General features: G+C 58.8%; 56 protein-coding genes and 3 pseudogenes (2 of these 59 cut by a window edge). 40 read left to right on the top strand and 19 right to left on the bottom strand.

What is annotated here, in order from left to right:
* The 3 genes from exaC to BFR47_RS13855 all read left to right on the top strand — a co-directional run.
* Window positions 1–456 carry the end of an acetaldehyde dehydrogenase ExaC gene (gene exaC, locus BFR47_RS13845; protein WP_071473609.1) on the top strand. The gene continues 1,062 nt to the left of window position 1, outside the view, so 456 of the gene's 1,518 nt are visible here — the last part of the coding sequence; the start codon falls outside the window, past its left edge; its stop codon occupies window positions 454–456.
* Window positions 457–639: 183 nt separating this feature from the next.
* Entirely contained in the window at window positions 640–1,791 is a 1,152-nt protein-coding gene (gene yiaY / locus BFR47_RS13850; protein ID WP_071473610.1) for an L-threonine dehydrogenase, read from the top strand.
* A gap of 149 nt (window positions 1,792–1,940) precedes the next feature.
* On the top strand, window positions 1,941–2,228 hold the full coding sequence (locus BFR47_RS13855; protein WP_071473611.1) for an encapsulin-associated ferritin-like protein: 288 nt from the start codon (window positions 1,941–1,943) through the stop codon (window positions 2,226–2,228).
* Window positions 2,229–2,286: 58 nt separating this feature from the next.
* Here BFR47_RS13855 and BFR47_RS13860 read toward each other — a convergent pair whose 3' ends face one another.
* From BFR47_RS13860 to BFR47_RS13910, 11 genes and pseudogenes are all read right to left on the bottom strand, one after another.
* Window positions 2,287–3,039 carry an amino acid ABC transporter ATP-binding protein gene (locus BFR47_RS13860; protein ID WP_425434015.1) on the bottom strand — a complete coding sequence of 251 codons (753 nt, stop codon included), beginning with the start codon at window positions 3,037–3,039 and terminating at the stop codon, window positions 2,287–2,289.
* Between the two features lie 28 nt (window positions 3,040–3,067).
* Entirely contained in the window at window positions 3,068–4,168 is a 1,101-nt protein-coding gene (locus tag BFR47_RS13865) for an amino acid ABC transporter permease (protein ID WP_071473612.1), read from the bottom strand.
* 1 nt (window position 4,169) lies between these two features.
* Window positions 4,170–5,354 carry an amino acid ABC transporter permease gene (locus BFR47_RS13870; protein WP_071473613.1) on the bottom strand — a complete coding sequence of 395 codons (1,185 nt, stop codon included), beginning with the start codon at window positions 5,352–5,354 and terminating at the stop codon, window positions 4,170–4,172.
* A 125-nt stretch (window positions 5,355–5,479) separates the two neighbouring features.
* Window positions 5,480–6,499 carry an amino acid ABC transporter substrate-binding protein gene (locus BFR47_RS13875; protein WP_071473614.1) on the bottom strand — a complete coding sequence of 340 codons (1,020 nt, stop codon included), beginning with the start codon at window positions 6,497–6,499 and terminating at the stop codon, window positions 5,480–5,482.
* A 223-nt stretch (window positions 6,500–6,722) separates the two neighbouring features.
* Window positions 6,723–8,468 carry a bifunctional diguanylate cyclase/phosphodiesterase gene (locus BFR47_RS13880; protein ID WP_071473615.1) on the bottom strand — a complete coding sequence of 582 codons (1,746 nt, stop codon included), beginning with the start codon at window positions 8,466–8,468 and terminating at the stop codon, window positions 6,723–6,725.
* A gap of 93 nt (window positions 8,469–8,561) precedes the next feature.
* Window positions 8,562–9,215 (bottom strand): HAD family hydrolase, encoded by a 654-nt coding sequence (locus BFR47_RS13885; RefSeq protein ID WP_071473616.1) that lies wholly within the window; start codon window positions 9,213–9,215, stop codon window positions 8,562–8,564.
* Window positions 9,215–10,231, bottom strand: a complete 1,017-nt coding sequence (locus BFR47_RS13890; protein ID WP_071473617.1) for an ABC transporter ATP-binding protein — start codon at window positions 10,229–10,231, stop codon at window positions 9,215–9,217. The genes BFR47_RS13885 and BFR47_RS13890 overlap by 1 nt, the downstream gene beginning before the upstream one ends.
* Window positions 10,231–11,021, bottom strand: a pseudogene (locus tag BFR47_RS13895) (ABC transporter permease). The gene BFR47_RS13890 and the pseudogene BFR47_RS13895 overlap by 1 nt, the downstream one beginning before the upstream one ends.
* On the bottom strand, window positions 11,014–11,907 hold the full coding sequence (locus BFR47_RS13900) for an ABC transporter permease (RefSeq protein ID WP_071473618.1): 894 nt from the start codon (window positions 11,905–11,907) through the stop codon (window positions 11,014–11,016). The pseudogene BFR47_RS13895 and the gene BFR47_RS13900 overlap by 8 nt, the downstream one beginning before the upstream one ends.
* A gap of 179 nt (window positions 11,908–12,086) precedes the next feature.
* Window positions 12,087–12,890 carry an alkaline phosphatase family protein gene (locus BFR47_RS13905; protein ID WP_071473619.1) on the bottom strand — a complete coding sequence of 268 codons (804 nt, stop codon included), beginning with the start codon at window positions 12,888–12,890 and terminating at the stop codon, window positions 12,087–12,089.
* Between the two features lie 2 nt (window positions 12,891–12,892).
* On the bottom strand, window positions 12,893–13,945 hold the full coding sequence (locus BFR47_RS13910; protein WP_071473620.1) for an ABC transporter substrate-binding protein: 1,053 nt from the start codon (window positions 13,943–13,945) through the stop codon (window positions 12,893–12,895).
* A 185-nt stretch (window positions 13,946–14,130) separates the two neighbouring features.
* Here BFR47_RS13910 and BFR47_RS13915 point away from each other — a divergent pair, with 185 nt between their 5' ends.
* Entirely contained in the window at window positions 14,131–14,862 is a 732-nt protein-coding gene (locus tag BFR47_RS13915) for a UTRA domain-containing protein (RefSeq protein ID WP_071473621.1), read from the top strand.
* A 6-nt stretch (window positions 14,863–14,868) separates the two neighbouring features.
* Here the strand turns inward: BFR47_RS13915 and BFR47_RS13920 are convergent, their stop codons facing one another.
* Window positions 14,869–15,759, bottom strand: a complete 891-nt coding sequence (locus BFR47_RS13920; protein ID WP_071473622.1) for a hypothetical protein — start codon at window positions 15,757–15,759, stop codon at window positions 14,869–14,871.
* Between the two features lie 143 nt (window positions 15,760–15,902).
* Between BFR47_RS13920 and BFR47_RS13925 the strand changes: the two genes are divergently transcribed.
* Together BFR47_RS13925 and rarD are read left to right on the top strand one after the other, a co-directional pair.
* On the top strand, window positions 15,903–17,141 hold the full coding sequence (locus BFR47_RS13925; RefSeq protein WP_217645559.1) for a benzoate/H(+) symporter BenE family transporter: 1,239 nt from the start codon (window positions 15,903–15,905) through the stop codon (window positions 17,139–17,141).
* A gap of 271 nt (window positions 17,142–17,412) precedes the next feature.
* Entirely contained in the window at window positions 17,413–18,303 is an 891-nt protein-coding gene (gene rarD, locus BFR47_RS13930) for an EamA family transporter RarD (protein WP_071473624.1), read from the top strand.
* 86 nt (window positions 18,304–18,389) lie between these two features.
* Here rarD and BFR47_RS13935 read toward each other — a convergent pair whose 3' ends face one another.
* From BFR47_RS13935 to BFR47_RS13955, 5 genes are all read right to left on the bottom strand, one after another.
* Window positions 18,390–18,593, bottom strand: coding sequence for a hypothetical protein (locus BFR47_RS13935; RefSeq protein WP_071473625.1), 204 nt, complete (start codon window positions 18,591–18,593; stop codon window positions 18,390–18,392).
* A gap of 177 nt (window positions 18,594–18,770) precedes the next feature.
* The gene (locus tag BFR47_RS13940) at window positions 18,771–19,652 is read right to left on the bottom strand and encodes a DMT family transporter (protein WP_071473626.1); all 882 of its coding nucleotides are present in this window, start codon (window positions 19,650–19,652) and stop codon (window positions 18,771–18,773) included.
* A 99-nt stretch (window positions 19,653–19,751) separates the two neighbouring features.
* Entirely contained in the window at window positions 19,752–20,741 is a 990-nt protein-coding gene (gene trhO / locus BFR47_RS13945; RefSeq protein WP_071473627.1) for an oxygen-dependent tRNA uridine(34) hydroxylase TrhO, read from the bottom strand.
* A gap of 187 nt (window positions 20,742–20,928) precedes the next feature.
* Window positions 20,929–22,182 (bottom strand): lytic murein transglycosylase, encoded by a 1,254-nt coding sequence (locus BFR47_RS13950; RefSeq protein WP_071473628.1) that lies wholly within the window; start codon window positions 22,180–22,182, stop codon window positions 20,929–20,931.
* 146 nt (window positions 22,183–22,328) lie between these two features.
* The gene (locus BFR47_RS13955) at window positions 22,329–22,976 is read right to left on the bottom strand and encodes a phosphoribosyltransferase (protein WP_217645560.1); all 648 of its coding nucleotides are present in this window, start codon (window positions 22,974–22,976) and stop codon (window positions 22,329–22,331) included.
* A gap of 213 nt (window positions 22,977–23,189) precedes the next feature.
* On the opposite strand from BFR47_RS13955, the gene BFR47_RS13960 reads away from it, so the two are divergent.
* From BFR47_RS13960 to BFR47_RS14020, 13 genes and pseudogenes are all read left to right on the top strand, one after another.
* Window positions 23,190–23,504, top strand: a complete 315-nt coding sequence (locus tag BFR47_RS13960; RefSeq protein ID WP_071473630.1) for a hypothetical protein — start codon at window positions 23,190–23,192, stop codon at window positions 23,502–23,504.
* Between the two features lie 36 nt (window positions 23,505–23,540).
* Window positions 23,541–24,023: a GNAT family N-acetyltransferase gene (locus tag BFR47_RS13965; protein ID WP_071473631.1), complete on the top strand. Its 483-nt coding sequence runs from the start codon at window positions 23,541–23,543 to the stop codon at window positions 24,021–24,023.
* A gap of 159 nt (window positions 24,024–24,182) precedes the next feature.
* A pseudogene (gene purU, locus BFR47_RS13970) lies at window positions 24,183–24,982 on the top strand (formyltetrahydrofolate deformylase).
* A 41-nt stretch (window positions 24,983–25,023) separates the two neighbouring features.
* The gene (locus tag BFR47_RS13975) at window positions 25,024–26,967 is read left to right on the top strand and encodes a bifunctional metallophosphatase/5'-nucleotidase (protein ID WP_071473632.1); all 1,944 of its coding nucleotides are present in this window, start codon (window positions 25,024–25,026) and stop codon (window positions 26,965–26,967) included.
* A 324-nt stretch (window positions 26,968–27,291) separates the two neighbouring features.
* Entirely contained in the window at window positions 27,292–27,831 is a 540-nt protein-coding gene (locus tag BFR47_RS13980; protein ID WP_245748938.1) for a putative pterin-binding protein, read from the top strand.
* Between the two features lie 2 nt (window positions 27,832–27,833).
* Window positions 27,834–29,789, top strand: coding sequence for a putative bifunctional diguanylate cyclase/phosphodiesterase (locus tag BFR47_RS13985; protein ID WP_245748939.1), 1,956 nt, complete (start codon window positions 27,834–27,836; stop codon window positions 29,787–29,789).
* Window positions 29,790–30,014: 225 nt separating this feature from the next.
* The gene (gene prpB, locus BFR47_RS13990; protein ID WP_071473633.1) at window positions 30,015–30,926 is read left to right on the top strand and encodes a methylisocitrate lyase; all 912 of its coding nucleotides are present in this window, start codon (window positions 30,015–30,017) and stop codon (window positions 30,924–30,926) included.
* On the top strand, window positions 30,919–32,031 hold the full coding sequence (gene prpC, locus BFR47_RS13995) for a bifunctional 2-methylcitrate synthase/citrate synthase (RefSeq protein ID WP_071473634.1): 1,113 nt from the start codon (window positions 30,919–30,921) through the stop codon (window positions 32,029–32,031). The genes prpB and prpC overlap by 8 nt, the downstream gene beginning before the upstream one ends.
* Window positions 32,032–32,042: 11 nt before the next feature.
* Window positions 32,043–33,494, top strand: coding sequence for a bifunctional 2-methylcitrate dehydratase/aconitate hydratase (locus tag BFR47_RS14000; protein WP_071473635.1), 1,452 nt, complete (start codon window positions 32,043–32,045; stop codon window positions 33,492–33,494).
* A gap of 305 nt (window positions 33,495–33,799) precedes the next feature.
* Window positions 33,800–34,807 carry a TRAP transporter substrate-binding protein DctP gene (dctP, locus tag BFR47_RS14005; RefSeq protein ID WP_071473636.1) on the top strand — a complete coding sequence of 336 codons (1,008 nt, stop codon included), beginning with the start codon at window positions 33,800–33,802 and terminating at the stop codon, window positions 34,805–34,807.
* 69 nt (window positions 34,808–34,876) lie between these two features.
* A complete protein-coding gene (locus tag BFR47_RS14010) occupies window positions 34,877–35,392 on the top strand; it encodes a TRAP transporter small permease (protein WP_217645561.1) in 516 nt (171 codons plus the stop codon).
* A gap of 18 nt (window positions 35,393–35,410) precedes the next feature.
* On the top strand, window positions 35,411–36,709 hold the full coding sequence (locus BFR47_RS14015) for a TRAP transporter large permease (protein WP_071473637.1): 1,299 nt from the start codon (window positions 35,411–35,413) through the stop codon (window positions 36,707–36,709).
* A 121-nt stretch (window positions 36,710–36,830) separates the two neighbouring features.
* Window positions 36,831–38,122: pseudogene (locus BFR47_RS14020) on the top strand (NCS2 family permease).
* A gap of 84 nt (window positions 38,123–38,206) precedes the next feature.
* Here the strand turns inward: BFR47_RS14020 and asnS are convergent.
* Window positions 38,207–39,607, bottom strand: a complete 1,401-nt coding sequence (asnS, locus tag BFR47_RS14025; protein ID WP_071473638.1) for an asparagine--tRNA ligase — start codon at window positions 39,605–39,607, stop codon at window positions 38,207–38,209.
* Between the two features lie 118 nt (window positions 39,608–39,725).
* On the opposite strand from asnS, the gene BFR47_RS14030 reads away from it, so the two are divergent.
* The 20 genes from BFR47_RS14030 to BFR47_RS19200 all read left to right on the top strand — a co-directional run bounded on the left by BFR47_RS14030 (window position 39,726) and on the right by BFR47_RS19200 (window position 54,779).
* Complete coding sequence (locus BFR47_RS14030; protein ID WP_071473675.1) at window positions 39,726–40,070, top strand: hypothetical protein; 345 nt, start codon at window positions 39,726–39,728, stop codon at window positions 40,068–40,070.
* 65 nt (window positions 40,071–40,135) lie between these two features.
* The gene (locus BFR47_RS14035; protein WP_245748940.1) at window positions 40,136–41,254 is read left to right on the top strand and encodes a L,D-transpeptidase family protein; all 1,119 of its coding nucleotides are present in this window, start codon (window positions 40,136–40,138) and stop codon (window positions 41,252–41,254) included.
* A gap of 11 nt (window positions 41,255–41,265) precedes the next feature.
* Window positions 41,266–41,451, top strand: coding sequence for a hypothetical protein (locus tag BFR47_RS18810; RefSeq protein WP_245748941.1), 186 nt, complete (start codon window positions 41,266–41,268; stop codon window positions 41,449–41,451).
* Window positions 41,452–41,544: 93 nt separating this feature from the next.
* Entirely contained in the window at window positions 41,545–41,745 is a 201-nt protein-coding gene (locus tag BFR47_RS14040; protein WP_071473639.1) for a Flp family type IVb pilin, read from the top strand.
* 395 nt (window positions 41,746–42,140) lie between these two features.
* Window positions 42,141–42,353 carry a pilus assembly protein gene (locus tag BFR47_RS17605; protein WP_083399159.1) on the top strand — a complete coding sequence of 71 codons (213 nt, stop codon included), beginning with the start codon at window positions 42,141–42,143 and terminating at the stop codon, window positions 42,351–42,353.
* A 62-nt stretch (window positions 42,354–42,415) separates the two neighbouring features.
* A complete protein-coding gene (locus BFR47_RS14045) occupies window positions 42,416–42,934 on the top strand; it encodes an A24 family peptidase (protein WP_071473640.1) in 519 nt (172 codons plus the stop codon).
* An 88-nt stretch (window positions 42,935–43,022) separates the two neighbouring features.
* On the top strand, window positions 43,023–44,258 hold the full coding sequence (locus BFR47_RS14050; RefSeq protein ID WP_071473641.1) for an AAA family ATPase: 1,236 nt from the start codon (window positions 43,023–43,025) through the stop codon (window positions 44,256–44,258).
* A gap of 50 nt (window positions 44,259–44,308) precedes the next feature.
* Window positions 44,309–45,118, top strand: coding sequence for a Flp pilus assembly protein CpaB (gene cpaB, locus BFR47_RS14055; RefSeq protein ID WP_071473642.1), 810 nt, complete (start codon window positions 44,309–44,311; stop codon window positions 45,116–45,118).
* A 37-nt stretch (window positions 45,119–45,155) separates the two neighbouring features.
* Entirely contained in the window at window positions 45,156–46,565 is a 1,410-nt protein-coding gene (locus BFR47_RS14060; RefSeq protein WP_071473643.1) for a type II and III secretion system protein family protein, read from the top strand.
* 36 nt (window positions 46,566–46,601) lie between these two features.
* Complete coding sequence (locus BFR47_RS14065; protein ID WP_071473644.1) at window positions 46,602–46,871, top strand: addiction module component; 270 nt, start codon at window positions 46,602–46,604, stop codon at window positions 46,869–46,871.
* A gap of 42 nt (window positions 46,872–46,913) precedes the next feature.
* A complete protein-coding gene (locus tag BFR47_RS14070; protein ID WP_245748942.1) occupies window positions 46,914–48,239 on the top strand; it encodes a pilus assembly protein TadG-related protein in 1,326 nt (441 codons plus the stop codon).
* A complete protein-coding gene (locus BFR47_RS14075) occupies window positions 48,239–48,688 on the top strand; it encodes a TadE family protein (protein ID WP_083399160.1) in 450 nt (149 codons plus the stop codon). The genes BFR47_RS14070 and BFR47_RS14075 overlap by 1 nt, the downstream gene beginning before the upstream one ends.
* Window positions 48,685–49,179: a TadE/TadG family type IV pilus assembly protein gene (locus BFR47_RS14080; protein WP_071473645.1), complete on the top strand. Its 495-nt coding sequence runs from the start codon at window positions 48,685–48,687 to the stop codon at window positions 49,177–49,179. Before BFR47_RS14075 ends, BFR47_RS14080 begins: the two co-directional genes overlap by 4 nt.
* Window positions 49,180–49,182: 3 nt before the next feature.
* On the top strand, window positions 49,183–50,397 hold the full coding sequence (locus BFR47_RS14085) for a CpaE/TadZ family protein (RefSeq protein WP_071473646.1): 1,215 nt from the start codon (window positions 49,183–49,185) through the stop codon (window positions 50,395–50,397).
* 65 nt (window positions 50,398–50,462) lie between these two features.
* A complete protein-coding gene (locus BFR47_RS19500) occupies window positions 50,463–50,951 on the top strand; it encodes an ATPase, T2SS/T4P/T4SS family (protein WP_483869864.1) in 489 nt (162 codons plus the stop codon).
* Between the two features lie 8 nt (window positions 50,952–50,959).
* On the top strand, window positions 50,960–51,769 hold the full coding sequence (locus BFR47_RS14090) for a TadA family conjugal transfer-associated ATPase (protein WP_483869865.1): 810 nt from the start codon (window positions 50,960–50,962) through the stop codon (window positions 51,767–51,769).
* 11 nt (window positions 51,770–51,780) lie between these two features.
* On the top strand, window positions 51,781–52,755 hold the full coding sequence (locus BFR47_RS14095; protein ID WP_071473647.1) for a type II secretion system F family protein: 975 nt from the start codon (window positions 51,781–51,783) through the stop codon (window positions 52,753–52,755).
* A 1-nt stretch (window position 52,756) separates the two neighbouring features.
* Complete coding sequence (locus BFR47_RS14100; protein WP_071473648.1) at window positions 52,757–53,704, top strand: type II secretion system F family protein; 948 nt, start codon at window positions 52,757–52,759, stop codon at window positions 53,702–53,704.
* A 122-nt stretch (window positions 53,705–53,826) separates the two neighbouring features.
* Entirely contained in the window at window positions 53,827–54,651 is an 825-nt protein-coding gene (locus BFR47_RS14105) for a tetratricopeptide repeat protein (RefSeq protein WP_245748943.1), read from the top strand.
* Window positions 54,648–54,779 (top strand): hypothetical protein, encoded by a 132-nt coding sequence (locus BFR47_RS19200; RefSeq protein WP_281245975.1) that lies wholly within the window; start codon window positions 54,648–54,650, stop codon window positions 54,777–54,779. Before BFR47_RS14105 ends, BFR47_RS19200 begins: the two co-directional genes overlap by 4 nt.
* A 126-nt stretch (window positions 54,780–54,905) precedes the next feature.
* Here the strand turns inward: BFR47_RS19200 and bioA are convergent, their stop codons facing one another.
* Window positions 54,906–56,168 (bottom strand): adenosylmethionine--8-amino-7-oxononanoate transaminase, encoded by a 1,263-nt coding sequence (bioA, locus tag BFR47_RS14110; RefSeq protein ID WP_071473678.1) that lies wholly within the window; start codon window positions 56,166–56,168, stop codon window positions 54,906–54,908.
* A 124-nt stretch (window positions 56,169–56,292) separates the two neighbouring features.
* Here bioA and bioB point away from each other — a divergent pair, with 124 nt between their 5' ends.
* Window positions 56,293–56,982, top strand: partial view of a biotin synthase BioB gene (gene bioB / locus BFR47_RS14115; protein ID WP_071473649.1) — the 5' portion only. It continues 342 nt past the right edge of the window; 690 of the gene's 1,032 nt are visible here — the first part of the coding sequence; its start codon is at window positions 56,293–56,295; its stop codon lies off the right edge, out of view.

Below are 56,982 nucleotides of genomic sequence, written 5' to 3' on the forward strand. Positions count from 1 at the left end.
TATATGGAAATTGGCAGAAGCGAAGGCGCACAAATGCTGCTGGGCGGACAGGCAAACCTGGTCGGCGGGCTGGAAAACGGCTTCTATATTCAGCCGACCATCTTCCAGGGAAACAACAAGATGCGAGTATTCCAGGAGGAAATTTTCGGTCCGGCAGTGGGGGTAACCACCTTCAAGGACGAAGCCGAGGCGCTGGCCATGGCCAACGACACCGAATTTGGGCTGGGTGCCGGGGTCTGGACCCGGGATACCAATCGCGCTTATCGCATGGCCCGGGGCATTCAGGCCGGCCGTATCTGGATGAACTGCTATCACGCCTATCCGGCCCACGCGGCTTTCGGTGGTTACAAGAAATCCGGCATCGGTCGCGAAACCCACAAGATGATGCTGGATCACTATCAGCTGACCAAGTGCATGCTGGTGAGCTACGACAGCAATCCGCTTGGTTTCTTCTGATTAAAGCGACCAACCATGATCTGGGATAACCCCTGTTAAACAAAGCACCGTTACCCTGACGGTCTGATCGGGCCTGGCCGATGGAGCGGGCCCGATCTGCCGATGTAGGTGGTGCCAACAGCAGACTGTTGTTGATAAACAGTCACCAATTACCTGTTTCTGGATTGATAAGGAAAATAACGAATGAGCACAGCAACTTTTTATATGCCTTCGGTAAACGTGATTGGCGCCGGCGCCGTGGATCAGGCGGTGGCCGAGTTGAGCCAGTCCGGGTTCCGCCACGCCCTGATCGTGACCGACAAGCCGCTGGTCGAGCTGGGTTACGCCGGTCAATTGCAACAGGCGCTGGCCACCAAAGACATTCAGGCCAGTATCTTCGATGACGTTCAGGCCAACCCCACTACCGGCAACGTGGAAGCGGGCCTGGCGCTGCTGCGTGAGCGGGGCTGTGATTTCGTGATTTCTCTGGGCGGCGGTTCACCCCACGACTGTGCCAAGGGCATTGCCCTGGTGGCCAGCAACGGCGGTGATATTCGTGACTACGAGGGTGTCGATCAATCCGCCAAGCCCCAGCTGCCGCTGGTGGCCATCAACACTACCGCCGGCACCGCCTCGGAAATTACCCGTTTCTGCATCATTACCGATGAAAATACCCACATCAAGATGGCCATCGTCGACAAGCATGTTACGCCGGTCATGTCGGTCAACGATCCCGAGCTGATGAAAAAAATGCCCAAGTCCCTGACTGCCGCCACCGGCATGGATGCGCTGACCCATGCGGTTGAAGCCTATGTGTCTACCGCCGCCAACCCCATCACCGATACCTGCGCGCTGAAGGCGATTACCCTGATCAGCGAAAACCTGGTGCAGGCGGTGGCTGATGGCAGCGACATGGCCGCCCGCAACCAGATGGCCTATGCCCAGTTGCTGGCCGGCATGGCGTTCAATAACGCCTCTCTGGGTTATGTGCATGCCATGGCACATCAGCTGGGTGGTTTCTACGACCTGCCTCATGGTGTCTGTAACGCCATCCTGCTGCCCCATGTGCAGCGTTTCAACAGCCGCGCCGCCAGTGCCCGTCTGACCGACATTGCCGCCGCCATGGGCCTGGATGTGCAGGGGCTGAGCCATGAACAGGGCGCGGCCCGTTGCATCGAGGCCATCGAAGCACTCGCCAAGGAAGTGGGCATTCCCGCCGGTCTGGCCGGTCTGGGGGTAAAAGAAGAAGACTTCGATACCCTGGCCAGCAACGCCATGAAGGATGCCTGCGGCCTGACCAACCCGCTGCAGCCGACTCACGAGGAAGTGGTCGCCATCTTCCGCGCCGCCTTCTAATACCCATCAGCCCCGCCACCCGGCGGGGCTTCTTTCTTCCTTTTCCTCTTGCTCACTTTCCCGCCGTCATTTGCAAAATACCGCCCTTCGACCAGACTGAATAACAGCCCATAATTGTTATATTCTCTCGCCACTTAAGGAGCCGTATCATGGCAAACGAAGGCTATCATGAGCCCATTGACGAACTGAGCGATGACACCCGGGACATGCACAGGGCCATTACTTCGCTGATGGAAGAGCTGGAAGCGGTGGACTGGTACAATCAGCGAGTCGATGCCTGCAAGGATCCGCAATTAAAGGCGATTCTGGCGCACAACCGGGATGAAGAGAAAGAGCACGCCGCCATGGTACTGGAGTGGATACGCCGTCATGATCAGGTGCTGGACAAGGAGTTGAAGGACTATCTGTTCACTAAAGGCGATATCTGCGATCACTGATTAACAACCGGTGAGTGGGGACCGGGGATGAGGAAGTGGAATCCCCGGTCCCCCCATTTTAATGTCCCAAAATCTGGCTGAGGAACAGCTTGGTGCGTTCCGACTCCGGATGATGGAAGAAGGTCTCGGGATCGTTTTCCTCGATGATCTGTCCTTCATCCATAAAAATCACCCGATCCGCCACCGTACGGGCAAAGCCCATCTCGTGGGTGACGCACATCATGGTCATGCCTTCTTCCGCCAGTTCGATCATGACGTCCAGCACTTCCTTGATCATCTCCGGGTCCAGCGCCGAGGTGGGTTCGTCAAACAGCATGATCTCCGGGTTCATGCACAGACTGCGGGCGATGGCCACCCGCTGCTGCTGGCCGCCGGACAGTTGTCCCGGGTATTTTTTGGCCTGATCCTGGATCTTGACCCGGGTCAGCAGCTTCATGGCAACTTCCTCCGCTTCCTTGCGCGGCGTCTTGCGTACCCATATCTGCGCCAGGGTGCAGTTTTCCAGCACCGTCAGGTGCGGGAACAGGTTGAAGTGCTGAAACACCATGCCTACTTCCCGGCGGATGGTCTCGATATTCTTGACGTCGTTGGTGAGCGGGGTGTCCCGCACTATGATGTCGCCCTGCTGATGTTCTTCCAGCCGGTTGATGCAGCGGATCAGGGTCGACTTGCCGGAACCCGAGGGGCCGCAGATGACGATGCGCTCTCCCTTAGTGACGGTCAGGTCGATATCGCGCAGTACATGAAAGTCACCATACCACTTGTTCACGCCACGCAGCGTCACCATGGCTTCCTTGTTTTGTGTTTCCATTCTTCAGCTCCAAATGACGGTTCTATGGCTAGCGTTTCTTGTGGCCGGTATGCAGCTTGCGTTCCAGATACTGGCTGTACTTGGACATGCCATAGCAGAATACCCAGAACACCAGTGCCGCAAAGACATAACCTTCGGTGGCATAACCCAGCCAGTTGGGATCGGCCAGGCCGGCCTGCACGATGGCCAGCAGGTCGAACAGGCCGATGATCAGCACCAGGCTGGTGTCCTTGAATAGGGCGATAAAGGTGTTGACGATGCCCGGAATCATCATCTTCAGCGCCTGGGGTAGCACGATCAGCAGCATGGTCTTGCCGTAGTTCAGACCCAGCGCCGAGGCCGCCTCGCTCTGGCCCTTGGGAATGGCCTGCAGGCCGCCCCGGACCACTTCCGCCATGTAGGCCGACTGAAAGAAGACGATGCCGATCATGGCCCGGACCAGCTTGTCCAGCGTCAGCTCTTCGGGCACGAACAGCGGCAGCATCACCGACGACATGAACAGCACCGTGATCAAGGGAACGCCGCGCCAGAATTCGATAAACACCACCGACAGGCTGCGCACTATCGGCATGTGCGAACGCCGCCCCAGCGCCAGCAGGGTACCGATGGGCAGGGCCGCGATAATGCCCACGGTGGCGATGATCAACGTCAGGGTCAGCCCGCCCCACCGATGGGTGGGCACCACGACCAGGTCGAACCAGCCACCGTACAGCAGCATGTAGGCGATAAAGGGAAATACCAGTATCAGAAACGGTGCCACCCACATCTTGGCGGGCATTCTGGGCAGCGCCAGCCACAGCAGTTGCAGCACGAACAGCACGAAGGTCAGGTTGATGCGCCAGATTTCATCCGTGGGATAAAAACCGTAGGTGAACTGCTGCAGTCGGTTGCCGATAAACACCCAGCAGGCGCCGCCACTGACACAGGCGTCCCGGCTGGAGCCTGTCCAGTCGGCCTTGAGCAGGGCCCAGTCGATGGTTGGCACCAGCAACAGGTACAGCACGTAGATCCCGACCAGGGTGGCGATGCTGTTGATCGGGCTGGAAAACAGGTTGGTGCGCAGCCAGCCGACCAGACCGGTGCTGGCCAGCGGCGCGGCACGTTGTGGGGTGAGGGTATCTTTGAACATATTATCTCTCCACCAGCGCCATGCGGCTGTTGAACCAGTTCATGAAGAACGACACCGTCAGGCTGATGGTCAGGTACACCAGCATGGTGATGGCGATGACCTCGATGGCCTGACCGGTCTGATTCAGCGTGGTGCCGGCAAACACCGAGACCAGATCCGGATAGCCGATGGCGGTAGCCAGCGACGAGTTCTTGGTCAGGTTGAGATACTGGCTGGTCAGCGGCGGAATAATCACCCGCATCGCCTGGGGAATGATGACCAGGCGCAGGGTCAGGGTATCCTTGATGCCGAGTGCATGGGCCGCCTCGGTCTGACCATGGGAGACCGCCTGAATACCCGAGCGGACTATCTCGGCGATAAAGGCGGCGGTATAGATGGTCAGCGACAGCCACAGGGCCAGGAACTCGGGAATGATGGTCATGCCACCACGGAAGTTGAAGCCGCGCAGTTCGGGATACTGCCAGTCCAGCGGGGCGCCAACCAGCACAAACGTCAGCAGCGGCAGGCCGAGGATCAGCCCCAGCGATATCCAGCCGGCGGGCAGTCGTTGCCCGGTGGCTTCCTGGCGGCGATGGTTGAAGCGAATCAGCCAGGTAGCGATGGCGATGGCCAGCAGCAGTGCGAGCCAGACCCAGTTAAAACCGGCGCCAGGCTGGGGGTCGGGCAGATAGAGGCCACGGACGTTGAGAAAGACGCTGTCGCCGATATTGAGACTGTCCCGCGGGCTGGGCAGGGTACGCAGTACCGCGAAGTACCAGAAAAACATCTGCAGCAGCAGCGGTATATTACGAAACAGCTCGACGTAGGCGGATGCCAGCCGGGAGATCAACCAGTTGGGTGACAACCGGGCCACCCCGATAATAAAACCGAGAATGGTCGCGCCGATGATGCCGAGAAAGGACACCAGCAGGGTATTGAGCAGCCCCACCACGAAGGTGCGGCCGTAGCTGTCCACTTCGCTGTAGGGGATCAGTGACTGGGCGATGGCAAAGCCGGCCGGATCATCGAGAAAGTCGAAGCCGGTGGTAATACCGCGTGTGCTCAGGTTGGAAAGGGTGTTGTTGACAATAAACCAGATCACGCCGGCCACGGCGCAAAGCAGTATTATCTGGAACAGCAGGGCCCGCTTGGCCGGATCCCGCCAGAATTTAACGTCGGAGTGATTACGGTTCGCCGATGAGGACATAAGTCCAATCCCCGTGTAAGTGTTCAGGGCGGGCGGCGCCGGGGCGCAGCCCGTGTTCTGCATTAGCTGACACTAACAACAAGTCATCGCCGGCAAACAGGCTGCTGCCGGCGAACAGGCTGTCGTTAGCGTACCGGTGGAGCGTACTGCAGGCCGCCTTCGGTCCACAGTTTATTCAGGCCACGGTCGACTTTCAGTGGTGAGCCCTGGCCCACGTTGGTCTCGAATACCTCACCGTAGTTGCCCACGTGCTTGATGATGCGGTAGGCCCAGTCTTTCGGCAGGCCCATGCCCTTGCCGAAGTCGGCATCCTCACCCAGCAGGCGGCGGACATCGGGATTATCGCTGCCTTTCATGCTGTCCACGTTGGCCTTGGTGACGCCCAGTTCTTCGGCGTTAACCATGGCAAAGTGTGTCCACTTGACCACGTTGAACCACTGATCGTCGCCCTGACGTACAGAGGGCCCCAGCGGTTCCTTGGAGATCACCTCCGGCAGGGCCACGGCCCCATCGGGGTTGGACATCTTGATGCGCAGGGCATACAGCTGGGATAAATCCGAGGTCAGCACGTCACAGCGGCCGGCTTCCAGACCCTGTATGGTCTGATCCGAGGTATCGAACACCACGGCGGTATAGCTGATGCCGTTCTTGCGGAAATAATCGGCCGCGTTCAGCTCGGTGGTGGTGCCCGCCTGGATACAGAGCGCCGCGCCATCCAGCTCCTTGGCGCTGGTGACGCCCAGACTCTTGTTGATCAGAAAACCCTGACCATCGTAATAGTTGACCCCGGTGAAGTTGACACCCAAATCGGTATCCCGGCTCGAAGTCCAGGTGGTGTTGCGGGAAAGCACATCGATTTCGCCCGACTGCAGGGCGGTGAGTCGTTCCTTGGCGTTCAGCGGAATGAACTGTACCTTGCCGGGGTCGTCGAAGATGGCGGCGGCGATGCCGCGGCACAAGTCCACATCCAGGCCTTTCCATACGCCTTTGTCATCCGGGTTGGAGAAACCGGCCAGGCTGTTGTTGACCCCGCATTTCAGCTCACCTCGCTCTTTTACCGAGTCCAGGGTTGCTGCCTGGGCCTGGGACATTCCTGCGGCCAGAGTAGCCGCTACCAGAAGAGCCGTTTTTCCTTTGCCTGTCATATGTCGCTTCCTCTTGAATTTGCTCGGGCTGATAGCTTTATTCGCTAAAGGCATAAAACACCGATGCCTACTTAGAGTATTAGCACAAAGGAAAAAATGTTTTGTTAATAAAATGTAAAAGTGTGTGGTAAGGCTGGATAGAGACGCTGAAATCGGTTGTTTTGTATATAAAACAACCATTTGATAACGGGTGATATAGGCAATGGCAGGCGAGTGGCAGAATTTAAATCATCGAACGGCGAGCACTCAGCAGGCAATGGCTGTGAGGATGCTGCTTGGCCTGATGCTTGGCATCGCTGGCCAGGGCGGCCACATCGTGATGTGAGTGGCAGCGTTGAGGATCCGGCGCCACCACCCCGATGGCCAGCCCCAGCAGGGGATAGAATTGCTGATGACCGTTGCGGCAACAGGCGAGCATGCCTTGGCGGAGCCGGTCTTCGGCGTGGTAGAAGCTCGGGATCTCGCGGGTGAAGCGTTGCAGTATCTGCTCGCACAAACCGCGCCAGTCACAGTGCTGGTCGAATACGGCCACAAAGTCATCGCCTCCCACATGGCCCAGAAACTGGCCGGCACCGACGATGATTTCCTGCAACAGCCGGGCCACCCACTGGATGACCTTGTCACCCTGGGCATAACCGTAGACATCGTTGTAGGGCTTGAAATGGTTGAGATCGAAATAGGCCACATAAAAGTCGTGCCGTTGCTGCAGGGCATCGTCTATTTCCCGGTAGATGGGCACATTGCCCGGCAGCAGCGTCAGCGGATTGGCATAGCGGGCATGCAGCAGTCGCTGCTCGGTGATGGTACGCAGCAGACCCCGTACCGACGCCAGACCGTAGTACAACCCCTGGCGGGTGACGATGAAATGGGACATGGTCGACATGTCATCGTCATCGGTGATCAGGCCACTGGCGGTCTCCAGCGACGTTTGCCAGTCCACTATCACCGGGTTGTCCATGGCATGACGCACGCTTTTGTTGGAATAGAGCGCCCGGCCATAGGAACCGGAAAACAGTTCCATGATCTTTTCCCGTCGCAGCATGCCCACCGGCGCCCCGTGCTCCAGCACCGGCATTGATTGCAGCCGGCTGTTGGCGAGCAGGATATCGAATACTCGCTGTATGGTGACGTCGACATGAATGCTGTTACCGGGGCGGGCCAGCATGGCCACGCTTTCCTTGTGGCGGCTGAGCGTGTCGGCCTGCACCGCGGCGCGGTTCGGCAGCGGTTGCAACAGCGGGGTGGCGGCCGGTCTGCCCAGGTAATAGCCCTGACAGTAGTAGATGCCCATGCTTTGCAGCTGCTGCAGTTCTTCCCGGGTTTCTATGCCTTCGGCGATGATCCGGGACTGCATGCCCCGGGCCAGGGTGAGGATACTCTGCACAAACTCCCGTTTGATCGGATCCTGGTGAATATCCTGAATGAAGTAGCGATCGATCTTCACATAATCGGGTTTGATTTCGGACCACAGCTTGAGGCCGGAGTAACCGGCCCCGAGATCGTCGATGGCAATCTGGAAGCCCAGTTTGCGGTAGCGGTCGACGGCGCTTTTCAGCCCCTCGGGATCCTGAATGGGATATTGTTCCGACAGTTCAATCACGATGCGGCTGGCGGGAATGCCCAGCTCCTGTGCCATGCGCTGGGTACAGCCCCTGGGATGCTGCTTGTCCAGCAGCACATTGGGGTTGACGTTGATAAAGAGTAACCCGTCCATCTGCAGCCGGTGAGACGCCTGCATGGCGGCCTCCCGACAGGCCAGATCGAGTTCCGACAGCAAACCGGTCTGCTTGGCTTCGTCAAACAGGGCGGAGGGGTATTCGAGCCGGTGTCCGGCGGGGCCACGGATCAGGGCCTCGTGACCGAGCAGGCAACCCTGGCGGGTGTCCACTATCGGCTGGAACACGGGCTGTAGCCGGCGCTGAGCTATCAAAGAGGCAAGGGAGTCGTTCAAACTGGTCAACACCGACATCAGAATACCATCTGTTTGTTACAATCTGAGCCGAAGTATATGGCCGTTATGTGAAGCTCAGATGACACCAGGGCGCCGTTCAGCGCCCGGGTCTTATCTGTGCCAGCGGAGCTGTTCCCAGCCCCGTTCGGTCGCGAGCCGGCTCAGGGTCTCGCTACCGTTGATCACGGCAGCCCTGTCGACATATTCCAGCAGCGGCAGATCGTTCATCGAGTCGCTGTAGCCATAGCTCAGGGTCGGCGTCAGCTGGCGTTCGGTCAGCCAGTGCCGCAGCCGGGTCAGCTTGCCTTCCCGGAAGCTGTACACGCCCCGGGTTCGGCCGCTGAACCCCGACTCATGGCACTCGAGCTGGATGCCGATGGCGGCTTCCACTCCCAGGGCCCGGGCGATGGGCAGTACCAGATGCTCGCCGGTGGCGGAGACGATCACCACTTCATGGCCCTGGGAGCGATGCCAGGCCAGCCGCTCCCGTGCTTTTGGGTAGACGACGGGCAGTATTTCCTGTTCGACAAACTCGTGCACCAGCGGCGCCAGATCGGCCGGTTGCCAGTGGCGCAGGGGAGCCAGGGTCAAGGCCATGTAGGCGTCCATGTCCATGCAACCCTGATGGTAGTCGAGCATCAGCTGGTGCTCCTGCCTCAGCAGATCAGCCGGTGCCAGCCTGCGTTCCACCATGAAGGCCAGCCACAGGCTGGCGGAGTCACCGTCAATCAGGGTGTCGTCCAGATCAAAAATGGCCAGGTTCATCAGGCAACTTCCTTCAGTTCGGTACTGTTGAATATCAATTCCAGCGGGCTGCCGGCCGGTAGCAGGGCGTCGGCACCCCGGTTCAGGCGGTCCACCGTCAGCAGGCAATCGGCGACCCGAATGCGGTAGCGGATCACATTGCCCAGCAGCTGGTGGCTGGCAACGGTGGCCGTGACCGGGGCCGTCATGGCGGGGCCATAGTCGCGGCCGGGCTCACGAATGTAGATGGACTCGGGGCGGACCGCCAGCCTGCCACTAATCTCGAGCCCGAGCAACTGTCGCGCCTGTTCGGGAGTGAGCAGATTGTAGTTGCCCATGAAACCGGCGACAAAGTCGTTGGCCGGCCGGGTATAGACCGCTTCGGCGGTATCGGCCTGGACAATCTGGCCCTGGTTCATCACGAAGACCCGGTCCGACAGGGTCAGCGCTTCCTCCTGATCGTGGGTCACGAAGACGGTAGTCAGGTTCAGCTGTTGCTGAATGGTGCGGATCTGCTCGCGCAGGTGCTTGCGGATGGGTGCATCCAGCGCCGACAGGGGCTCGTCCAGCAGCAGGATGCGAGGCCGTACCACCAGCGCCCGGGCCAGGGCGACCCGCTGGCGCTGCCCCCCGGACAGGCTGGCGGGGTAATAACTCTCGCGTCCCTCCAGCCCGACCAGCTCTACCGCCTCGGCCACCCGGCGTTTGATGTCATTGGTATCGAGCCGTTGCATCTTCAGGCCGAAGGCGATGTTGTCGGCTACCGTCAGGTTGGGAAACAGGGCATAGCTCTGAAACACCATGCCGATGCCCCGTTGTTGCGGTTTGAGCCAGGTGATGTCTTCTCCCGACACCCGTATTTGTCCTCGATCCGGGGTGATCAATCCTGCCAGGCTGCGCAGCAGGGTGGACTTGCCGCAACCCGAGGGGCCGAGCAGGGTAATGAATTCGCCCTGGCTGATATCGAAACTGATGTTGTTGAACACCGGGGTCTGGTTGAAGGACTTGGTCAGATTGGCGACTTCCAGATAATGCATCAGGCGCTCCGTTTTTGCAGGCGCAGGGCGAACCAGGTCGCCAGGCCGATAAAGAGGAAATAGGACATCACCATGGCACTGGTAAAGTGGCCACTGTTGGTGCGTTGACTGTACAGGTAGACCTGCAGGGTTTCGAAGCGGGTGCCTACCAGCATGTTGGCGAACACGAATCTCCGAACAGGAAAGAGAAAGACAGGAATAGCGCGGCCAGCAGGCCGTTTCTGATATTGGGCAGCACCAGCTGCAGAAAGGCGCGAGTGGTGCCGGCGCCCAGCAGGTGGGCCGCGTCCATCAGATCCGGCAGTTTTATGGCCTCCAGGTTGTTGGACAGTGCCCGGTACATGAAGGGCAGACTGATGGTGAAGTAGCAGAAGATCAGAATCCAGGGGCCGCCGGTCAAGGGCAGGGGGCCGCCGGCATAGAGCTGCAGCAGTCCGACCGAGGAGACCACGGGCGGCACCGCGAACGGCAGCAGTATCACCATGTTCATCACGCCTTTCAGCCGGGGAAAGTAGTAGAACACCACGAACAGGGTCGGCAGTATCAGCAGCAGGCTGAACAGCAGGGCGGCCAGGCACACCAGCAGCGAGCGACCGAAGGCGGCCAGAAAACGGCTGTCCGACCAGAGGCTCAGATACCAGTCCAGGGTAAAACCGCTGGGCAGAATATGGGCCCCCCACTGGGCTGACAGGGAATAAACCAGGGTGATGACAATGGGAGCGGCGAGCAGCAGTACCAGCCCGGCGACCGTCAGCCGCGCCAGCAGGGGCGTTTGGGGTTGTTTATTCATAACGACTCCGGGCGATGATCCACTGATTGACGGCGGTCACCAGCACCAGCAATACCATCAGCAGCAACGACAGGGCGGCCGCCAGCTGGGGCTCGAGGAAAATGTCCCCTGCAACCAGGGCGGATATCTGTATGGTGACCAGGTTGTAGTTGCTGGTCATCAGAGCAAAGGTACTGGCGTAGGCGCCCAGGGCATTGGCCAGCAGAATAATAAAGGTGCCCAGCAGCGCCGGTGTCAGTACCGGCAATACCACTCGCAGCCAGTACTGCCAGGGACGGGCCCCGAGCAGGGCGGCGGCTTCGCGCCAGTCTTTCTGAATGCCGTCGAAGGCCGGGTACAGCAGCAGTATGGCCAACGGGATCTGGAAATAGGTATACAGAATAATGAGCCCGCCGCGGGAATAGAGGTTGAAACCCTCGATCAGGCCGGCGTCACGCAGCAGCAGGGTGACGGCGCCGTTCATGCCGAGCAGCACGATAAAGGCAAAGGCCAGCGGCACGCCTGAAAAGTTGCTGGCCATGGTGGTAAAGGCCATGACCGCATCCTGTATTCTTCCCGGCACCTGACGCAGCGCCGCGGTGCCGGCCAGTGCGATCAGTAATCCCAGCAGGCTGGACCAGAGCGCCAGATCGATACTGTTACCGAAGGACTGGCGATAGAAGGGCGAATCGATGATCTCCCTAAAATTGGCCAGACTCCAGTCACCGCCGGCCTGAAAGCTGTTGATCAATACCCAGAAGATAGGCGCCAGCTGAAACAGGCCGAACACCACCACAAAGGGTAGCAACCACAGCAGCGGTAGCGCGCGGCGCCAGGCGGCGGGTCTGGCTGCTACTGGGCAACAGGGGAAAGACAGGTTCAGCCCGCCGACTCGCCGTGAGGACATGACACTCAATGTTTCAACCTGCTGCGAACATTCACCGGATGTTTGGTCAGGTTGAAACATCTCGTCACGGCGAGCAAGCTCGCCCCATGGGCGCTCGGACGGCGCCATCCCTGGCGCCGACGGTCGGCTTGTCTGACACCCGTCATTCCCCTGACCGGGTATCGTGGTAAAGGTATCATTCATGACAGCAGGCCCTCGCATTCGGTCTTGTCGTGCGTAGCCCCCAGCAAGGTGCAAATGGTGCCGCACAGATCCAGCTGTCGGGGTTGGGCCTGGGCGTCATGGCTGAAGGCACTACCGGCCACGAACAGGGGAATATTCCGCTCTTCCGGCAGAATGCCGCTGTGGCTGTGGTCTCGGTTCATGCCGTGATCACTGGTGATCAGCACCTGATAGCCTTCATCCAGCCAGCGGGGCAGATAGTCGGCCAGCAGCAGATCGAAGCGGCGGGCGCTGTTGCGGTACTGGCGCGAGTCCAGGCCGAACTTGTGGCCGGCATCATCGGTGTTCATGGGATGGACCAGCAAAAAGTCCGGGTCGAACCGGGTTCTGAGGATCTCCGCGTCCTGCAGCAGGTGGCAGTCCGGGTAGTGGTCCTGAGAGTAGAACAGCCCGTACTGTATCGGCAGTTCCGGATCCTGGGTAAAGCGATCCCGTACCGGCTGATAAGGGGCCCGGTTATACAGCTCGCTGACCCAGTGATAGGCCGCCGCCGCCGTGGTCAGCCCCGCCCGGCGCGCCAGCGAGAATATGCTCTGCTGGGTGCTCAGTCGCGCCATGTCGTTGTTCAGTATGCCGCTGTCTACCGGCCGGGTGCCGGTGAGGATGCACTCGTAGAGGGGGCGGGACACCGCCGGCAGTTCGCACTGCATCTGGTAGCCGGTCATGCGACCGGCTTCGTTCAGACCCTGAAGGTAGCCCAGGCAGTCCCGGGCAACCTCGTAGGCCAGGCCGTCGATGACGACCAGTATGACCTTGTTCATGCTTACCTCTGCTGGTGGATCAGGACGGCGGACTGCCACTGGCGGGACAGGGTGCGGGTGCTCTTTTCCCAGGCATCCTGGTCGGCAATGGGGCGTGCCGCGGCATACATGTCGTTGGGCAGCAGTTTTTCCTGTACATCGGCGGGCAGGCTAACGGTGCTGCGGATGGGGCGGGCATAACCGCGGGCCAGGTTGATTTGTCCCGCATCGCTCAGTATGTATTCCCGGGCCAGCTTGGCGGCATTGGGGTGCCTGGCGTACTTGTTGATGATGGTGGCGTAGCCGGAGATGAGCGAGCCGTCGCTGGGGATGACCACGGTGAAGCGGTCACGGTCGATTTGATCCCGGTAGCTGAGGGCATTGAAGTCCCACAGTATTGCCATCTCCACTTCGCCCTTTTCCAGGTTGGCGATATTGGGGTCTACCGGTGACAGGCGGCCCTGTTTGGCCAGCTGGGCAAACAGCGCCAGGGCCGGTTTGATATTGGACTCGTCTCCGCCCTGGGCAAAGGCGGCGGCCAGCACGGCACTGTTGGCCTGGGCGGCGACACCCACGTCACCGACGGTGACCTGATAGTCACCATTCAGCAGATCCTGCCAGGAGGTCGGGGCTTTTTGCACCAGTTCGTTGTTGACGATAAAGGCGATGGTGCCGGTGTAGCCCAGCATCCAGTGGCCGTCCTGGTCCTTGGCCCAGTCGGGAATGTCATCCCAGGTGGTAGGCTTGTAGGGCTGGGTCACTCCCTGGCGCACGGCGATGGGACCGAAGGCGGCACCCACATCACCGATATCGGCGGTGGCATTGTCTTTTTCGGCGGCGAACTTGGCAATTTCCTGGGCCGAGCTCATGTCGGTATCCTGGTGCTGAATGCCGTAGTGTTCACCCAGATCCCGCCAGGTGTCCTTCCAGTTGGCCCAGCTGTCGGGCATGCCGACGCTGTATACCTTGCCTTCGGCGCGGGCCTTGCTTTCCAGCTCATTGAGGTCGGTGGCCAGTACCGGGGTGGCACTCAGGGCCAGGGCAAGCAGACTTGAGGTTTTCAGTATGGTCTTCATCGGTTCCAATCCTCTGGACTAGGTCAGGTTCGAAGCCGATGTTAGAGCCGGTTTGTGACAGTGTTACGACATTTTTATGGCGGAAAAATGAGTTTCCGTCGTATTTTTACTAGGGAGTCGGGTCATTTTACTGTCATGAATCGATGTGACACTGGCATTAACATCATCTGGACTATACCAAGAGCATGAACGAACCACGGACCACACAGGGCGCCGCCATTATCCAGGCGTTACGGCAACAGCTGACCAGTCAGGCGCTGACCGGCGGCAGCAAGCTACCGGCCGAGCGGGAACTGGCAGACTTGTTTGATACCACCCGTATCACGGTGAAAGAGGCACTGCATCATCTGGAGGCAGAGGGGCTGATTTACCGGGAAGAACGGCGTGGCTGGTTTGTGTCCCGGCCCCGGCTGGTTTACAACCCGGCCAGCCGCTCTCATTTTCATGCCCTGGTGGCGGCGCAACAGCGGGTGGCGGCCACTCGTGTGTTGAGTTGCGAATCGGTGCTGGCCCCCGCCGAGCTGGTATCCGAGATGGCACTGGCGCCGCTCAGCCGGCTGACCCGTATCTGCCGGCTACGCAGCATCGATCGGCGGCCCGTGCTCTATACCGAGCACTATCTGATCCCCGAGTATTTCCCCGATATTGGCGAACAGGATCTGGGTCAGTCGCTGACCGGACTGTATCAACGCCGTTACGGCCTGCGCTATGGTCGCTCCCGGTTCGATATCTGCCCGACTGCCGCCCGTGGCGAGGCGGCCCGGTCGCTCAGCCTGGCCGAAGGCAGCCCGGTGCTGGCGATAACCCGTATCAATTACGACCAACAGGGGCGGATTATTGACTGTGATCGGGAAATCTGGCGTCATGACGCGGTGCGCATACGCATCGACAGCCAGGCGCGGGCCGCTGCCAGCTGACCCCGATCAGGGCAGGGGCGTCTCCGGCCCCTGGGCCAGTCCGTCGGCCAGCAGCGCCGCCAGTGGCTGCCGGCTGCGAAACAGGTTGGTTCGGTGACCTTCCCGGGTCAGGTAGAGATGGCCGTCCGGGCCCAGGGCGATGCCCTCGAACTGGCCCCCTTCATCGAGGGTGAAGTGCCGGCCCTGCGGTTCGATGATGCGTCCGTCCCGTACCGGGTATAGCCACAGGTATGCCCGTCGGTCCAGCCAGTTGCGACCATAGCCCAGCAGTATCAGGGTCTGGCTGGCGGCATCATAGTCGGCTGCCGTGACCAGCATGCGGGTGTTCAGTCGCTGCTGTTCCGTCAGTGCAGCCACGGGCGCCGCCGGATCCAGTTTGTAGAGGCTGGTCTGTTCGTCCAGCCAGCGCTTGGTCAGCAGCCATAACTCATCTTCCACCCAGGTCAGGGCTTCGGCATCAAAGTTGTGTCGGTGCCGGAGCGATGTGAAATCGGTTTGTTCGGCATAGCGTACCGGCAGCCTGCGGGCGAGGCTGATCCCTCGTGTGGCGGCGTCGAGTTGATAGATCACCAGATCCTGCCGTCGACCGCCATTGTTGCCGATATCGGCCAGATACAGGCGATCACCGGCCATGGCGATATCTTCCCAGTCGTGGTTATGGGCATCGGCCAACGGCCAGATAGCCTGGATTTGACCGGTCGCATCCAGCCAGAACAATTCCACTTCGTTGCCGCTGTCGTTGTGGCTGATAAAGCCGTCCCGCCAGGCAACCAGCCCGGAGGTTTCCGACAGGCGGCCCGGAAAGTCGGCAACCGGCATCAGGGCCAGGCGCGGGCTGTCGGCGGATGCGCAGCCGGACAGTAATATCAACGTCAGTAGTAGCGGAATGAGGCGCAATGGGTGTCCTTTGGTTGAGTCAGGTAGGCGTGACGCAAATGCAGTACTTGCGTGACGCATACATGGTTGTCATTTCTGTACGGTTTGGCAATACAATGACCGCCGCTTTCTTCTCTTTTCTCGACGCTGTTCGGAGCATAATAATGAATTTCAAGGACTGGTCGGCATCGGCCGTGACCGCCGGCTTTCTGGCGGTGCTGATTTCCTATTCGGGACCGCTAATCATCTTTTTTCAGGTGGCGCAGAGCGCCAATGTCTCCCATGAGATGATGGTGTCCTGGGTCTGGGCCATTTCAATCGGAGCGGCGGTGTCGGGCATACTGCTGAGCTGGTGGCTGAAAGTGCCGGTGGTGACCGCCTGGTCCGTGCCCGGCTCGGCGTTGTTGATCAGCATGTTTCCCGATCTCAGCCTCAATCAGGCGGTGGGGGCCTACATTACCGCCGGATTCATCATTTTTCTGATCGGTATTTCCGGCTGTTTCGATACCTTGATGAGGGCGATCCCCAAGGGCATTGCCTGCGGCATGATGGCGGGGATCCTGTTTCAGTTCGGAGTGGGCGCCTTTCAGGCGGTGGAGTCCATGCCGGCCCTGACCTTTATGATGATTGCCGCCTACCTGATACTGAAACGCCTCTGTCCCCGTTATTGCATGATACTGGTGATGCTGGTGGGGGTAGCGCTGACCATGGGGCTGGAAGGGATTGATCTGAGCGGGCTCGAACTCAGCCTGGCCCAGCCGGTGTTCATTCGTCCCGAATGGAGCTGGCACACCACCCTGAGCCTGGCGATCCCGCTGGTGCTGGTGAGCATCACCGGACAGTTTCTGCCCGGCATGGCCATACTGCGCAGCTCGGGTTATCGCACCAAGGCCAGGCCGATCATTATTGTCACCGGCATCATGTCGATGGTGATGGCGGTGTTTGGTGGCATCACCATCGTCATCGCCGCCATTACCGCCGCCCTGTGCACCGGCAGGGATGCCCACGAAAATGCAGACAAACGCTATGTGGCAGGTATCGCCAATGGCCTGTTCTACCTGCTGGGCGGTTGCTTTGGCGGCAGCATCATCCTGCTGTTTACCGCCTTGCCGAAAGAATTTGTGGCGATACTGGCCGGACTGGCGCTGATCGGTGCCATTACCAGCAACGTGATCGGGGCCGTCAACGATGCGGAGCACCGGGAGGCCGCCATGGTGACCTTTTTGGCGACCGCCTCGGGCATGAGTTTCTGGGGGCTGGGCTCGGCGTTCTGGGGCGTGATGTTGGGTGGCCTGACCTATCTGGTGTTGCACAAGGTCTACCGGCTGCCGGCCTGGCGAGCCGGTTCACGGCTGCCGGAATCGGCCAAAACACCAGGCGGCAGTGACCCGGCCGATGCCTGATGCCTTCCCGCGCCAGTCGTCCCATTGGCTCCGCTCCCTGACCGGTGACTATTGTGCAATGGATGAGTGGCCAGATGGGCTGCCCTGTGTACCGTTGCGTTGGCTGCTGATATCACCATGAATTCCGGGGCAAGCAGTGCTCTCTGCTGCTTGCCGGCCAAATACTCAGTACATTTTCTGGCTTTATTCTTTCGCCCGCTCAAAACTTCACCTCGAAACTGTTAAGCTGCTGGCAACATTTTCCATCGAGCTAACCAGAGAGGAGAACGGAGTGACCAAGGGTGTTGCGCTGTCGGTATTTTCGTCGGTGTTGTTTGCGCTGCTGTACTATTACGCCAGCCTGATGACGCCCCTCAATAGCGAAGCCGTGTTCGGCTGGCGGATGTTGCTGACCATGCCCTGTGTCGGTCTGTTTCTGTTCTACAGTGGTGACTGGCGGCTGGTTGTCGACTTGCTCACGCAACTGAGAACCCGGCCGGTGTTATGGCTGGGCTTGCCGCTGTCTTCCGCCCTGGTCGGGATACAGCTGTGGATTTTCATGTGGGCGCCGCTGAACGGGAGCGGGCTGGCGGTGTCGCTCGGTTATTTCATGATGCCATTGGTGCTGGTGCTGATCGGGCGTTTCCTCTACCAAGAGCGGCCGACCCGGTTGCAGTGGCTGGCGGTGGCCTGCGCCGCCGTCGGGGTGGCCAACGAGCTGTGGCATGCGGGGGCTGTTTCCTGGGAAACCCTGGTGGTGGCCATCGGATACCCGCTGTATCTCGTCTGGCGCCGCTGGTTGGGTAACGACAGCCTCGGCGGGCTCTGGTGTGACATGTTGTTGCTGATCCCGGTGGCAGCCTGGTTCGTGTTCGCAGCCGGCACACCCTTCGCCGCCTTTGCCCAGCGGCCGGTATTATCCCTGCTGGTGATGGGGCTGGGCATGCTCAGCGCCCTGGCGCTGGTGTGCTACATTCTGGCCAGCCGCTGCCTGCCGTTCAGCCTGTTCGGCCTACTCGGTTATGTGGAGCCGGTATTGCTGGTGCTGGTGTCACTGATGCTGGGCGAAAGCATCTCGGCGGCGGAATGGCCGACCTACATCGCCATCTGGATAGCAGTAGGGTTGTTGGTACTGGAAGGCATCAAACGCTTGCTGGCATTCCGGCGTTATCCGTTTGACTAGCGCCGCCAGGTCCCACGCCCACATCATGCAGGGCGGCGACAACAGGGGGCGTCGTGTCAGCTTCGTCCATGGCAAGCTAGTATAAGCTAGCGGGCGGGGGGATCGGCGGGTTTGATGGGCTGGAAAGTATGGAACAGGCACCAGTAGCAATATATCGCCAGCCCCCCGGTGATCATGCCCCATAGCTGGGCGCCGGACAGCCATTCGTACAGCGACCAGGCCAGACAGAACAGAGTAACGGCAATGCGCCGCCATAGCGGCTGGAAAAAAATCAGATCCTTTTCTTTCATGGTGGTGGCTCTCCGGTACACACTCGGTGGCAGTTAACCACTATCCCGCCCGGCTTGTCGAATGTATATTCCATTTTTGTGATCTTCGAAATAAAACAGGGTGCTCCGGTAGCCGCCGCGGCAGGCTACCCTCGTCTCCCGAACCGGGCAGAGGCTCCTGCTCAATGACCGCGAGCCTCATGCCCACATCACGCAGATCGCCGCCACCACGATAAGGCCCAGCCCCAGGTGATCGTGGCGGGCCAGCCTGTCTCTGAAATACCAGGCCGAAATCATCAGGGTAAACAACACTTCAATCTGCCCCAGGGTCTTGACCAGGGCCACGCTTTCCAGGCTCATGGCGCTGAACCAGCCGATGGAGCCCAGACAACTGGTGAGGCTGACCAGGGCGGTCAGAGTGGGGCGCTTGAGCAGCCCACGCAGGCTGGCCGGATCGCGCAGCCCCAACCAGGTCACCAGCAGCAGGGTTTGCAGTCCAATCACCAGCAGCAATACCCAGGCGGCAGAGAAAGGAAAGGGCAATGCCAGCAGCAGGCTGGCTTCCCGTACCCACAGCGAGGTCAGCGCAAAGGCCAGGCCGCTGCCCAGCCCGAAGACCAGTGTCATCGGCGATACCGTGCCGGATGCCCGGTGCAGGCCGCTCAGCAGCCAGACCGCCATGCCGCCCAGTACCACGCCCAGCCAGCCGAGGGCGGTGAGGGAGGTGCCGAAAAAGCACACCCCCAGCGCCGCCGCCAGAATGGCTTCACTCTTGGCCAGCCCTACACCCACCGCGTAGTTGCGCAACTGGAACAGCCGCACCATCAGGGCGGTGGCCAGGATCTGGCTGAACGCGGCGCCCACTATGTAGCCGGCAAAGGGCACCGAAAAATCTGGCAGTGCCTGCTGCGGTTGCCAGCGATACAGGAGCCACAGGTAAGTGGCGGCGAGGGGGCCGGCCAGAATAAAGCGGGCCAGGGTCACCCCGGTGGCGCCGACACTCTGGCTGAGCTGTTTCTGAAAGGCATTGCGCCAGGCCTGCATCAGGGCGGCGAACAGGGCAAAGGGGATCCAGAGCATCAGGTTACCCTAAGGTGTAAGACGTGAGGGGGAAGGGCAAGACGTGAGGTGAACAAACCAGACCTTCCGGCCCGGTGTTTTCCCCTCACGTCCGGCGTCTTACGATGCTTTATTCTTTTGTTGCTGCTGAAGCTTGCGCGCTTGCTTTTCGGCCCGGCGTTGCTCGGCATTGGCCACCGCATCGCTGCCGATATGGGCTTCGCCCCGTGCCCTGGCCAGTTGCAGCTGATGCTCGCGCTCGGCATAGCGGCGTTGTTGCTCGGGGGTCTGCCGGTCATGGCAACGGGGGCAGCTCAGTCCATGCTGATAGTGCGGGCTTTGCAGGTCATCCTGCGACAGTGGCGCCCGGCAGGCGGAGCAGAGCTGATACTGGCCCGGTTGTAGCTGGTGATCCACGGTGACCCGGTTGTCGAACACGAAGCACTCGCCCTGCCACAGGGACTCCTGCTCCGGCACTTCTTCCAGATATTTCAGAATGCCGCCGTGCAGGTGGTAGACCTCGTCGAAGCCCTGCTCCTTGAGATAGGCGGTGCTTTTTTCACAGCGAATACCGCCGGTACAGAACATGGCGACCTTCTTGTGCTTGGCCGGATCCAGGTTGTTTTTGACGTACTCGGGAAACTCGCGAAAACTCTCGGTATTGGGGTTGAGCGCGCCCTTGAAGGTGCCGATATCCACCTCGTAGTCGTTGCGGGTATCGACCAGCACCACTTCCGGATCGGAGATCAGCGCATTCCAGTCCTTGGGGGCCACATAGGTGCCCACCACCCGTTTGGGATCGATGCCTTCCACCCCCAGGGTCACGATTTCCTGCTTCAGCTTGACCTTGGTACGGTAGAAAGGCTGCTCTTCGCTGAGTGATTCCTTGTAATCGATACCGTTGAAGCGGGCATCGGCATCGAACCAGGCCTTGAGCCGGTCGATGGCGGCGCGGGAGCCGGCCACGGTGCCGTTGATGCCTTCACTGGCCAGCAACAGGGTGCCACGGATCTGCTCGGCTTCCAGCATGGATTGCAGCGGCTCGCGCAGCGCTTCGTGGTGGTCCAGAGTAACGAATTTATAGAGGGCACAAACAACAAACTGAGACATGGTTTCCTCCAGCGCCGGCCGTGCGCTGTATCAAGCAAATATTCGTGGCCACACTCGCAGAGCATGACGTTACAGGGCGCGCATGATAGCAAATTTTATCGCCGTCCTGCACCTGTGGGTGCCGGCGCCTCTTGAGCAAGAGAGGGCAGATAAAAAAACGGCGCCCGCAGGCGCCGTTGCATGATGGTTAACGCAGCTGTTTCAGCAGCGAGGCGCTGGCATAGCCGTCTGCGATCTGGCCGACAGACTGCTGATAGGCACGGATGGCGTTGATGGTGTTGGGGCCAATGACGCCATCGGCTCCTTTGGTGTCGAAGCCCCTGGCGGTCAGCCTGCGTTGCAGTTCTTCCTTTTCCGTCCGGCTCAGGGCCTGCTCGTCTCGTGGCCAGGGGGCGACGAACTCACCACCACCGGCCAGTTTGTCGCCCAGGTGTCCTACCGCCATGGCATAGGAGGTGGCGTTGTTGTAGCGGCGGATCACCTTGAAGTTGTTGAAGATGGCGAAGGCCGGCCCCCGGGCGCCGGCGGGCACCAGTATGGCGGCCTCGCCATGGTCGGGCAGCGACTGGCCATCGATGGTGGTGATGCCCTGATTGCGCCAGTAGGCGACCGGCTGGAGCTGGTTCTGATCGGCAAGGCGGTAGTCGAATCCGGCCGGCAGCCGGACTTCCACTCCCCAGGGAGCGTTATGGTCCCAGCCGAAGCGGGACAGATAATAGGCGGTGGAGGCGAGGGCATCGGTTGGGTCTTCAGCCCAGATGTCCCGCTTGCCATCGCCGGTAAAGTCCTGGGCGTACTCCAGATAACTGGTGGGCATGAACTGGGTGTGGCCCATGGCCCCGGCCCAGGAGCCGCGCATCTTTTCCGGGCTGACATCACCCGCCTGCAGTATCTGCAGGGCGGCCATCAGCTGCGCTTCGGCAAAGGTGCGGCGGCGCCCTTCGAAGGCCAGGGTGGCCAGCCCTTCGATGGTGCTGGTGTTGCCGCGATAGGAGCCATAGTTGGTTTCCATGCCCCAGATGGCCAGTACTACCCTGGCATCCACGCCGTAGCGTTGTTCTATTGCCCGGAGTGCAGGTTTCAACTGTTCCCATTTCTGGCGGCCGGTGCTGACGCGGGTGGCGGAGGTGGCGGTGTCAAGGTAGTCCCAGATCTGCCGGCTGAACTCGGCCTGACGACCATCCAGCTCCATGACCTGCTGATTGAGCGTCACGCCCTTGAAGGCGCCGTCGAACACTGCCGGTTTGATCCCTTCGGCCAGCGCGCGGGCGCGAAAGCCGGTGCGCCAGGCGGCAAAGTCGGCGGGGGCAACGGGGGTGGTCTGGGTGGCGTTCGATTGCGATGGCCGAGGAGTGGCCGGTTGTGCGGTAGTGGCCTGACCGGCGCAACCGCTGAGGGTGGCACCGATCACCAGTGCACTGAGGTAGCATCGTTTTAACATGTTGTCCCGTTGGTTGGCGTTGTTTATTCACAGCATGGTTCGCAGCATATCCCAAGCCCATAAAAATGAAAGTCCCTGCATGGACTTTGCCTGTGCCGGGGGAGCTGTCGCGCCGGGAGGCGTAAAGCGGGACGCCGATGACGACCTCAGCGCTTGTCGTTGGCCTGGGCCAGCAGCATGCAGACCTCCCGATCGCTGGTCTGGCTGAAATCGTCATAGAACTGGCCAACCGAGCCCAGATTATCGCTCACCACCAACGCGGTAAATTCATCGACCAGGGCGGTGGCCCTGGCGGCGGCTTCCGCCGAGCTCACCGGTACCGCCACACCGAGGTGTGCCGGCCCCTGGCTTCGCACCGCCCGTATGGCCGCTTCCATGGTGGCGCCGGTCGCCAGGCCATCGTCCACCAGCAGCACAGTGGCCCCGGCAAGCGCAAGCGGTGCGGCCTGTCCCCGGTAGATGAGCTCCCTGCGATGCAGTTCTTTCTGTTCCCGCCGGAGCACGGCATCGCGCGGGGGCTGGTCGATGCCGCCGTGTCTGACGATTTCCTGATTAAGCACCAGAATATCCCCCGTGGCGATGGCGCCCATGGCCAGCTCCGGATGCCCGGGGTAGCCGAGCTTGCGCACCAGCAGCACATCGAGCGGCGCGTGCAGGGCCTGCGCCACTTCAAAGGCAACCGGTACTCCGCCGCGAGGCAGGCCCAGTACCAGCAAGGCGGGTAGCTCGCGATAATGCCGCACCAACCCGGCCAGTCTCTGGCCGGCGGCGCGTCGATCCTGAAAAGATTGCAAGGTCATACTCCGGGTATAGAGGCATGATCTAACAGTAGCAAAACCCCATAAAATTCGGGTTGAGCCGCAGATAGTGACCCTGACCTTTGTTATCATTGCCCTTTTCGAACCGGCAGGCGGATCTCGCCGTTATCGGCAGCGACACCGGAAGTCGGTGTGGTGACGGCCACCGCATCCTGCCGGAGCTGCATCATTATCCATCGAGGAAGTCGCGTGAAGTGTCCTGGCTGTGAAAACCTCATCGAAGCCGCCCACATCACCGAGCGGCAGGTTCGGGGACTCGATATACAGTTTGCCTGTCCTCATTGTCAGGCGACACTGAGGGTGAACGGACGGGCCACTCGAGCCAAGCTGATGGGCTTTGTGCTGCTGATGTCGGGCTCGGGGGTGATGTTGTGGGGGCCGCAACCGGCCTGGATATTTGGCTTGATGGTGATGATTGCCGGTGGTGGCCTGGCCTTTGCCGCCCGTCGCCGGGAGTCAAGGTTGCAGTGTGTGGACAAGCCCGGCAGCGAGGCCGAACATTAACAACAACGCCCTGACGCATATTCTATCGGAGCCATCATGTATCTGATCAGAGACTTTAAAGAGACCGATCTCAGCAGCCTGGAACTGATTTATCACGATGCGGTGATGGAGCAGGGACGGCGAAACTACAGCGAAGAACAGGTTGAATCCTGGGCATCCTTTCCCTATCTCTATGCCGCCGATTTCAGGACCCTGGTGCAGACCGGTTACACCCGGGTGATGGCGTTCCATCAAATCCCGGTGGCGTTCGCCACCCTGTATCCCGATGATCATCTGGCGCTGTTGTATGTGCTGGCCGATCATGCCGGCCAGGGCCTGGCCGGACGCCTGTGCGACGATATCGAGCAGGAGGCGGGCCGGCGTGGAGTGGCGTGTCTGCGGACCGATGCCAGCCTGCTGTCGCGGCCGGTGTTCGAGCAGCGTGGATTCCGGCTGGTGGAGCAGCAACCGGTGGAGCGGGCGGGGCAGAAATTTATTCGTTTCATCATGGAAAAATCATTGTCGTCGCAGGCCGTCTGAACGCTGGCGCCGGTCGGGGCTTTGCCGCAGAATAGCGGCCCCGTCGACCGGGGGACTTTTTTTACTTATTCTGGGGTAGGGGGAGCATCCGTGGCCAAACCGAAAGGCACCTATTATCTGACTGCACACTGTCCGGGCAGCCTGGGCACCGTGGACGTGGTGACGCGCTACCTGCATGAGCAGGGCTGTTACGTGGTGGAAATGCAGACCTTTGACGATGTGCTGAGCGGGCACTTTTTCATTCGGGTGGAGTTTCGTCCTCCCGAGGCACCGCATTTCGATGAAACGGCCTTCAACCAGGGTCTGCAGCCACGGGCCAGGCAGTTTGATATGCAGTGGGAGCTGACCGCCACCGATAACAGGCCCAACGTGGTGATCATGGTGTCCCGGCTCGATCATTGTCTGAACGATTTGCTCTATCGCTATCGCACCGGCCAGCTGGCCATCGAGATCCCGGCGATCATTTCCAATCACCCGGATTTGCAGCGGCTGGCCGACTGGCATCATATTCCCTATTACCATCTGCCGGTGAGCGACGAGACCCGGGCCGAGCAGGAAGCCCAGGTGCTTAGCATTATCAACGAGTGCGAAGCGGATCTGGTAGTGCTGGCGCGTTACATGCAGGTGTTGAGCCCGGAACTGTGCGCCACCCTGACCGGCAAGGCCATCAATATCCACCATTCGCTGCTGCCCGGTTTCAAAGGCGAACAGCCCTATCATCAGCCTATCATAAAGGCGTCAAGCTGGTGGGGGCCACCGCCCATTACATCAATAACGATCTGGATGAAGGACCCATCATCACCCAGGGCGTAGAAGTGGTGGATCACAGTCATTATCCGGAGCAGTTGACGGCCAAGGGCCGCGATATCGAGTGCATGACCCTGTCCCGGGCGGTGCAATATCATATCGAGCGACGGGTGTTCCTGCATAACGGCAAAACCGTGGTCTTTACCAGTTGAAGCGGACATTACCTAAAATGAAAAACGGAGTTTATTCCCCCATGAACAAGACCCTTGTGGCCGGGGCGCTTGCCCTGACCCTGGCGGGCTGTGCCAGTCAGCAGCCGGCTCCCCCCTTTACCCTGACCCTGGCTCATATCAACGATACCCACTCGCATTTTGATCCGAGTGATGCGCGCCTGACGCTGGATCACAAGGCGGTATTTACCCGTCTTGGCGGTCATCCGCGGCTGCTGAGCCATGTCAATGAACTGCGCCGTCAGGCGGAAGAGGCGGAGCAGCCTCTATTGTTTGTGCATGGTGGCGACGCCTGGCAGGGCACCGGCTATTTCACCCTCAATCAGGGCGCGATGAACGCCGATGTGCTGAGCCGGATGCAGCTGGACGCCATGGCGCTCGGCAACCACGAGTTTGATATCGACAACCAGCGCCTGGCCGCCTTTATTCAGGGCGTCAACTTTCCGGTGCTGGCCGCCAACCTGGATGCCAGTCACGATCCGGATTTGAAGGGTCTGGAGAACCTCAAACCCTATGTGCTCTACGCCTTCGACGGCCATGAAAAGGAGCGGGTAGACAGCGTCAAGGACGCCGGTAAACGTCCGGTGGTGGCGGTGATGGGGCTGGTGCTGGAAGACATGCCAGACATGGCGGCGCATACCGGCAATCTGCGTTTCGAGCGCGAAGTCGACAGTGCCCAGCGCACGGTCAGGGCGTTGCGTGAACAGGGTGTCAAACAGATAGTGGCGGTGACGCACCTGGGGCTGGAGCGCGATCAGCGCCTGGCCCGCGAGGTCAACGGTATCGACGTGATAGTGGGCGGGCACTCCCACAGCCTGCTCGGCCAGTTCAGCAACCTCGGCTGGGCCGATGGCGCGCCCTATGCCCGCCAGTTCACCAACCCCGACGGGCGGGGCATCACCTGTGTGGTACAGGCCGGCCAGTTTGCCCAGGCCATGGGGCAGGTGAGCGTGACCTTTACCCCCGACGGTCGGGTCAGTCGCTGCGAAGGGGGTAATACCCTGTTGTCCGACAATGTCTTCTACCGGGATATTCGCCGGGGTGAACAGCACCGCCTGAATGAACAGCAAACGCAGCGGCTCAAGGCCGAGATAGCGTCTCAGCCGAATATTGCCATGGTGGCGGAAGATCCGGCACTGCGCGCCCATATCGACAAGCAGTATCTGCCGGCGTTGAACCGGGCCTATGGCGAGGTGATCGGCCATCTGCCGCAGGCACTGAAGCATGTGCGCCTGCCGGTGGATGGCAGTGGTTCTCAAATAGCCCCATTGGTAGCGGCCAGCCAGTTGTACTGGGCAAACACCCCCGAGGTACTGGCGGTCACCGGACGCCGTGCCGATTTTGCCCTGGTGGCGGCGGGGTCGGTGCGTAACAGCCTGGAACCCGGTGCGCTTAAAGAAGGCCATGTGGGACTCGAGCTGCTGCCCTTTGCCAACCCCATCAGCCTGGTCTCGCTCACCGGTCGTCAGGTGGCGGGACTGTTGCTGGAAACCATCAATGCCTCCCTGCCGGCGGACGCCCATACCGGCAAGTTCCCCTATGCCGCCGGGCTGCGTTATACCTTTAACGAAACCAGCAAGGGACGGGGTTATCTCGACCGTATCGAATTCCTGTCGCAGGGACACTGGCAGCGGATCGAGCCCGACACCCGCTATCAGGTGGTGCTGAACAGCTACCATGCTTCCGGTAACGATGGCTGGAGCACCTTCTTCGACAGTCAGCAGGCCTTTACCGACCGGCTGGATCTGGCCTTTACCAATGGCAAGCTGACAGCCTTTCCGGTGGCTCGCCTGAGCAAGGTCAATGGTGGTGGTGTTCAGGTGCACTACATCAATCAGCCGCTGAACTGCCAGGACCAGGCGGTGCGCTGCAATACCGATGCCCGGGCCTTTATCGACTACGTGCGTGAACGGCGTCCCATGCTGACGGCGTTGCCTGAATCGGGCGTTACCCTCAAGCGCCTTTGAGTACAACAAGCCCGGGATAACCGGGCTTGTTCGTTAATGGCCACCGGACCTGCGTCATCAACTGACCAAGCGGTGCCAGCGGGCCGGATCCGATTGCCCGGATCGGGTCGGTGGTGCGCTCTCGGCTCCGGCAGAGTCCCCGCTGCCAAAGCTGGATTCAAACGGAATTAATTCCTTCCCCTGACCTTCGTGATAAGACCATCGCTTCTGACCGCTCTGGCTCGACATCGATTTTTAATCCTGTCAGACTCACGGCCATTGCTGCAGACTGAGAAAAACCGGCTATGCTGTATGTACTCTTTTGAATCTACTAGGGGCCGAAACATGAAGCTGATCAACCCCATGGACACAGTCCCCTGGTCCACGCTGCTGTTCGCGGTGGTGCTGTTGCTGGGAAGCTGGAGTCCGCTGTCGTTTGCAGCCGACGCCTTGCCGTTACCTCAGGGCCGGGTGGTGCTGACCGTCACCGGCAAGCTGGCTGTGACCAATGCCGATAACAAGGCAGAATTTGATATGGATATGCTGGCGGCCTTGCCGCAGCACGAGTTCAGGACCGCGACGCCCTGGACGGAAGGGGAACACCTTTTTCGCGGGGTCTTGCTGAGTGATCTGCTGCGAAGACTGGGAGCCGAAGGCGCCGAGGTTCGAGCTGTGGCGCTGAATGACTACCATCATGATATCGAAAGACAGCTGGTGGCCGAGATGCCCTTGCTGCTGACGACGCATTTTGACGGCAAGCCGATGAAGGTACGGCATAAAGGGCCGATCTGGCTCATGTTGCCGCTGTCTGATCTGCCCCGTTTCAATACCAAACGTTATCATGAACTGCTGATCTGGCAGTTGAAAAGCCTGGACGTGCGCTAATAGTGAAAAAGTTCAAACTACTCGTTCTCACCGCCATTACCCTGTTATTCGGTGCCAGCTCGCTGTACAGCTATCATCGGGATCTGGAGGTGGTGCGTTATGTCTCTGCCACCATCAAGGCGGTGGGCTGGGCCAGTTCCGAGTTGGAGATGGAGCTGCTCAAGTTTGATCAGGCGTTGACGGCGTTGTCCGCCCACACCGCCGATGAAGAAAATGTCCAGTTGCGCTTTGAGCTGTTGTGGAGCCGGGTAGACACCCTGCTGAAGGGCAAGGAAAGCCGCCCGATGCGCGAGCAACCAGAGGTGCAGCCGATGCTGGAAAGCTTTGCCCGGCAGCTCGAGCTCTGGGAAAATCGGGTGTATGCGTTGAGCGCGGATGACCGTACCGGCATCCTGGCACTGCGACAGGAACTGGCGCACTTCCGGCAGCAGGCGCGGGAAATCAACGTCGACAATTTTTCTGGTGACAAGATCTGGCAACAGCTCGATATCATTCAGGATATTCGCCTGCGTTCCAGTCTGTATCTCGCCGGCCTGCTGCTGAGCGGTGGCCTGATGCTGTGGCTGGTGGTGCGGGAAAACAGCCGTAATCGCTACATGGCCTATCACGACATGCTCACCGGCCTGCCCAATCGCATGTTTTTCTATCAGCTGATGAGCAAGGCCCTGAAACGGGCCGAGCGGGAGCGGCAGGGGCTGGCGGTCCACATGGTGGACCTCAACGGTTTCAAGGCCATCAACGACAGCCTGGGTCATGAAGTGGGTGATAACCTGCTACGGATCATTTCTGCCCGTTTGCGAGACACCATCGGCGACCGGGGCCAGATTGCCCGGCTCGGCGGGGATGAATTTGTGGTGCTCCAGCGGATGCAGTATCCGGAAGACGCCGAGCAGATGGCGGCTCGGTTATGGCAGTCGCTTTCCCGCGAGGTGCAATTGCCGGATGGTTGTCTGTCGCCCCAGGCCTGCATCGGCACCAGTCTCTATCCTCTGCACGGCCTTACCATGGCCGAATTGCTTGGCCATGCCGATACCGCCATGTATTACGCCAAGCACAGTCGCAAGACCATGCAGCAGATGTTTGAGCCGGGCATGGATGAACGGCGGTTGCGGCGTCAAAAACTGGCGGTGGCGTTGCAGGTGGCGCTCGAGCAGGATCATCTGACGCTGCATTATCAGCCCATCTTTCACCTAGACACCGGGGCCATCGAGTCGGTGGAAGCTCTGTTACGCTGGCATTCGAGCGAGTTCGGCACCATCAGTCCGATCGAGGTGATTGCGGTGGCCGAAAACCACGGCCTGGCACATCGGCTCAATGAATGGATACTGATGCAGGCCTGCCAGCAACTGCGGCACTGGCATCAGAGCGGCTTCGACTGGCTGAAGGTAAACGTGAATATCAGCCCCAATATCTTTATGGATGGCGAGCTGGCCATTACCGTGACGCAGGTTTTGCAGGCCAGCAGCCTCGATGCTTCTGCTCTGGTGCTGGAGATCACCGAAGATACCAGTATGTGGGATACCGTCGACTCGCTCGATACCCTGCAGGAGTTGCGTGATCTGGGGATCGGCATTGCCCTGGACGATTTTGGCACCGGTTATTCCTCATTCAGCCATCTGCGTCAGCTGCCGGTCAACAAGCTCAAGATAGACAAGTCCTTCGTGGCCGACCTGTCAACCGACCCCAGGGCGGTCAGTCTGGTGCAAACCATTATTTCGCTGGCTTCAAGCTGGATATGGAGATCACGGCAGAGGGCATCGAATTGCCCGAACAGCAGGCCCAGTTGCAGCAACTGGGCTGCGGACTGGGGCAGGGCTACCTGCTGGCCAGACCGATGCCGAGCGAAGACATCAGCGAGTGGCTGTCGCAAGACAAATCCCCGGATACCCGTAGCGCCTGATAACTCTCTCCTGATACACCCCTCCCGATCCTGTGCACTCATACCGACAGTTGAGTAAGCAGGATCGATTTTTTTCTATTTGTCGATACCGGCGTTTTATTGCGTGCTTCAGCTGCTATTTTTAGGAGTGTGCACATAAAGTGTCTACAAATCATGGCTGTACTCGATGAAGGCACACCTCTCGCCAATGACCTGATCCGGCGGCTCGATGAGCATCGGTTCTCTGACTGTCATCAGGATCGGCTCCGGCCTCACTTCTTGCCTAACGACAGGAGAAACAGCCATGAAACACAGTCTATTCGATGCCCTGCAGGAAGCGCGGCCGCTGGCCATCGTCGGCGCCGTCAACGCCTACAGCGCCATGCAGGCAGAGCAAGCCGGACACCGGGCGCTGTATCTGTCCGGCGCCGGGGTGGCCAATAGTTCCTTCGGGCTGCCGGATCTGGGCATCACCAGCCTGAATGACGTACTGGAAGACGCCCGTCGCCTCACCGGGGCCTGCGAATTGCCGCTGCTGGTGGACGTGGATACCGGTTTCGGTGGGGCCTTCAACATCGCCCGCGCCGTGCGCGAGATGGAACGGGCCGGCGTGGCGGCCATCCACATCGAAGATCAGGTAGCCCAGAAACGGTGCGGCCACCGACCCAACAAGGCCATCGTCTCACACGATGAAATGGTGGATCGGGTCAAGGCGGCGGTGGATGCCCGCACCGACCCTCGCTTCGCCATCATGGCGCGCACCGATGCGCTGGCGGTGGAGGGCATGAACAGTGCCGTCGAACGTGCCCAGGCCTGCGTGGCCGCCGGTGCCGATTTTATCTTCCCCGAGGCGATGGAAAGCCTGGAGCAATACCGCCGCTTCTGCGAGGCCATACCGGTGCCGGTACTGGCCAACATCACCGAATTCGGCAAGACCCCGCTGTTCAGTCAGAACGAGCTGGCCGAGGCCGGGGTGGCCATGGTGCTCTACCCGCTGTCGGCCTTCAGGGCCATGAGCCGGGCGGCGGAGATCGTTTATCGCCAGATCCTGAGCCAGGGTCACCAGCGTGACCTGCTGGAGCAGATGCAGACCCGGGAGCAGCTCTATCAGACCCTCGGCTATTATGAGTACGAGGCCAGACTGGATGCCCTGTTCGAGCATGCTGCTCAGCCCAGGCCCCCGGCCGATAATCAACAAGGAGGCAAGCATGACTAACGCCGAAGGATTGCGCGGCCAGATCGCCGGCCAGACTGCCCTCTGCACCGTGGGCAAGACCGGTTCCGGCCTGACCTATCGCGGCTTTGACATTGCCGATCTGGCCGCTCATGCCCGGTTTGAAGAGGTGGCCTTTCTGCTGCTGAAGGGCTATCTGCCCAACAAGGGCGAGCTGAGCGCCTTCAAGGCCCGGCTGCGAGCCAATCGCGGCCTGCCGGCGGCGCTGCGCACCGTGCTGGAACTGATACCGGCCTCGGCCCACCCCATGGACGTGTTGCGCACCGGCTGCTCCCTGCTTGGCAACCTGGAAACCGAGCAGCGGTTCGGCGAACAGCAGGAAGCGGCAGAGCGGTTGCTGTCGCTGCTGCCCGCCATCATCTGCTACTGGTATCGCTATGCCCACGATGGCGTGCGCATCGACACCGCCCTGGATGACGACAGTCTCGGCGGCCACTTTCTGCATATGCTGCGCGGCGAAACCCCGCCCGAACTGGATGTGAAGGTCATGAACTGCTCGCTGGTGCTCTATGCGGAGCACGAATTCAATGCCTCCACCTTCGCCGGCAGGGTCTGTGCCTCCACCCTGACCGATTTGCATTCGGCGGTGACGGCGGCCATCGGTACCCTGCGCGGCCCGCTGCACGGCGGGGCCAACGAGGCGGCGATGGCGATGATCGAGCAGTGGAGCAGCCCGGACGAGGCCGAAGCTGCCCTGCTGGGCATGCTCGCACGCAAGGAGAAGGTCATGGGCTTCGGTCATGCGGTCTATACGGTGAAGGATCCGCGCAATGCGCTGATCAAACCCTGGGCCAGGAAGCTGAGCGAAGCGGCGGGCGACAGGGTGCTGTATCCGATCTCCGAACGGGTAGAAGCGGTGATGTGGCGGGAAAAGAAGCTGTTCGCCAATGCCGACTTCTATCACGCCAGCGCCTATCACTTCATGGGCATTCCGACCAAACTGTTCACGCCGATCTTCGTGCTCAGCCGGGTCACCGGTTGGACCGCACACATCATGGAGCAGCGCGCCCACAACCGCATCATTCGCCCCAACGCCGATTATGTGGGCCCGGCCCCCCAGCCATGGGTACCGATAGAGAAGCGGTAAAGGAGCACACCATGAGCATCAATGTTGAGCCGAACGAGAGACCCGATCCCGATCAGCTGCTGGTCACCATCGCCGACTACGTGGTAAATACCGGGATCACCTCGGATGAAGCCTACAACACCGCCCGCCATTGCCTGGCCGATACCCTCGGTTGCGGCCTGCTGGCGCTGCGTTTTCCCGAATGCACCAAACATCTGGGGCCTTTGGTGCCGGGCACCACGGTGCAACATGGCGCCCGGGTGCCCGGTACTTCTCACGAGCTGGATCCGGTCACCGCCGCCTTCAACATCGGCTGCCTCATCCGCTGGCTGGACTTCAACGATACCTGGCTGGCCGCCGAGTGGGGCCACCCGTCCGACAACCTGGGCGGCATTCTCGCCACCGCCGATTACCTGAGCCGGGTGGCGGTGGCCGAGGGCAAGCCGCCGCTCACCATGAGAGATGTGCTCACGGCCATGATCAAGGCTCACGAAATCCAGGGTGTGCTGGCGCTGGAAAACAGCTTCAACCGGGTAGGGCTGGATCACGTGCTGCTGGTGCGGGTAGCCTCGACGGCGGTCATCACCCATCTGCTGGGTGGCAGCCGCGAGCAGATTGTTGACGCCCTGTCCCAGGCCTGGGTCGATGGTTGTGCCCTGCGTACCTACCGTCATGCGCCCAATGCCGGCTCTCGCAAGTCCTGGGCGGCGGGTGACGCCACCGCCCGCGCCGTGCGGCTGGCACTGATCACCATGAAGGGCGAAATGGGACTGCCGTCGGTACTCTCGGCCCCCAAATGGGGCTTTTATGATGTGCAGTTCAAGGGTCAACCCTTTCGGGTCAAGCAACCCTTTGGCAGCTACGTGATGGAAAATGTGCTGTTCAAGCTCAGCTTTCCCGCCGAGTTTCATGCCCAGACGGCGGTGGAGTGCGCGGTGCTGCTGCACCCGCAGGTGAAAGACCGGCTCGACGACATCGACCGTATTCAAATCAGCACCCATGAGTCCGCCATCCGCATCATCTCCAAGGAGGGAGAGCTGGCCAACCCGGCGGATCGGGATCACTGTCTGCAATACATGGTGGCGGTGCCGCTGCTGGTCGGCGACCTGGTGGCGGAACACTATGAAGACGACTTTCACCGGGCCGAGCCCCGTATCGATGCTCTGCGCCGCAAGATGGAGATAGTGGAAGACTCGCGCTACAGCGCCGAATATCTGGCAGCCGACAAGCGCTCCATCGCCAACGCCATCCAGATTTTCTTCAAGGACGGCACCAGCACCGAGAAGGTGAAAGTGGAATACCCCATCGGCCATCGCCGCCGCCGGGCCGAGGCGATACCGGTGCTGGAGCGTAAGTTCATGCGCAACCTGCAAACCCGCTTCCCGCCGGCGCGCTGCCGGCACATTCTGGCGCTGTGCCTGGATCGGCAGCGACTTGAAGTTACACCGGTCAACGAGTTCATGGCGCTGTTCGTGATCAACTGAATAAATGTTGACCGGACAGATCCGCAAGCGGGCTGCTGCTCTCTGTCGCAATCAGACAAGTTATTTAAGTCATGACGCAAATGAACCTCATTTTCCCGGTTTTATGTCGTTATTGAGACGACGACATATTCACACATCTGTAGCATGGGTATAGCTCCGCAGTCGAAGACGGACGGTTTGCGGAAAAGACTTCCTGCTTTCCCGTGCCCCGTACCACTTGCGAACTGCAAAAGGATTTGTTCACTGCGTGCGCTCGCCATCGGGCGCATTCGCCTCACGCAGCATAACCAAGGGAAGGTAACCAAGTGAAAACCATCGGACGCAATGTTAAAACCCTGCTGGCTTCCGCCATCACCGCCGCCTGTCTGTTCAGTGCCAGCGCCCAGGCACTCACCCTGAAACTGGCAACCGACTCCGGCACCCAGGGTTCGCCGGCCGGCGAGGCGCTGAAAAAATGGGGTGAGCTGATCGAACAGAAATCCGGCGGCGATATCGAAGCCCGCGTCTATTATCAGAATGAACTGGGCGGTCAGCAGGAAGTATTCGACCTGCATGTGGCCGGCGACGTGGACGTGATGCTGAACTGGCCGATGACGTCCTACGACAAGCGAATTGGCGTGATCTATACCCCCTACATGACGCTGTCCTGGGATGAAGCACTCGAGGCTTACAGCCCGGGTGGCTGGGTCAACAACATGCTGGGCGGCATTTACCAGGATATCGGCCTGAAATTCTTCGGCCCCTGGCCGGAAGGGTTCAACGGCGTGGGATCCCGGGGCAAGTATGCGCTGAATATCGCCGACGCGGACGGCCTCAAGGTGCGTACCATGACCGTGTTTCCGGCCCCCCAGACCATGCAGGCGCTGGGCTACCAGACCGCTGCCATCGATTGGGGCGAAGTCTACACCGCGCTGCAGACCGGCGTTGTCGATGGTGAGGCCGGCAACGTGATCTACTGGGATTACGAGTACTTCCGTGACTCCCTCGACTACTTCGTGCAGACCAAACACTTTTTCATGACCGGCGTGCTGTCGATGAACCAGGATGTCTGGGAAAGCATGACCGAAGAGCAGCAGAAGGTGGTCAGCGAATCGGCCATCGAGATCATGAACGAGCAGTTCAAGGCCGCCAGGGAGCAGGATGAGTTCTACATCAACAAGGCTCAGGAAGCCGGCATGCAGTATTTCGAGCCCAGCGCCGAGCAGCTTGGCGAATTTGCCAAGGCCGCCCGCGAACAGGTCTGGCCGATGATGGACAAGGAGATCGGTTCCGAGATCATGGACACCATTCGCAGTAACGCCTCTCCGCTCTAACCGGATAGGCACACCGTTTCAATATGACCGGCCCGCATTGCGGGCCGGTCTGCTCAGAGGCTTAAAAAGATGATCGGCAGAGTGTTTTACGCGCTGGATCGCCGTATCGGGTGGTTGCTGGAAGCGGCCGCCTTCATGTCCAGCATGCTGGTGGTCGGGTTGATGCTGTTTCTGGTGCTGGCGCGCTATGTGTTCGGCTGGTCCATCGTCGGGCTGCTGGAGCTGATCATGCTGTTCGGCATGTGGCTCTACATGCTCGGCGCACTGATCGCCAGCCGTCACAACGAGCACCTCGTCGTGGATTTCGTCGAACTGCAGATATCGGATCATCGGCTCAAGCTGATGCACAAGGCGCTGGTGTCGCTGATCACCTTCGTGATTTGTCTGTTCTTTGTGGTGCTGGCCTATCGCATGCTGGCGTGGGGACTGAAACGTCCGCAGTCGACGCCCGGCATGGGCATACCGCTCTGGTTGCCGCAGGCTCGATCATGCTGGCGGCCGTGGGCTGCAGCTGTTATTCGTTGCGTGACTTGCTCTGTGCCGTCACCGGCATTCTGCATTTGGCGCCCGGCGCCCGCCAGTTGAAGGAAGAGGAACACTGACATGGAAGGTTTTATTGCTATCGGGCTGCTGATGCTGCTGATGATTATCGGCGTACCGGTGGCCTGGTCGTTTGCCGGCGTGCTGGCCTACATGGTGTACATTTATGACGCCAACCTGAATACGCTGATGCTGCAGGGCTACCGCTCGGTGGACTCGGTGATCCTGATTGCGCTGCCCCTGTTCGTGCTGACCGGCTACCTGATGCAAAGCGGCGGCATTGCCCGCCGACTGGTCGACTTCATCGAGGTGATGATCGGCAAGCGCCGTGGCGGTATGGGGGCGTCGATGATCATGGCTTCGGGCATCTTCGGCGCCATCGCCGGGACGGCCACCGCCGCCGTCGCCTCGATCGGCACCATCATGATAGAGCCGCTGGAGAAACGCGGTTACCCGCGCAGCTATTCATCGGCACTGCTCGGTATCTCGTCGCTGCTCGGTATCCTGATCCCGCCGTCGATTACCATGATTTTGTTCGCGGTCGTCACGCGGCAGTCGGTCGCCGCCTGTTTTGCCGCGTCGGTGGGGCCGGCCATCCTGCTGATTCTGGGATTGATCGCCGCCAACCGTTTCGGCGTCGGGCGCTTCTTTAATGAGCTGAGCAGTGCGGCCGGCGATGGCCTCGGGCAACTGCCGGGCAAGGGCAGGGCGGCGATCAAGGCGTTTCCGGCCCTGTCGATGCCGATCATCATTCTTGGCGGCATTTACGGCGGGGTGTTCACACCGACCGAAGCGGCGGCGGTAGCGGCCTTCTCGGCGATGCTGATCGGTTTCTTTATCTACCGCGATCTGAACTTCAGGAGCTTCGCTCGGAGTGTGGTGGCGGCGGCGGAAACGACCGGCACCGTGATCCTGATCCTGCTGTTCAGCTTCATGATTGGTCGTATCCTGGCCTCGGAGCGGATTCCTCAGGATCTGACCAAGCTGGTCAGCACCCTGATCGAGAACCCCCTGCTGATCCTGATTGCCGTGAATCTGTTTCTGATCCTCGCCGGCATGATCATGGACGATGTCTCGGTCACGGTGGTGGTGGCACCGCTGTTCCTGCCATTGATGGTTGATACCGGCATCCATCCGGTCCACTTCGCTTCCATCGTGGCCTGCTCGGTGGTGATTGGGGCAAACAGCCCGCCGGTGGCACCGATCCTCTACATGGCGTGCCGCATCGGCAAGGTCTCGATTCATAAAGCCGTCAAGCCTGCGCTCGCGCTGATGGCGTTTGTCGGCCTGCCGGTGATGCTGATCACGACCTTTGTGCCGGAAGTGTCGCTGTTCCTGCCGCGGCTGCTCGGCTTCGTCTGAACCGGAACAACGGCCAATACGCAATATCAGGGGCGCCCGCAAGGCGCCCCTGTCGTGATTGCCAACGGGGCCTTTTGAGTCGATAATTTCAGGCACTTTTATCAATACAGTAGACCCCCCTATGCTAGACAAATATTTTCACCTCAAAGAGTTGGGCACCAATGTGCGCCAGGAAGTGGTGGCGGGCATTACCACCTTTCTGACCATGGCTTATATCATCTTCGTCAACCCGGCCATCCTGTCCGAAGCCGGCATGGATTATGGTGCCGTATTCGTTGCGACCTGTCTGGCGGCGGCCATCGGCTGTTTCATCATGGGGCTGGCGGCCAACTATCCCATCGCCCTGGCGCCGGGCATGGGCCTGAATGCCTTTTTCACCTATACGGTGGTACTGACCGAAGGCTACAGCTGGCAAAGCGCCCTGGGTGCGGTGTTTTTCTCCGGTTGTATCTTCGTGCTGCTGAGCCTGTTCAAGGTGCGTGAGTGGATCATCAACTCCATTCCCGGCTCGCTGAAGCTCGGTATCGCCGCCGGTATCGGCCTGTTTCTGGCGCTGATTGGCCTCAAGAATGCCGGTATCATTGTCGATAACCCGGCGACCCTGGTCGGACTGGGCGATGTCACCAGCCTGCAGGTCGGGCTGGCGATGCTGGGTTTCTTTCTGATCATCGGCATGGCGGCCCGTGGCATGCGTGGTGCCGTGATGATCGGTATTCTCATCGTGACCGGCCTGGGCGTGGCCTTCGGTGATATTCAGTATCAGGCATCGTCTCTGCCCCGCCGTCCATCATGCCGACCTTTATGCAGCTGGACATTGCCGGCGCCTTCAATATCGGCATGCTGTCGGTGATTTTCGCCTTTCTGTTTGTCGACCTGTTCGACACTTCCGGCACCCTGATCGCCGTGGCCCAGCGCGCCAAGCTGCTGGATGAAAAAGGCCGCCTGCCGCGCCTGGGTCGGGCCCTGCTGGCAGACAGTAGCGCTTCCATTGCTGGCTCCGTGCTGGGGACATCGACCACTACCTCTTATGTGGAGAGTGCCGCCGGTGTGGCCGTGGGCGGACGCAGTGGCCTGACCGCCGTGGTCACCGGTCTGATGTTTATTGCCGCCTTGCTGTTTTCGCCGCTGGCGGGAATGGTACCGGCGTACGCGACGGCCGGCGCCCTGGTGTATGTGGCGGTGCTGATGATGGGGCAACTCAGCCACCTGCACTGGGATGACATTACCGAGGCGGTACCCGCCGTGGTGGTGCTGGTGATGATGCCATTTACCTTTTCCATCGCCCACGGCATTGCCTTCGGCTTCATCAGCTTCGTGGCGGTCAAGTTGCTGGCCGGCCGGGCGAGCGAAGTCAGCCCCATCGTCTGGGCGCTGGCGGCCCTGTTTGCACTGAAGTTTGCCTTCGGGATTTAACTTCTTGCCGGCATGACGGTATGTATACACAAAAAAGCCCCGAACGTCGGGGCTTTTTGCTGTGCGTATGTTGATGCCTGAAAATCAGAAATCGGCGTTGCGCGGGGTGCGGGGGAAGGGGATGACGTCCCGTACGTTACCCATGCCGGTGACGTAGGCCACCAGACGCTCGAAGCCCAGACCAAAACCGGAGTGAGGCACGGTGCCGTAGCGGCGCAGATCCCGGTACCAGCCGTAGTCTTCCTTGTTCAGGCCCATTTCTTCCATCCGCTGGTCCAGCACATCCAGCAGTTCTTCCCGCTGGGAGCCGCCGATGATCTCGCCGATGCCCGGAGCCAGTACGTCCATGGCGGCCACGGTCTTGCCGTCCGGGTTCAGCTTCATGTAGAAGGACTTGATGTCCTTGGGGTAGTTCTTGACCACTACCGGTGCCTTGAAGTGCTCTTCTGCCAGGTAGCGCTCGTGCTCGGAAGACAGGTCGATACCCCAGGCCACCGGGAACTCGAACTGCTTGCCGCAGTTTTGCAGGATCTCGACCGCATCGGTGTAGTCCACCTGGGCGAAGTCCTGCTCCACAAAGTTCTGCAGCCGGGTGATGGCGTCCTTGTCGATACGCTGGGCGAAGAAGTCCATGTCATCCATGCGCTCGGTCAGCACGGCGTTGAACACATACTTCAGCATGTCTTCTGCCAGGCTGGCGATATCGTTCAGGTCGGCAAAGGCCAGCTCGGGCTCTACCATCCAGAACTCGGCCAGGTGGCGGCTGGTGTTGGAGTTTTCGGCGCGGAAGGTCGGGCCGAAGGTATAAATCTTGCTCATGGCGCAGGCGTAGGTTTCGCCGTTCAGCTGACCGGAAACGGTCAGGAAGGCTTCTTTACCGAAGAAATCTTCGCCGAAGTCGATATCGCCCTTGTCGGTGCGGGGCAGGTTCTGCAGATCCAGGGTAGAAACCCGGAACATTTCGCCGGCACCTTCGCAGTCGGAGGCGGTAATGATGGGCGTGGCTACCCAGGCATAGCCGCGCTCGTGAAAGAAGCGGTGAATAGCCTGAGCCAGGCAGTTGCGTACCCGGGTAACGGCACCCATCATGTTGGTGCGCGGGCGCAGGTGTGCGTATTCACGCAGGTATTCAATGGAATGGCGTTTGGCGGCCATGGGGTAGCTGTCCGGATCTTCAACCCAGCCAACTACCTTGACGTCGTTGGCCTGCAGCTCAAAGTCCTGGCCCTGGCCCTGAGAGGCGGCCACGGTGCCGGTGACTTCAACCGAACAGCCGGTGGTCAGACGCACTACTTCAGCCTGATAATTCTCAACGCTATTGGGTACCACGGCCTGCACGGGATTGAAGCAGCTGCCATCGTGAATTGCCAAAAACGAAATACCCGCCTTGGAATCACGGCGAGTACGAATCCACCCTTTAACGGTCAGGGTGGTGCCAACAGGATATTCGCCCGCCAGCACATCAGTAACGGATGCGTGGGTCATGTAAAATCGCTCTCCAGCTTCAACTAAATCGGCGCCAGGCCGATAGACTATAGATAAGGGAGCTAATGTTACCCTTGTAGTCTCAGGACTCAAGCAAAAGATGAACCCGGAGGTAGCCATGGCACCACGAGGCGTTGACGGGGTGGGCAAGTTACTGGCAGCGATGACCCTGGGCGGCTGGGCGCTGTATATTCTGCTGCTGGTGCTGTTTCATTACGGCCGGCCGGAACCGGATTTTGGTTATCTGCGTTATCTGGGCATTCCGGTAAGAACCGAGTGGCTGACGCTGCCGGCCTATTGGTTTCATGTGGGTATTTGGGGCGCGCTGGGGCTGGCGGTAACCACCTTTACCCTGGTGCACTTCAGGGGGCGCCGTCATCTGCAGTATCTCAAGGTGTATCTGGTGCTGCTGGCGGCGGCGCTCCTCTTTACCCTGCTGTTGTTTTATTCATACCCGCGGTAAACACCGGGCAGACCGGTTATTTATGACCCATACTTAGCCCCGTCACCATCCAGGGAGGGGAGCTGATGTTGCGTTTAATGGTCATGTTACTGGTTCTGGTGTCGCCGTTACGGGCTGCCGAGCCGCTGTTATGGCATAACGGCGCGGGCGAGCTGAACGAGGCCGGACAACAACTGGAAGACTTGCTGTTACCCGAACCAGGAGGGTTGGCGGCACTGTCAACCGCTGAACGGGACGCCTGGTTCAGCCGGGAATGGCGGCAGGTATTAAAGCAACGGGCCCGTTTTGCCCAGTTTTCTCTTTCCCCCGAGCAGACGGAAGCCGGCTTCAACGAGGCGCTGGCCCGCGGCGAGCTGAATGCCTATCTGCACCGTCAACAGCCAAATTACCCCGCCTATCTTCAGCTCAAGCAGCATTATCATGCGCTGAATCCCGACAGCGCCATCACTATCTTGCCCCCCGGTGGAGAGGTGCGACCCGGTGAACGGGATCGGGCCATTCCCGCCTTGCGCCGACGGTTGGCCGAGCTGGGTTATGCACTGGCAACGCCCCGGGGGCGGGCCGACGCGCTGGATCGCAGCCTGAGTGACATCCTCAAAGGCCTGCAACGGGCGCATGGGCTGCCCCCTAATGGACGACTCACGGCAGAGACCCGTGCCATTGTGAGCCGCTCGCCGGCCGAGCTGCGTGCCGAGTTGCGCCATAACCTGCGTCGCTGGCTGCTGTTGCCGCCGACCGCGCCTGAGCAGTATCTGCTGGTGAATATTCCCGCTTACCGGTTGACATTGTTCAACTCCACCGGCCCGGCGATGAACATGAAGGTGATCGTCGGGCGGCCCGACTGGCCTACCCCGGAGCTGGGTACCCATATCAAGGCACTCAAGGTCAATCCGGACTGGACTCCCACCGCCAACATCATCCGCGAAGACCTGTTGCCGGCCCAGCGTCGCGACCGCGGTTTTCTGGGCCGTAACGGCTTCGGCGTCTGGTTACCGGGGGCGGCGGACCGACAAGACCCGGCTACCATCGACTGGCAGCAACCCCCGGCCGGGTTGCGGTTGGTACAGGCTCCCGGACCCGGCAATGCATTGGGACGCTTCAAATTCGAGATGAACAACCCTTTCGACATTTATCTGCACGACACCCCGGACAAGCGGCTGTTTGGCGAGGCGGAGCGCGCCTGAGCCATGGCTGCGTGCGCCTGGCAGAACCGGCCCAACTGGCCCTGAACCTGGGCTGGTCTTTGCCGGAATATCAACAGACCCGTATTTTGCCGGCCCGCCAGCCGATACCGGTGTTTCTGGTGTATTTCACCTCCTGGGTAGAGCAGGGACAGTTGGTATTTGCCAAGGATATCTATCGAAAAAACGAGACAATATAAGCCATATGAGACCTTGGCTGTTGGCTATACTTTGACCGCTGTTTAATGAAAATAAGTTGCTGAATGGAAATAAATTAACCGGGAGAAGTGGCGATGATTTTCAGAGAAAAAATATTCAATGAACTGACACGACTCTGGCACGATGAAAAGGGGCTGACAACGGTGGAATATGCGGTGGCGGGGGCTCTGGTCGCTGCCTCATTGGTGGGGGCCTTTGCTACCTTGGGTGATGGGGTGGGAGCCAGTATCAATGCCATGTGTAAAGTGGTGAAAAATGACGGTACTGACTGTTAAAGAGGCGCTGTGAACTCGGGGATAAAAAGGCCGGTATACACCGGCCTTTTTTGAAAGTTATTTATTTCATGACATAAATTAGAATGGTTCTACACTGTATAATCGTTTATCTGTCGAAAAGTTATGAAGATAAAAATGGAGTTTCTCTTTGAATAAACTTGGGTCGTTGTTTATACCTAATGGTGTGGTACGAAGAGTTTGCGTCGGGAATGTCCCGGATAAGAGTAACCATATAAACAGGTGAACAAGGAGGTAGCCGGGTATATGAACATAAAGCAGCCACGATGGTTGTAGGTCCGGGAGCTTTCCCGACATGGAGATTAAGATATTAATGAATTATTAATGATATCGAAAGTCTCTGGCTGAAAATATTCAAGATGGAACGAGGGTATTTTATGAATGTTACATTAGAACTGCTTCGCCTGCTGAACGATGAAGATGGTCTGACCACGGTGGAATATGCTGTTGCTGGTGCCTTGGTGGCTGCAGCTGTAGTGGTTTCCTTTACTCGGCTAGGAAACAATGTAGGTGAAACTATCACCGGTTTATGTGGCGTTTTAGATGGAGCCCAAGCAAGTATGGCTAATACTACTACCGGTAATTGCTAATAATTTATACTCCAAAGGGCAGCTTGCTGCCCTATCATTATACTTAAAGCTATGGTGATGCTATGGAACAGCTACCATTGTTTACTTTGTTGCTGGCCGCATCCTGGCTGGATCTTACTACCCATAAAATTCCCAACTGGCTGACCCTTCCTTTTATTCCCTTAGCATTGATTTATCATGGTTTTATTGGTGATGGGCTAGCTTTCGGTCTGACCGGTCTGGTTTATGCCTTTATCCTGCTGTTCCCGTTGTTTTTCTTCCGTTTACTGGCGGGCGGTGACGTCAAACTGGGGCTGTGCATCGGCGCCTTCCTCGGCTGGAAACTGTTTCTGGAATCCTTGCTCTACGGCTTGGTGATCGGCCTGCCGTTGGTGCTGGTGTTTGCCTTCTATAAAGTCGGCTGGTCCGGCTTCAAACAAAGCTTTATGCGCTATGGTTATATTCTGGGCACCAAAAAGTATCTGGCGCCGGTGGAGGGAGAACTGGCCGGGCTTAAGGTGCCTTACGGCCCGGCGCTGGCGCTGGGCGCCATCTTGGCCATGGCCTTGAATCACTTCGAGATTTATACCCTGGTGCAATGAGGCGGCGTATGGCGCTCAAAGCCAGGCGGTTGATTGAAGTCGTCCTGCAATAAATAGATGTACGGATGAGCTTAAGGAGGTAACACGGATGTACCTGCCCAAACCGAAAACGCCGGAAGAAACCGGTCTTTCCCGCGAACTGCTGCTGCGGCTGACCCTGCGTCACTTACAGGAAGAAGGCACCCTATCGCTACCCTCCTTGAGCGCTCGGCTCTGTCTGCGTGGCAGTGTGGTAGAACCCTTGCTGCAGGAGCTGAAAACCCTGCAACTGGTGGAGGTACGCGCCTCGGGTCGTTCCGGCGATGTCATTCGCCATGCGCTAACTGCCAAGGGCCAGTACGAGGCACAGGAGCTGAGTGCGCGAGACGGCTATATCGGCCCGGCGCCGATTCCGCTGGAAGCCTACAACCAGCTGGTGCTGAGCCAGGCGCTGGGGGCGCGAAGCATTCGCCGCGATCGCCTGGAGCTGGCGCTGAGCGACATGGTCGTCAGCCCTGACCTGGTTAATACCCTGGGACCGGCACTGAACTCCCGGCGGCCGCTATTGATCTACGGTCATGCGGGTACCGGCAAGAGCTTCCTGTGCCATCGCTTCAATAAAATATTCGATGAAATGATTTATGTCCCTCATGCCATCGCGGTGCAGAACACCATCATTCCGGTATTCGATCCGCTCTATCACTGGCGGGCCGAATCGCAGGATGAAGATATGGACAATCGTTACGTTCCCTGCCAGCGGCCACTGGTCATGGTGGGGGGTGAGCTGAAACTGAATATGCTGGAAGTGCATTTCGATCGGCAATCCCGTCAGTACAGCGCGCCTCTGCAGATGAAGGCCAATAACGGTGTTTTTCTTATCGATGATCTGGGTCGACAGAGTTTTTCTGCCGATGAGTTGTTCAATCGCTGGATAGTGCCCATGGAAGAACGAAAGGACTTCTTGTCGCTGCCTAACGGCCTGCACTTCGATATTCCATTCGAGCAGATCCTGGTGTTTTCCACCAACCTGGATCCCGCAACCATTGCCGATGAAGCCTTTTTGCGCCGTCTGGGTTACAAGATTGAATTACGGTCCATGTCTGAAGACTTGTATAAAAAGATATGGATGATGAATCTGGATAAATATCAGCTGATAGCCAGCGACCAGCTGTTTCATTTCATGGTGAATGAATTGCATGAAAATAGCGCCAAGCCGCTTATTGCCTGTTATCCGCGCGATATTCTGGGTATTGCCCGGGATATCATGCACTTTAATGGCCAGGCCGGCGAGCCGCTTAATGAAACTGTTTTGAAAAAAGCCTGGAGCATGTATTGCGTACACTGACTATACTTTTTATACGTTAATACAGCCATAACAAACCTAAGGATGGGGTTATGAAAATTCGAACCTTGATGCTTTTATTTTTGTCGGTGATCTTCGGTCTGGGTGCCGCCTGGATGGCAAATAACTGGCTCGAACAACAAAGTGCCGCCAGCGCCCGGCAGGCCGAACAGGCAGGTAGCGAGTTGACCCAGGTCGTGGTGGCGGCAGTGGATTTGGCCCCCGGTGTTCAGCTCGATCCCATACATATCCAGTTCAAGCAAATAGACTCCCGCCTGGTGCCTCCCGGTGCCATTAGCACGCTTGAAGAAACTCAGGGCATGGTGACTAAAAACAACCTCTATAAAGGGGATGTGTTGCGCAAAGAGCGGCTCACGCCTATCGGGCAGGGCAGCACTCTCTCTGTATTGCTGGAACCGGGCATGCGGGCGGTAACCGTAAGGGTAAACGACGTCATCGGGGTGGCAGGCTTTCTGTTACCGGGCAACAGGGTGGATATTCTGTTTACCGAAGGTGACATGACCCGCACCGTGCTGAAGAATCTCAAGGTGCTGGCGGTGGATCAAACCCAGCATACCGATGAAAACCGCCCCAAACTGGTTCGCGCCGTCACCCTGGAGGTGGATCCGGAGCAAGCCGAAAAACTGGTTAACGCCAGCTCCAATGGCCGTATTCAGCTGGCACTGCGTAACCCCAACGACGAGCTGGGTCTGGAAGACGATGTAGTGGCGTCACTCTCGCCGGCGTCGGCCCCGCCGGTGGCAGCCGAGCCGGCGGCGCCCCAGCCCAGAGCCCGCCCCCGTCAGTCGTCGGTGGACCTGATCAAGGGCACCAGTCAGCAGCAGGTACCGGTAAAAAGCTGAATATAACAAAAAAACAAGGTTTCACACGGAGGTGGCTATGAAAACCCTGATAAACACAATGTTGGGAGCGGTGCTGCTGTTGTCGCCCGGGCTGTTATGGGCCGGTGGCAGCGTAAAACAGGCAGGTAACGAAGTGCAGTTGCCTATTCACAAGTCTCGCTCGCTGATGCTGGACAGACCTGCCAGTCGGGTATCGGTGGGTAACCCCGCTATTGCCGATGTTCTGGTGTTGCAAGACAGGGAGCTGTATCTGGTAGGTAAGTCGCTCGGCCATACCAACCTGATGGTGTGGGACATGAACGATGGCCTGATGCAGGTGTACGACATAGAAGTCAGCCATGACCTGCAGGGACTCAAAGAGCGGCTTTATCGCTTTTTGCCCAACGAGCCCATTCAGGTGCATACCTCTCAGGGGCAGTTGGTGATGAGTGGCGAGGTATCCGATCTTGATCGACTTAACGCGGCCTATGAACTGGGCCGGGGCTATGTGGTCGCCGCCGAAGGGGGCGTGGCCCGCTCCGAGGTTATGAATATGATGAGTGTGGGTGGGGGCCAGCAGGTGATGCTGGAAGTTACCGTGGCCGAGGTGGCGAGAGATACCTCCCGCAGTTGGGAGTCTGCTTTCGGTCTGAGTGTGGGCACCGGCAACTGGGATCTGAACCTGCTGCGTGACAGCGTTTCCCAGCTGGCCAATTTTGGCACCAATACCCTGGTGGGTACCCTGCAAACCGGTGACACCCTGTTCTCGGTGGCGCTGGACCTGGCCAAGACCCGCGGCCTGGCTCGGGTGCTGGCCGAGCCTCGCATTACCGCCATCAGCGGTCAGTCGGCCGAATTCCTTTCCGGTGGTGAATACCCTGTGCCGGTACCCACCGAAGATGGTGTGGCCGTCGAGTTCAAGGAGTTCGGGGTTGGGCTCAAGTTTACCCCGGTGGTGTTGAGCAGCGGAAAAATCAATCTTAACCTCAACCTGTCGGTGAGCGAGCCGGTGGTGGCCAACTCCGCCAATGTACCGCTGTTTGGCGATATTACCGCCCTCAGCAAACGCAGTGCCGGTACCACGGTAGAGCTGGGTGATGGCCAGACTATCGGCATAGCCGGCCTGCTCAGCGAAAGCACCCGTGAGTCGGTTAGCCAGCTGCCCTTTGCCGGTGATATTCCGGTTCTGGGCAATCTGTTTACCAGCCGCAGCTATGCCAAGGGCGAGTCCGAGCTGGTGATCATGGTAACTCCCCGTCTGGTACGACCCTTCGACAAACAGCAGGTGACCTTGCCCACCGAAGGCTTTATCGAGCCAAGCGATATGGAGTTTTATCTTTTGGGTAACATGTCTCGGCGCGATCGCGCTGGTGATCAAACCCCGTTGGCTCAGCCTTCCGGTAATACCGGCATGAATCCCGCTGTGGCCGAAGGTGGCATGGAGCAGACTTATGGCCAGTCTTTATAGCCAGTACGAACAGTCGGTATCGAGAGGAGAAATGCGATGAAAACAATATTACTGATGCTGCTGGCGACTGGCGTATTGGCCGGTTGTGCGGGTGAACGTTACTACGACTTTGCCATGGGGGACAGCGTACAGGAGCTGGATGAGCTGCAAATCATGGATCCTGAGGCGGGGATGCGCAACGACGGTAAGATCGCGGCCCTGACCCTGAATGGCGAATATGGGGTGTCGCTGCACGACAAATACGTGAAAGGGGCCGAAGCGCCCAGTGAGGGGAAAACCCAGGTCACCCTCAATTTTGGCGATTAAATTTCGGTGATTAAATCTCGGCGATTGATAAGCAGGAGAAACATGATGAAAGCGTTATCGCACCGCAAGCAACAGAAAGGCGCCGTGCTCGTCCTGGTGACGATAGCGCTCTTTACGCTGCTCGGCTTCACCGCCTTGGCGCTGGATGGGGGCTATCTGTTGCTGAACAAGACTCGGGTGCAGGATGCGGTGGACTCGGCCGCACTGAGTGGCGCCGAAACGCTTGACAAGGGAGGCAACCACAATGCAGCCCGGCAAGCAGTAGAAGCGACTCTGACGGCTATTTTATCTGGTGATGGGTTCAGCCGGGTTAATATCGATACAGGTAACTTAGCCGAGGATGTGACGGTAGAATTTTCTCACACTGTATATAACCTAGCGGGAGATAAATTCGAATTTAAACACACCGATGATGAAGCTGCACGTTATATCCGGGTGACTCTGCCCACAGTGCCGGTGGATCAATTCTTTTCACAGTTGCTTATTGATATCTGGCAGGTGGGGGCTTCGGCGGTTGCCGGCGCAAGCCCGACTATCCAGGATCCTTGCCAGATTATTCCATTGATGATGTGTGTCAACGATACCAACCCACCTGACCCTGACTATCTACCCGATGATTATGATTATGGGTTTACACCTTCCAGTGACAGTGAGAGGGGGGATGTGGTGGTTATAAAGGTGCCAACCAATAACACGCCAGTCGGGCCGGGTAACTTTTTAGCGGTGGATCTGGGGGGACCTGGTGCGGATGGCTATCGGGATGGTCTGGCGGGTGCCTTGACCGACGCCTCATGTATTGCCAAGGGTGATGATATCACGACAAAAACCGGGAATATGATAGGACCTACCACGGCCGGCTTGAATACCCGTTTTGGCAAGTATAAAAGCCCGATGAGTGAGCCAATGGATGCCCCGTCATCCGCAGGGTCTGATGCTTTTTATGCGGATTGTGCCGTTCCTAACTTGACGCCCTTGAAATTCAAATCATCCGACTTTTCTTCCACAGCAGGCAGCACAGTGCTGAACGATACCGCTCTGCTGAGCAAGTTGCAGAGCTATCCGGATTATGTAAATAAGTACGGGAGTTATTCAACCGTACCCAATACGCAGCATTGCATGCCTAAGCGGCGAATGGTCAAGGTGCCGGTGGGTAACTGCAGCGGTATCAACCAGGGAAAAACGACAGTGCCCTCCATGGGGACCGCCTGTATGTACCTGATTCAGGAGGTGACGGGGCAGGGGACGGATCAGTTTATCGTTGCCGAGTTCGTCAAAAACTGCACGGCCGAAGGTGTGGGTAACAGCAATTTAAATAACGGTCCCTATCGGTTGGTGTTATATAAAAATGAGATGGGAGGCGATTCATAATGATGCGCTTATCCAGGCAAAGAGGGCTGGCTGCCGTTGAGGCAACCATAGTTCTGCCTATCATGTTGCTGTTGATGCTGACCATCGGGGAGTTTGGGCGCCTGCTCTACGAATACAATACCTTGACCAAGGCAGTTAGGGCTGGAGCTCGAACCGCCAGTGTTAGCCCTAATCCGGGCAATTTTGATGTCAGCCTGGTGCAGGACAAGACCAGAAATATGATCCTTTATGGCCAGGAAACCATAGGTACAAAAACCGTTTTGCCGGGGCTGAAAGCCGAAGACATAAATGTTTCACCGTTATTGATAGATGGTGAGACTTATGTACAGATCCATGTCAGTTATGACTGGCAGCCAATGTTTGGTGATAGCTTCAATATGTTCTTTGGCAATACCATTTCATTAAATTTTCCATTAGAAACCAGTATGATAATGAGGGCGTTATTATGAATCGTCGCTCCATTCAGTTGCAAAAAGGCACCACAACGGTGGAGTTCGCTATAGTGGGGGCTGTGGTGTTTTTAACCATGTTTGCGGTGATGGAGGCGGGCCGGCTGCTTTATACTTGGGGAGTACTCAATGAGGCGTCTCGCCGGGCTGCACGACTGGCAACGGTGTGCCTGGTTGATGATGTACAGGGAGGCGTGGTAGCGGGACAGGTTGTCCAGCAATTGGGGGGATCGTTGCCGGGTTTTATTCCAGGAAACCTAGATTTCAAATATCTCGATGAGACGGGCAAAGAACTCACCGCACCTGAAGGCGCGGATTCTAACAGCATTCGTTATATTCGCAGTCAGATAGTCAATTATCAATACCAGATGATATTGCCGTTAACGGTGGATTTGTCCATGTTGGCACCGGATTTTTCCAGTACTTTACGGGCTGAAAGCCTAGGGATAACTAAATCCGGAAACATTTCATGTGACACCGGAGGAGCCTGATTTATGACAGACGCCAAAATTGTAGAACTGGAAAGCGATTCATCAACTCGTTCGATCTTGGCCTGTCCGTTGCAAATCAGCGTGATAGATCCGGACGGTCGCTTATGGCCGCAGTTGCAGAGCGAACTGCAATCCAGTCAGTTGCAGTTGCGACGGTTATCCGAACAGGAAGCGTTGCCCAAGCCGGGCCGGCAGGTATTGTTGCTGGTGGATCACCCCATGATCTCCATGGTGTACGATGAACTGGAGCGCCGGTCGGCGCAGTCGCCGCCGGTCATCGTGGTAGGCGACCCCAGTCATACTGCGCTGATGCGCCGTTCCATGCGGCTGGGCGCGGTGGACTTTTTACCCTTCGAATATCAGCCGGCAGAACTGTGGTCGGCTCTGACCCGGGTGGCGGACAAACTGGCGGCCAGCGCCCGGCTGGCACCGGTGACCGTGGTGGTGAACGGCAAACCCGGGTCCGGCGCCAGTTTTATCTGTGCCAATCTGGGCTATGCTCTTAGCCAGACCGATGACGACGACAAGGTATTGCTGGTTGATGCCAACCTACACTACGGCTCGCTGGCGGATTATCTCAACGTACACGACAAGCAGGGTAGCCTGGCCAGTGGCATGCTCAGGGCCACGGAGATGGATGCGATGGCGCTGTCTGGCATGGTCAGTCCGGCACGGGAGCGGCTCGATGTGCTGCCGTCGTTGCCACCATCGCTGACCGAACACTACGTGCCTACGGCCAAAAGCTGTTCCCAGCTGATGTATCTGCTGCGCAGCCAGTACCAGCAGGTGGTGGTGGACCTGTCCCGCGGACCCGAGAGCTGGAACTTGCCGGTTCTGGAATGTGCCGACCATGTACTGGTGGTCATGCAGCAGTCGCTGTCTGCTCTGCGGGAAACCATGTATCTGCTGAAACGTCTCCGGCACGAGCTGGGCATACCGAAAGGCAGAATTATTCTGCTGATAAACCGTTACGACAAGCGGAAGGATCTCACCTTAAAGAAAATAGAACAGACCACCGAAATCACGCATATCCTGACGTTGCTCAATGACTTTACCCTGGCGGAAAACTGCACCGATTTGGGTAAGCTGGTGGTGGAAATAGAAAAAAAACATAAGTTGGTCAAGGTGTTCGAAGACATTGTCGATGAAATCAAGCCGCAGGATGCGGCAGCGGTTACAAAGCCGGGCTTGCTTAAAAGATGGTTTGGCCAAGGCTGAAGAACGGGTTTGGTCAGCACGAAATAATGGGTTTGACCAATACAGGATAACAATGGGGGTCAAGGATGAACCTGGAAGATTATATTCTTAACAGCGACGAAGAAAGCCACAAACATCGTCTGTATGGCAAGCTGATGGATATGCTGGACTTGCCCATGTTACAGACCATTTCTCGTGAACAGGCCAGCGAACAGATTGAACGCCTGTGTTTTCAGATAATGCAGGACTCGCCTACCCCCTTGTCGGTTGACTCCCGTCACAAGATAGTGCGTCAGCTGCTCGATGAAATTCTGGGGCACGGCCCGCTTGAGCCCTTGCTGGCCGACCCCGGTATCGCCGATATCATGGTGAACGGCGCCAAAAACATTTATGTAGAGCGCCGGGGCCGTATAGAGCGAGTACCGCTGACCTTTAATGACGATGCCCATCTGATGGGGGTGATAGAGCGTATCGTTTCCAGCGTGGGCCGCCGGATCGACGAACTGTCACCCATGGTGGATGCCCGTTTGAAAGACGCTCCCGGGTCAACGCCATTATTCCGCCGCTGGCGTTGAATGGCCCCGTGCTGTCCATACGCCGGTTTACGGTCGAAAAGCTGGCTATTGACACCCTGATCGACTTCGGCACCATCACTTCGGCGGTGGCCGAGGTGATGGAGGCGGTGGTCAAGGGCAAGCTCAACATTCTGATCTCCGGTGGTACCGGCACCGGTAAAACTACCTTCCTGAATATCCTGTCCGGCTTTATTCCGGCCAACCAGCGCATCATCACGGTAGAAGACTCCGCCGAGCTGCAACTGCAGCAGCCTCATGTGGTCCAGCTGGAAAGTCGGCCTGCCAACGTTGAAGGGCGGGGGGAAGTCGCGATGCGTGACCTGGTCAAAAACACCCTGCGGATGCGGCCCGACCGTATCGTGGTGGGGGAGGTGCGCGGTGCCGAGGCGTTCGACATGCTCACCGCCATGAATACCGGTCACGAAGGCTCACTTACCACCATTCACGCCAATACCCCACGGGATGCTCTGGGGCGACTCGAAAACATGGTGTCCATGACCGGCTTCGACATGCCGGTAAAGAACATTCGGGCTCAGGTGGCGTCGGCACTGGATCTGATTATTCAGCTGGAGCGGCAGGAAGACGGCCGGCGACGCATGGTCAGCATGCAGGAGGTACACGGCATGGAAGGGGAAACCATTACCATGTCGGAAATTTTTACCTTCGAGCGCACCGGTATCGACGCCGAGGGCAACGTGCAGGGGCGCCATCGCCCAACCGGGGTGATGCCCAACTTCTACGATCGCCTGGCCCGTCGTGGCATGGTGTTACCGCGCAGCCTCTTTGGTGACGACGAGCTGCATAAGGGCATTTTTTAGCGGGAGGTCTTATGACCAGTAATACCCTTATCTTTCTGGCGCTGGTGGGGCTGGCGGTGGTGTTTTTGAGTCTGGCCATGTTTGTGCCGGTGACTCAGCCCAGGCTGAATCGTTCTGCCCTGCTCAAGCGGCGGCTCGAGGCGCTGGAGGCGGAAAATCGCGAACAGCAACAGGTCTCCATCTATCGTACCAAACGACTGGATGCCCTTTCGCCGTTGCTGCGGCGTCTGGAAACCTCGGCGTTGATGGAGCGGGTAGCCTTTGCGCTGGAACTGGCCGGCTCGCGGCTTTATGCCTATCAGCTGGTGCTTATGATCGGCGCTGGGAGCCTGATGCTGGCGGTGCTCTGCTGGTGGCTGTGGCAGAGCTGGCTGCTGGTGCTGATGGCGCTGGTGTTGCCCGCCCTGGCCGTACACCTCAAGCTCAAACGTAATTACTATCATCGGCTGGCGCTGTATGAGCAGCAGTTACCGGAGGCGCTGGATATCATGAAGCGGGGTCTTCAGGCGGGATATTCCTTTGCCGACACCATCAAGCTCATCAGCGAGCAGATGCCCAATCCGCTGGGGCGGGAGTTTGCGCTGGTGTTTGCCGACATCAACTATCGCAAGGATATCCGCAAGGCCATGACCGGGCTGCTGGAGCGGGTGCCCAGTGTGTCCAACATGGCGCTGATCAGCGCGGTACAGGTACAGCGGGAAACCGGTGGTAACCTGGTGGAGAATATCGACAAGCTGGCCACCATTATCCGTGACCGGTTCAAATTCAACCGCCATGTCAGAACGCTGTCGGCAGAGGGACGCATGTCGGGCTGGGTGCTGGTGCTGACCCCCTTCGCCTTGTTTGCGTTGATGTATGTGACTACACCGAGTTATATCACCGAGCTGGTCACGACCAAGGATGGGCGCCGGCTATTGATTTATGGCGGTATCGCCATGACGCTGGGTATCTGGTGGATCAGCCGCATTATCAAGATCGAGGTGTAACATGACGGATCTGATGGAGCTGTTTAAAGCGAGTATGGCGGAGACACAGATACGCCAGTGGCTGTTGATCGGCGGGGTGGCACTGTCGGCCATCACCCTGTTCTGGGGGCTGGCCCTGGTAGCGGGAGGGGTAGTCAACCCCTATCGCCGGCGGCTGAATCACATGCAACAGGAGGTGGAAGAGCAGCAGCAGGACAGCCTGGAGCACCGACTGGTACTGGCCAAAAACGGCGGCACCGGTACCTTCAGTGGTCACCGGGTGCGCACCCTGCTGGTGCATGCCGGTTTTCAGAAAAATTCTGCCTACCGCGTGTTCAACGGCATACGGCTGCTGGTGGTGATGTTATCTGTGCTGATTGCACTTGCGATCATGCTGACCAGCACCCCGCTGTCCTACAACATTATCATGCTGTTACTGGTGGTGGTGGGCTACGTGGCCTATATTTTGCCCGTATTTGTGCTGGAGCGCCTGGCCAATCGGCGCATGACGCAGATGAAAATGGCGATGCCGGATGCGCTGGACCTGCTGGTGGTATGTACCGAGGCGGGCATGGGCTTCAAGGCCGCCTTGCAGCGGGTGGCGCGGGAGATCAGCCTTAATCATGAAGAACTGGCCGAAGAGCTGGGGCTGATTTCCGCCAAGTTGCGGGCGGGGCTCAGCATGCAGCAGTCGTTTGAGGAATTCATTCTGCGTACCGGGCTGGAAGACTTCCGCAGCCTGAACGTGGCGATTAATCAGTGCATCCAGTTGGGTACCAGTATCGCCGAAACCCTGCGTACTTATGCCGATGAATACCGCATCAAGCGCAAGCAGGAGGCGGAAGAACTGGCGGCCAAAATTGGCACCAAGATGATTTTCCCGCTGGTCTTTTTTATCTGGCCATCCTTTTTTATCGTCGCCATCGGGCCGGCCTTGCTCAAGGTGTTCAAGGTGTTTGGCAGCATGTAGTCGCTGTCATCATGGGATTCATGCCGGCAAGATCAATCGGCAGGCGGAATGCGATTAACCCGGTGAGAAGTGTTTTTTTGGCTATGCTTTCTTTGACCACGGACTGGTTTAAGGATCTGACAATGAACAACAAGAAGACGATTGCGCTAGTCACGATGCTGCTGTTAAGTGGCTGTGCCAGTACCAACGATGCGAATGATAGCGGGCTGTTGGGAGTCAAGTCCCCCGGCTCGGGGGTGATCAAACCGACCAATGCGACCGAGGCCAGTATGCTGATTGCTCAGTCCCAGGCATCGGGCAATGCGGACTCCATGATTTATGCCTATCGTCAGGCACTGGAATTTCATCAGTTTAACAAGGCCGACGTTTACTTCAATATCGCCAGGCTGGAGCAACAACGCGACAATAACAGCCAGGCCGAAGCGGCGTATCGCCAGGCCATGGCCAGCGATCTGAAACGACCGGAGCTGAAAGAAGCCCTGGCGTTATTACTGGTGGACATGAAACGTCATCAGGAAGCCGAGACCCTGTTGCAGGAGGTGGTGGCGGCCGACCAGTCTCGGCTCAAGGCATCAACAGGGGAGGCGGGCGCCTGCGTCACCGATAATGAGTCCCCCTGGCGTAGCTACAATGGACTTGGGTTATTGGCGGACATCATGGAGCAGGGTGAGCAGGCTCGTCAGTATTACCAGTGCGCCCTCAACATACAGCCGGGCCTGGCCATGCTGCATACCAATCTGGGCTTCTCCTATTACCTGGAAGGCGAGTACCCCCAGGCCGAGCGGGCGCTGACCCGGGCGGTGAATCAGGATCCGCAATACCGGCGAGCCTGGAGTAATCTGGGGCTGCTGTATTATCGCTGGGGGCGCAAGTCGGAAGCCCTGGCGGCCTTGCGCAAGAATGGCTCTCAGGCCGAGGCACTCAACGACCTGGCTATATCGCCATGATGGAAGGTGCCTACGAAGAGGCCGGCAGCCTTTTTCAGCGCGCCATCGATGCTTCACCTCGTTATTACCCCAAGGCGGTGGCCAATCTGGGTCAGGCCAAGACCATGTCGGCGGTAGCCAAACGCTAACAGTGCCAATAATGGCACGTTGCTCCGGCCTGCGAGCTCAGGCCGGCGTTTTCGTTGGAGTGGCCATACCTGCGTATCTGCAGTATGAAAAGGCATTAAAGAACGGCTGCTGATTGCAGCCGTTCTTTATTCGCAAATATTCAACATGGCTTGGGTGAGCTGGCTCAGTTCGTCCGGTTGTATGATGTAGGGCGGCATCACATACAGCAGCTTGCCGAAGGGGCGTATCCAGACCCCTTGTTCTACCAGCCGTTGTTGCACCTCGGCCACGTTCAGCGGCTCATGCAACTCAATCACGCCAATGCCGCCCAGTACCCGTACATCGGCCACCCGGGGCAGTTCGCGCGCCGGTGCCAGCTCGCGCTGTAACTGTGCTTCAATGTTTTGGATGCGATTCTGCCAGGGTGATGCCAGCAGCAGCTCCAGGCTGGCGGTTGCCACCGCACAGGCCAGCGGATTGGCCATGAAGGTGGGGCCGTGCATCAGCACCCCGGCGGGGCCGTGGCAGATGGTTTCGGCTACCTGCCGGGTGGTGATGGTGGCGGCCATGGTCATGTAGCCGCCGGTCAGTGCCTTGCCGATGCACATGATATCCGGCGAAATGCCGGCCCATTCGCAGGCAAACAGCTTGCCGGTGCGGCCGAAACCGGTGGCGATTTCATCGACAATCAGCAGCACATCGTACCGGTCGCACAGCGCACGCGCGCCTTTCAGGTATTCCGGGTGATAAAAACACATGCCGCCGGCGCCCTGCACGATGGGCTCCAGGATCAGGGCCGCCAGTTCGTGATGCCGTTGTTCCAGGATCAGCTCCAGCGGTTGCAGATCCTGCGGGTCCCAGTCACCGCCGAAGCGGCTTTTGGGGCTGTCGATAAACAGATGCTTGGGCAGAAACCCCTTGTACAGGCTGTGCATGCCACCGTTGGGGTCGCACACGCTCATGGCACCGAAGGTGTCGCCATGGTAGCCCTTGTTCAGGGTGACAAAGCGGGTTTTGGGCTGGCCCCGGCCATGCCAGTACTGAATGGCCATTTTCAGCGCCACTTCTACCGACACCGAGCCCGAGTCGGCCAGAAAAAAACGATCCAGCCCCTCTGGCAGCACCTGGCTCAGCGCCCGGCACAGGTTGACGGCCGGATCGTGAGTCAAGCCGCCGAACATCACATGCGACATCTTTTCCAACTGGGCGGTGGCGGCCTGGTTCAGCTCGGGCACGTTGTAACCGTGCAGGCAGGCCCACCAGGACGACATGCCGTCGACAAGCTTGCGGCCATCCGCCAGTTGCAGATAAACGCCGCTGGCACGTTCTACCCGGTAACAGGGCAGAGGCTGGGTGAGCGAGGTGTAAGGGTGCCACAGATGATGCAGATCGAAGGCCTGATTGTTCATAATTTCACTGCTCATAAAATAGACGAATGTAAACCTTGTTCTCTCTTGTTGGTTGACAGGCTAGCACCGGTGCTTACACTAGCCAACAAAAAACACCTCTTGAATTTAAGGATACAGGGCAAGCATGAGCCGTCAAAACTGGACCCGTGAGCAGGTGCTCGCATTATTTGAACGCCCCTTTTTCGATCTGCTGTTTGAAGCTCAGCAGGTGCACAGGGCCAACTTCGATCCCAATGAGGTACAGGTCAGCACCCTGTTATCCATCAAGACCGGCGCCTGCCCGGAAGACTGCAAATACTGCCCGCAGAGTGCTCGTTACAGCACCGGGCTGGAAGTAGAGCGGCTGATGGAAATGGAAAAAGTGCTGGAGCGGGCCAAAGAGGCCAAGGCCAACGGCTCCAGCCGCTTCTGCATGGGCGCCGCCTGGCGTAACCCCAAGGAGCGGGACATGCCTTACCTGGTAAAAATGGTGCAGGAGGTCAAATCCCTGGGCCTGGAAACCTGCATGACCCTCGGTATGCTCAACAACGAGCAGGCCGACCGGCTGGCCGATGCCGGGCTCGACTATTACAACCACAACCTGGACACCAGTCCGGAGTTTTACGGTGACATCATCACCACCCGTACCTATGCCGACCGGCTCAACACCCTGGAAAACGTGCGCAACGCCGGCATGAAGGTGTGCTCCGGCGGCATCGTCGGCCTGGGCGAAAGCCCGGAAGATCGCGCCGGTCTGTTGCTGGCGCTGGCCAACCTGCCGCGTCAGCCCGAAAGCGTGCCCATCAACATGCTGGTGAAGGTCAAGGGCACCCCG

Origin of the sequence: Oceanisphaera psychrotolerans, assembly GCF_001870485.1 — a bacterium.
In the GTDB taxonomy this organism is placed as follows: Bacteria; Pseudomonadota; Gammaproteobacteria; order Enterobacterales; family Aeromonadaceae; genus Oceanimonas; species Oceanimonas psychrotolerans.

Bases quoted from the DNA above. Each gene is read 5' to 3' on its own strand.
- yiaY (WP_071473610.1), top strand. From the start codon at position 640: ATGAGCACAGCAACTTTTTATATGCCTTCGGTAAACGTGATTGGCGCC.
- BFR47_RS13855 (WP_071473611.1), top strand. From the start codon at position 1,941: ATGGCAAACGAAGGCTATCATGAGCCCATTGACGAACTGAGCGATGAC.
- BFR47_RS13860 (WP_425434015.1), bottom strand. From the start codon at position 3,039: ATGGAAACACAAAACAAGGAAGCCATGGTGACGCTGCGTGGCGTGAAC.
- BFR47_RS13865 (WP_071473612.1), bottom strand. From the start codon at position 4,168: ATGTTCAAAGATACCCTCACCCCACAACGTGCCGCGCCGCTGGCCAGC.
- BFR47_RS13870 (WP_071473613.1), bottom strand. From the start codon at position 5,354: ATGTCCTCATCGGCGAACCGTAATCACTCCGACGTTAAATTCTGGCGG.
- BFR47_RS13875 (WP_071473614.1), bottom strand. From the start codon at position 6,499: ATGACAGGCAAAGGAAAAACGGCTCTTCTGGTAGCGGCTACTCTGGCC.
- BFR47_RS13880 (WP_071473615.1), bottom strand. From the start codon at position 8,468: ATGTCGGTGTTGACCAGTTTGAACGACTCCCTTGCCTCTTTGATAGCT.
- BFR47_RS13885 (WP_071473616.1), bottom strand. From the start codon at position 9,215: ATGAACCTGGCCATTTTTGATCTGGACGACACCCTGATTGACGGTGAC.
- BFR47_RS13890 (WP_071473617.1), bottom strand. From the start codon at position 10,231: ATGCATTATCTGGAAGTCGCCAATCTGACCAAGTCCTTCAACCAGACC.
- BFR47_RS13900 (WP_071473618.1), bottom strand. From the start codon at position 11,907: ATGTCCTCACGGCGAGTCGGCGGGCTGAACCTGTCTTTCCCCTGTTGC.
- BFR47_RS13905 (WP_071473619.1), bottom strand. From the start codon at position 12,890: ATGAACAAGGTCATACTGGTCGTCATCGACGGCCTGGCCTACGAGGTT.
- BFR47_RS13910 (WP_071473620.1), bottom strand. From the start codon at position 13,945: ATGAAGACCATACTGAAAACCTCAAGTCTGCTTGCCCTGGCCCTGAGT.
- BFR47_RS13915 (WP_071473621.1), top strand. From the start codon at position 14,131: ATGAACGAACCACGGACCACACAGGGCGCCGCCATTATCCAGGCGTTA.
- BFR47_RS13925 (WP_217645559.1), top strand. From the start codon at position 15,903: ATGAATTTCAAGGACTGGTCGGCATCGGCCGTGACCGCCGGCTTTCTG.
- BFR47_RS13935 (WP_071473625.1), bottom strand. From the start codon at position 18,593: ATGAAAGAAAAGGATCTGATTTTTTTCCAGCCGCTATGGCGGCGCATT.
- BFR47_RS13940 (WP_071473626.1), bottom strand. From the start codon at position 19,652: ATGCTCTGGATCCCCTTTGCCCTGTTCGCCGCCCTGATGCAGGCCTGG.
- trhO (WP_071473627.1), bottom strand. From the start codon at position 20,741: ATGTCTCAGTTTGTTGTTTGTGCCCTCTATAAATTCGTTACTCTGGAC.
- BFR47_RS13950 (WP_071473628.1), bottom strand. From the start codon at position 22,182: ATGTTAAAACGATGCTACCTCAGTGCACTGGTGATCGGTGCCACCCTC.
- BFR47_RS13965 (WP_071473631.1), top strand. From the start codon at position 23,541: ATGTATCTGATCAGAGACTTTAAAGAGACCGATCTCAGCAGCCTGGAA.
- BFR47_RS13975 (WP_071473632.1), top strand. From the start codon at position 25,024: ATGAACAAGACCCTTGTGGCCGGGGCGCTTGCCCTGACCCTGGCGGGC.
- BFR47_RS13980 (WP_245748938.1), top strand. From the start codon at position 27,292: ATGAAGCTGATCAACCCCATGGACACAGTCCCCTGGTCCACGCTGCTG.
- prpB (WP_071473633.1), top strand. From the start codon at position 30,015: ATGAAACACAGTCTATTCGATGCCCTGCAGGAAGCGCGGCCGCTGGCC.
- prpC (WP_071473634.1), top strand. From the start codon at position 30,919: ATGACTAACGCCGAAGGATTGCGCGGCCAGATCGCCGGCCAGACTGCC.
- BFR47_RS14000 (WP_071473635.1), top strand. From the start codon at position 32,043: ATGAGCATCAATGTTGAGCCGAACGAGAGACCCGATCCCGATCAGCTG.
- BFR47_RS14010 (WP_217645561.1), top strand. From the start codon at position 34,877: ATGATCGGCAGAGTGTTTTACGCGCTGGATCGCCGTATCGGGTGGTTG.
- BFR47_RS14015 (WP_071473637.1), top strand. From the start codon at position 35,411: ATGGAAGGTTTTATTGCTATCGGGCTGCTGATGCTGCTGATGATTATC.
- asnS (WP_071473638.1), bottom strand. From the start codon at position 39,607: ATGACCCACGCATCCGTTACTGATGTGCTGGCGGGCGAATATCCTGTT.
- BFR47_RS14030 (WP_071473675.1), top strand. From the start codon at position 39,726: ATGGCACCACGAGGCGTTGACGGGGTGGGCAAGTTACTGGCAGCGATG.
- BFR47_RS14035 (WP_245748940.1), top strand. From the start codon at position 40,136: ATGTTGCGTTTAATGGTCATGTTACTGGTTCTGGTGTCGCCGTTACGG.
- BFR47_RS14040 (WP_071473639.1), top strand. From the start codon at position 41,545: ATGATTTTCAGAGAAAAAATATTCAATGAACTGACACGACTCTGGCAC.
- BFR47_RS17605 (WP_083399159.1), top strand. From the start codon at position 42,141: ATGAATGTTACATTAGAACTGCTTCGCCTGCTGAACGATGAAGATGGT.
- BFR47_RS14045 (WP_071473640.1), top strand. From the start codon at position 42,416: ATGGAACAGCTACCATTGTTTACTTTGTTGCTGGCCGCATCCTGGCTG.
- BFR47_RS14050 (WP_071473641.1), top strand. From the start codon at position 43,023: ATGTACCTGCCCAAACCGAAAACGCCGGAAGAAACCGGTCTTTCCCGC.
- cpaB (WP_071473642.1), top strand. From the start codon at position 44,309: ATGAAAATTCGAACCTTGATGCTTTTATTTTTGTCGGTGATCTTCGGT.
- BFR47_RS14060 (WP_071473643.1), top strand. From the start codon at position 45,156: ATGAAAACCCTGATAAACACAATGTTGGGAGCGGTGCTGCTGTTGTCG.
- BFR47_RS14065 (WP_071473644.1), top strand. From the start codon at position 46,602: ATGAAAACAATATTACTGATGCTGCTGGCGACTGGCGTATTGGCCGGT.
- BFR47_RS14070 (WP_245748942.1), top strand. From the start codon at position 46,914: ATGATGAAAGCGTTATCGCACCGCAAGCAACAGAAAGGCGCCGTGCTC.
- BFR47_RS14075 (WP_083399160.1), top strand. From the start codon at position 48,239: ATGATGCGCTTATCCAGGCAAAGAGGGCTGGCTGCCGTTGAGGCAACC.
- BFR47_RS14080 (WP_071473645.1), top strand. From the start codon at position 48,685: ATGAATCGTCGCTCCATTCAGTTGCAAAAAGGCACCACAACGGTGGAG.
- BFR47_RS14085 (WP_071473646.1), top strand. From the start codon at position 49,183: ATGACAGACGCCAAAATTGTAGAACTGGAAAGCGATTCATCAACTCGT.
- BFR47_RS19500 (WP_483869864.1), top strand. From the start codon at position 50,463: ATGAACCTGGAAGATTATATTCTTAACAGCGACGAAGAAAGCCACAAA.
- BFR47_RS14095 (WP_071473647.1), top strand. From the start codon at position 51,781: ATGACCAGTAATACCCTTATCTTTCTGGCGCTGGTGGGGCTGGCGGTG.
- BFR47_RS14100 (WP_071473648.1), top strand. From the start codon at position 52,757: ATGACGGATCTGATGGAGCTGTTTAAAGCGAGTATGGCGGAGACACAG.
- BFR47_RS14105 (WP_245748943.1), top strand. From the start codon at position 53,827: ATGAACAACAAGAAGACGATTGCGCTAGTCACGATGCTGCTGTTAAGT.
- BFR47_RS19200 (WP_281245975.1), top strand. From the start codon at position 54,648: ATGATGGAAGGTGCCTACGAAGAGGCCGGCAGCCTTTTTCAGCGCGCC.
- bioA (WP_071473678.1), bottom strand. From the start codon at position 56,168: ATGAACAATCAGGCCTTCGATCTGCATCATCTGTGGCACCCTTACACC.